The 56,499-nt window shown below is 61.3% G+C and carries 52 protein-coding genes, 1 tRNA gene and 2 pseudogenes (2 of these 55 cut by a window edge); 15 read left to right on the top strand and 40 right to left on the bottom strand.

Annotated elements, in window-relative coordinates:
- On the top strand, positions 1 to 881 hold the 3' portion of the coding sequence (locus tag HMPREF2604_RS10045) for an esterase/lipase family protein (protein ID WP_070564969.1). Its footprint begins 295 nt before the window's first position; the window shows 881 of its 1,176 coding nt (coding positions 296–1,176); the start codon falls outside the window, past its left edge; the stop codon is at positions 879 to 881.
- Between the two features lie 15 nt (positions 882 to 896).
- On the opposite strand, the gene HMPREF2604_RS10040 is transcribed toward HMPREF2604_RS10045, so the two are convergent.
- From HMPREF2604_RS10040 to HMPREF2604_RS10020, 5 genes are read right to left on the bottom strand one after another with little or no spacing between them, the layout of a single operon-like run.
- Complete coding sequence (locus HMPREF2604_RS10040; RefSeq protein WP_070524713.1) at positions 897 to 1,955, bottom strand: HtaA domain-containing protein; 1,059 nt, start codon at positions 1,953 to 1,955, stop codon at positions 897 to 899.
- A gap of 3 nt (positions 1,956 to 1,958) precedes the next feature.
- A complete protein-coding gene (locus tag HMPREF2604_RS10035) occupies positions 1,959 to 2,765 on the bottom strand; it encodes a heme ABC transporter ATP-binding protein (RefSeq protein WP_070564966.1) in 807 nt (268 codons plus the stop codon).
- Entirely contained in the window at positions 2,765 to 3,808 is a 1,044-nt protein-coding gene (locus HMPREF2604_RS10030; protein ID WP_180963883.1) for a FecCD family ABC transporter permease, read from the bottom strand. The genes HMPREF2604_RS10035 and HMPREF2604_RS10030 overlap by 1 nt, the downstream gene beginning before the upstream one ends.
- Complete coding sequence (locus HMPREF2604_RS10025; protein ID WP_070532438.1) at positions 3,801 to 4,859, bottom strand: heme/hemin ABC transporter substrate-binding protein; 1,059 nt, start codon at positions 4,857 to 4,859, stop codon at positions 3,801 to 3,803. Before HMPREF2604_RS10025 ends, HMPREF2604_RS10030 begins: the two co-directional genes overlap by 8 nt.
- 43 nt (positions 4,860 to 4,902) lie before the next feature.
- Positions 4,903 to 6,762: an HtaA domain-containing protein gene (locus HMPREF2604_RS10020; RefSeq protein ID WP_070564963.1), complete on the bottom strand. Its 1,860-nt coding sequence runs from the start codon at positions 6,760 to 6,762 to the stop codon at positions 4,903 to 4,905.
- A 125-nt stretch (positions 6,763 to 6,887) separates the two neighbouring features.
- Between HMPREF2604_RS10020 and HMPREF2604_RS10015 the strand changes: the two genes are divergently transcribed.
- Entirely contained in the window at positions 6,888 to 7,409 is a 522-nt protein-coding gene (locus tag HMPREF2604_RS10015; RefSeq protein WP_070524723.1) for a hypothetical protein, read from the top strand.
- A gap of 18 nt (positions 7,410 to 7,427) precedes the next feature.
- Here the strand turns inward: HMPREF2604_RS10015 and HMPREF2604_RS10010 are convergent.
- The 7 genes and pseudogenes from HMPREF2604_RS10010 to HMPREF2604_RS09985 all read right to left on the bottom strand — a co-directional run.
- A pseudogene (locus HMPREF2604_RS10010) lies at positions 7,428 to 7,838 on the bottom strand (Sir2 family NAD-dependent protein deacetylase); the annotation flags it as partial.
- Positions 7,736 to 8,512, bottom strand: a complete 777-nt coding sequence (locus tag HMPREF2604_RS10005) for a type I restriction endonuclease (RefSeq protein ID WP_070524725.1) — start codon at positions 8,510 to 8,512, stop codon at positions 7,736 to 7,738. The gene HMPREF2604_RS10005 and the pseudogene HMPREF2604_RS10010, both read right to left, overlap by 103 nt.
- A gap of 9 nt (positions 8,513 to 8,521) precedes the next feature.
- Positions 8,522 to 9,169 carry a restriction endonuclease subunit S gene (locus tag HMPREF2604_RS14370; protein WP_227485839.1) on the bottom strand — a complete coding sequence of 216 codons (648 nt, stop codon included), beginning with the start codon at positions 9,167 to 9,169 and terminating at the stop codon, positions 8,522 to 8,524.
- A gap of 90 nt (positions 9,170 to 9,259) precedes the next feature.
- Entirely contained in the window at positions 9,260 to 9,748 is a 489-nt protein-coding gene (locus tag HMPREF2604_RS14365) for a restriction endonuclease subunit S (RefSeq protein ID WP_232748495.1), read from the bottom strand.
- 7 nt (positions 9,749 to 9,755) lie between these two features.
- Positions 9,756 to 12,296: pseudogene (locus tag HMPREF2604_RS09995) on the bottom strand (type I restriction-modification system subunit M); the annotation flags it as partial.
- A gap of 168 nt (positions 12,297 to 12,464) precedes the next feature.
- Positions 12,465 to 12,541 (bottom strand) — tRNA-Met (locus tag HMPREF2604_RS09990).
- 157 nt (positions 12,542 to 12,698) lie between these two features.
- Positions 12,699 to 15,677 carry a UPF0182 family protein gene (locus HMPREF2604_RS09985; protein WP_070564957.1) on the bottom strand — a complete coding sequence of 993 codons (2,979 nt, stop codon included), beginning with the start codon at positions 15,675 to 15,677 and terminating at the stop codon, positions 12,699 to 12,701.
- A 123-nt stretch (positions 15,678 to 15,800) separates the two neighbouring features.
- On the opposite strand from HMPREF2604_RS09985, the gene HMPREF2604_RS09980 reads away from it, so the two are divergent.
- Together HMPREF2604_RS09980 and HMPREF2604_RS09975 are read left to right on the top strand one after the other, a co-directional pair.
- Complete coding sequence (locus tag HMPREF2604_RS09980; RefSeq protein ID WP_070520224.1) at positions 15,801 to 16,391, top strand: PPA1309 family protein; 591 nt, start codon at positions 15,801 to 15,803, stop codon at positions 16,389 to 16,391.
- Between the two features lie 93 nt (positions 16,392 to 16,484).
- Positions 16,485 to 17,159 carry a beta-N-acetylglucosaminidase gene (locus tag HMPREF2604_RS09975; protein WP_070564954.1) on the top strand — a complete coding sequence of 225 codons (675 nt, stop codon included), beginning with the start codon at positions 16,485 to 16,487 and terminating at the stop codon, positions 17,157 to 17,159.
- A gap of 20 nt (positions 17,160 to 17,179) precedes the next feature.
- Here the strand turns inward: HMPREF2604_RS09975 and HMPREF2604_RS09970 are convergent, their stop codons facing one another.
- The gene (locus HMPREF2604_RS09970) at positions 17,180 to 18,256 is read right to left on the bottom strand and encodes a YlbL family protein (RefSeq protein WP_070564951.1); all 1,077 of its coding nucleotides are present in this window, start codon (positions 18,254 to 18,256) and stop codon (positions 17,180 to 17,182) included.
- Between the two features lie 93 nt (positions 18,257 to 18,349).
- On the opposite strand from HMPREF2604_RS09970, the gene HMPREF2604_RS09965 reads away from it, so the two are divergent.
- Complete coding sequence (locus HMPREF2604_RS09965; protein WP_070564948.1) at positions 18,350 to 19,768, top strand: zinc-dependent metalloprotease; 1,419 nt, start codon at positions 18,350 to 18,352, stop codon at positions 19,766 to 19,768.
- On the opposite strand, the gene HMPREF2604_RS09960 is transcribed toward HMPREF2604_RS09965, so the two are convergent.
- Entirely contained in the window at positions 19,765 to 20,262 is a 498-nt protein-coding gene (locus HMPREF2604_RS09960) for a M48 family metallopeptidase (RefSeq protein ID WP_070564945.1), read from the bottom strand. The two genes, HMPREF2604_RS09965 and HMPREF2604_RS09960, sit on opposite strands and share 4 nt — an antisense overlap.
- A 73-nt stretch (positions 20,263 to 20,335) precedes the next feature.
- Between HMPREF2604_RS09960 and HMPREF2604_RS09955 the strand changes: the two genes are divergently transcribed.
- Positions 20,336 to 21,166, top strand: coding sequence for a TOMM precursor leader peptide-binding protein (locus tag HMPREF2604_RS09955; protein WP_070564942.1), 831 nt, complete (start codon positions 20,336 to 20,338; stop codon positions 21,164 to 21,166).
- Here HMPREF2604_RS09955 and HMPREF2604_RS09950 read toward each other — a convergent pair.
- From HMPREF2604_RS09950 to HMPREF2604_RS09915, 8 genes are read right to left on the bottom strand one after another with little or no spacing between them, the layout of a single operon-like run.
- Positions 21,163 to 23,214 (bottom strand): ATP-dependent DNA helicase UvrD2, encoded by a 2,052-nt coding sequence (locus tag HMPREF2604_RS09950; RefSeq protein ID WP_210384682.1) that lies wholly within the window; start codon positions 23,212 to 23,214, stop codon positions 21,163 to 21,165. The two genes, HMPREF2604_RS09955 and HMPREF2604_RS09950, sit on opposite strands and share 4 nt — an antisense overlap.
- Positions 23,186 to 23,920 (bottom strand): NAD(+) diphosphatase, encoded by a 735-nt coding sequence (locus tag HMPREF2604_RS09945; protein WP_070564935.1) that lies wholly within the window; start codon positions 23,918 to 23,920, stop codon positions 23,186 to 23,188. Before HMPREF2604_RS09945 ends, HMPREF2604_RS09950 begins: the two co-directional genes overlap by 29 nt.
- The gene (locus HMPREF2604_RS09940) at positions 23,920 to 25,032 is read right to left on the bottom strand and encodes a potassium channel family protein (protein ID WP_070520204.1); all 1,113 of its coding nucleotides are present in this window, start codon (positions 25,030 to 25,032) and stop codon (positions 23,920 to 23,922) included. The genes HMPREF2604_RS09945 and HMPREF2604_RS09940 overlap by 1 nt, the downstream gene beginning before the upstream one ends.
- Positions 25,033 to 25,074: 42 nt before the next feature.
- Positions 25,075 to 28,287 (bottom strand): ATP-dependent helicase, encoded by a 3,213-nt coding sequence (locus tag HMPREF2604_RS09935; protein WP_070564932.1) that lies wholly within the window; start codon positions 28,285 to 28,287, stop codon positions 25,075 to 25,077.
- A complete protein-coding gene (locus HMPREF2604_RS09930) occupies positions 28,280 to 31,456 on the bottom strand; it encodes an ATP-dependent helicase (protein ID WP_246818415.1) in 3,177 nt (1,058 codons plus the stop codon). The genes HMPREF2604_RS09935 and HMPREF2604_RS09930 overlap by 8 nt, the downstream gene beginning before the upstream one ends.
- A 3-nt stretch (positions 31,457 to 31,459) precedes the next feature.
- Positions 31,460 to 32,233 (bottom strand): hypothetical protein, encoded by a 774-nt coding sequence (locus tag HMPREF2604_RS09925; RefSeq protein WP_070564929.1) that lies wholly within the window; start codon positions 32,231 to 32,233, stop codon positions 31,460 to 31,462.
- 29 nt (positions 32,234 to 32,262) lie between these two features.
- Positions 32,263 to 33,204 (bottom strand): DUF3152 domain-containing protein, encoded by a 942-nt coding sequence (locus HMPREF2604_RS09920; RefSeq protein WP_070564926.1) that lies wholly within the window; start codon positions 33,202 to 33,204, stop codon positions 32,263 to 32,265.
- Between the two features lie 32 nt (positions 33,205 to 33,236).
- On the bottom strand, positions 33,237 to 33,458 hold the full coding sequence (locus HMPREF2604_RS09915) for a DUF3107 domain-containing protein (RefSeq protein WP_070520196.1): 222 nt from the start codon (positions 33,456 to 33,458) through the stop codon (positions 33,237 to 33,239).
- A gap of 104 nt (positions 33,459 to 33,562) precedes the next feature.
- Between HMPREF2604_RS09915 and HMPREF2604_RS09910 the strand changes: the two genes are divergently transcribed.
- Both HMPREF2604_RS09910 and HMPREF2604_RS09905 read left to right on the top strand, forming a co-directional pair.
- Positions 33,563 to 34,951, top strand: a complete 1,389-nt coding sequence (locus HMPREF2604_RS09910; RefSeq protein WP_070564923.1) for a DEAD/DEAH box helicase — start codon at positions 33,563 to 33,565, stop codon at positions 34,949 to 34,951.
- Positions 34,948 to 36,249 carry an Rv3212 family protein gene (locus HMPREF2604_RS09905; RefSeq protein WP_070564920.1) on the top strand — a complete coding sequence of 434 codons (1,302 nt, stop codon included), beginning with the start codon at positions 34,948 to 34,950 and terminating at the stop codon, positions 36,247 to 36,249. The genes HMPREF2604_RS09910 and HMPREF2604_RS09905 overlap by 4 nt, the downstream gene beginning before the upstream one ends.
- Before the next feature lie 10 nt (positions 36,250 to 36,259).
- Here the strand turns inward: HMPREF2604_RS09905 and HMPREF2604_RS09900 are convergent, their stop codons facing one another.
- Positions 36,260 to 36,718: a hypothetical protein gene (locus HMPREF2604_RS09900; RefSeq protein WP_070564918.1), complete on the bottom strand. Its 459-nt coding sequence runs from the start codon at positions 36,716 to 36,718 to the stop codon at positions 36,260 to 36,262.
- A 591-nt stretch (positions 36,719 to 37,309) separates the two neighbouring features.
- On the opposite strand from HMPREF2604_RS09900, the gene HMPREF2604_RS09895 reads away from it, so the two are divergent.
- Positions 37,310 to 37,567, top strand: coding sequence for a WhiB family transcriptional regulator (locus HMPREF2604_RS09895; protein WP_070564916.1), 258 nt, complete (start codon positions 37,310 to 37,312; stop codon positions 37,565 to 37,567).
- An 85-nt stretch (positions 37,568 to 37,652) separates the two neighbouring features.
- Positions 37,653 to 37,727, top strand: coding sequence for a 50S ribosomal protein bL37 (locus tag HMPREF2604_RS14545; protein ID WP_100227335.1), 75 nt, complete (start codon positions 37,653 to 37,655; stop codon positions 37,725 to 37,727).
- A 59-nt stretch (positions 37,728 to 37,786) separates the two neighbouring features.
- On the opposite strand, the gene rsrA is transcribed toward HMPREF2604_RS14545, so the two are convergent.
- Together rsrA and HMPREF2604_RS09885 are read right to left on the bottom strand one after the other, a co-directional pair.
- Positions 37,787 to 38,059 (bottom strand): mycothiol system anti-sigma-R factor, encoded by a 273-nt coding sequence (gene rsrA / locus HMPREF2604_RS09890; protein ID WP_070520186.1) that lies wholly within the window; start codon positions 38,057 to 38,059, stop codon positions 37,787 to 37,789.
- Positions 38,059 to 38,664, bottom strand: coding sequence for a sigma-70 family RNA polymerase sigma factor (locus HMPREF2604_RS09885; protein ID WP_070564913.1), 606 nt, complete (start codon positions 38,662 to 38,664; stop codon positions 38,059 to 38,061). Before HMPREF2604_RS09885 ends, rsrA begins: the two co-directional genes overlap by 1 nt.
- A 37-nt stretch (positions 38,665 to 38,701) precedes the next feature.
- Between HMPREF2604_RS09885 and ybaK the strand changes: the two genes are divergently transcribed.
- Entirely contained in the window at positions 38,702 to 39,205 is a 504-nt protein-coding gene (gene ybaK, locus HMPREF2604_RS09880; protein WP_070564910.1) for a Cys-tRNA(Pro) deacylase, read from the top strand.
- 188 nt (positions 39,206 to 39,393) lie between these two features.
- On the opposite strand, the gene HMPREF2604_RS13735 is transcribed toward ybaK, so the two are convergent.
- Together HMPREF2604_RS13735 and HMPREF2604_RS09875 are read right to left on the bottom strand one after the other, a co-directional pair.
- Complete coding sequence (locus tag HMPREF2604_RS13735; RefSeq protein WP_210384680.1) at positions 39,394 to 40,068, bottom strand: hypothetical protein; 675 nt, start codon at positions 40,066 to 40,068, stop codon at positions 39,394 to 39,396.
- A gap of 121 nt (positions 40,069 to 40,189) precedes the next feature.
- Positions 40,190 to 40,852 carry an SOS response-associated peptidase gene (locus HMPREF2604_RS09875; protein ID WP_070564908.1) on the bottom strand — a complete coding sequence of 221 codons (663 nt, stop codon included), beginning with the start codon at positions 40,850 to 40,852 and terminating at the stop codon, positions 40,190 to 40,192.
- Between HMPREF2604_RS09875 and aroA the strand changes: the two genes are divergently transcribed.
- Together aroA and rsgA are read left to right on the top strand one after the other, a co-directional pair.
- The gene (gene aroA / locus HMPREF2604_RS09870) at positions 40,851 to 42,155 is read left to right on the top strand and encodes a 3-phosphoshikimate 1-carboxyvinyltransferase (protein ID WP_070564905.1); all 1,305 of its coding nucleotides are present in this window, start codon (positions 40,851 to 40,853) and stop codon (positions 42,153 to 42,155) included. The genes HMPREF2604_RS09875 and aroA overlap by 2 nt on opposite strands.
- A complete protein-coding gene (gene rsgA, locus HMPREF2604_RS09865; protein ID WP_070530831.1) occupies positions 42,148 to 43,170 on the top strand; it encodes a ribosome small subunit-dependent GTPase A in 1,023 nt (340 codons plus the stop codon). The genes aroA and rsgA overlap by 8 nt, the downstream gene beginning before the upstream one ends.
- A gap of 69 nt (positions 43,171 to 43,239) precedes the next feature.
- Here rsgA and HMPREF2604_RS09860 read toward each other — a convergent pair whose 3' ends face one another.
- The 4 genes from HMPREF2604_RS09860 to HMPREF2604_RS09845 all read right to left on the bottom strand — a co-directional run bounded on the left by HMPREF2604_RS09860 (position 43,240) and on the right by HMPREF2604_RS09845 (position 45,255).
- Positions 43,240 to 43,845: a hypothetical protein gene (locus HMPREF2604_RS09860; protein WP_070530833.1), complete on the bottom strand. Its 606-nt coding sequence runs from the start codon at positions 43,843 to 43,845 to the stop codon at positions 43,240 to 43,242.
- A gap of 53 nt (positions 43,846 to 43,898) precedes the next feature.
- Complete coding sequence (locus tag HMPREF2604_RS09855; protein ID WP_070530835.1) at positions 43,899 to 44,240, bottom strand: hypothetical protein; 342 nt, start codon at positions 44,238 to 44,240, stop codon at positions 43,899 to 43,901.
- Positions 44,241 to 44,325: 85 nt separating this feature from the next.
- Positions 44,326 to 44,832: a DUF6912 family protein gene (locus tag HMPREF2604_RS09850; RefSeq protein WP_186312152.1), complete on the bottom strand. Its 507-nt coding sequence runs from the start codon at positions 44,830 to 44,832 to the stop codon at positions 44,326 to 44,328.
- A gap of 12 nt (positions 44,833 to 44,844) precedes the next feature.
- Complete coding sequence (locus HMPREF2604_RS09845) at positions 44,845 to 45,255, bottom strand: HAD-IA family hydrolase (protein WP_070522579.1); 411 nt, start codon at positions 45,253 to 45,255, stop codon at positions 44,845 to 44,847.
- Positions 45,256 to 45,378: 123 nt separating this feature from the next.
- On the opposite strand from HMPREF2604_RS09845, the gene HMPREF2604_RS09840 reads away from it, so the two are divergent.
- Positions 45,379 to 45,900, top strand: coding sequence for a hypothetical protein (locus HMPREF2604_RS09840; protein WP_246818414.1), 522 nt, complete (start codon positions 45,379 to 45,381; stop codon positions 45,898 to 45,900).
- On the opposite strand, the gene HMPREF2604_RS09835 is transcribed toward HMPREF2604_RS09840, so the two are convergent.
- The 9 genes from HMPREF2604_RS09835 to HMPREF2604_RS09795 form a co-directional block, all read right to left on the bottom strand.
- Entirely contained in the window at positions 45,897 to 46,223 is a 327-nt protein-coding gene (locus HMPREF2604_RS09835) for a hypothetical protein (protein WP_246818413.1), read from the bottom strand. The genes HMPREF2604_RS09840 and HMPREF2604_RS09835 overlap by 4 nt on opposite strands.
- Before the next feature lie 179 nt (positions 46,224 to 46,402).
- Positions 46,403 to 48,955 (bottom strand): preprotein translocase subunit SecA, encoded by a 2,553-nt coding sequence (gene secA / locus HMPREF2604_RS09830; protein WP_070522573.1) that lies wholly within the window; start codon positions 48,953 to 48,955, stop codon positions 46,403 to 46,405.
- 276 nt (positions 48,956 to 49,231) lie between these two features.
- Complete coding sequence (gene hpf / locus HMPREF2604_RS09825; RefSeq protein WP_070522571.1) at positions 49,232 to 49,876, bottom strand: ribosome hibernation-promoting factor, HPF/YfiA family; 645 nt, start codon at positions 49,874 to 49,876, stop codon at positions 49,232 to 49,234.
- A gap of 171 nt (positions 49,877 to 50,047) precedes the next feature.
- Positions 50,048 to 50,728, bottom strand: a complete 681-nt coding sequence (locus tag HMPREF2604_RS09820) for a ComF family protein (RefSeq protein WP_070564899.1) — start codon at positions 50,726 to 50,728, stop codon at positions 50,048 to 50,050.
- Between the two features lie 21 nt (positions 50,729 to 50,749).
- A complete protein-coding gene (gene lpqB / locus HMPREF2604_RS09815; protein ID WP_070564896.1) occupies positions 50,750 to 52,459 on the bottom strand; it encodes an MtrAB system accessory lipoprotein LpqB in 1,710 nt (569 codons plus the stop codon).
- Positions 52,456 to 54,108: an MtrAB system histidine kinase MtrB gene (gene mtrB / locus HMPREF2604_RS09810; protein WP_070522563.1), complete on the bottom strand. Its 1,653-nt coding sequence runs from the start codon at positions 54,106 to 54,108 to the stop codon at positions 52,456 to 52,458. Before mtrB ends, lpqB begins: the two co-directional genes overlap by 4 nt.
- Positions 54,109 to 54,198: 90 nt before the next feature.
- Positions 54,199 to 54,885 (bottom strand): MtrAB system response regulator MtrA, encoded by a 687-nt coding sequence (gene mtrA, locus HMPREF2604_RS09805; protein ID WP_070522560.1) that lies wholly within the window; start codon positions 54,883 to 54,885, stop codon positions 54,199 to 54,201.
- A 1-nt stretch (position 54,886) separates the two neighbouring features.
- Complete coding sequence (locus HMPREF2604_RS09800) at positions 54,887 to 55,507, bottom strand: dTMP kinase (RefSeq protein WP_070530849.1); 621 nt, start codon at positions 55,505 to 55,507, stop codon at positions 54,887 to 54,889.
- Positions 55,508 to 55,540: 33 nt separating this feature from the next.
- Positions 55,541 to 55,894 carry a DUF4259 domain-containing protein gene (locus HMPREF2604_RS09795; RefSeq protein ID WP_070522555.1) on the bottom strand — a complete coding sequence of 118 codons (354 nt, stop codon included), beginning with the start codon at positions 55,892 to 55,894 and terminating at the stop codon, positions 55,541 to 55,543.
- 377 nt (positions 55,895 to 56,271) lie between these two features.
- On the opposite strand from HMPREF2604_RS09795, the gene HMPREF2604_RS09790 reads away from it, so the two are divergent.
- Positions 56,272 to 56,499, top strand: partial view of a DNA-directed RNA polymerase II gene (locus HMPREF2604_RS09790; protein WP_070564893.1) — the start only. It continues 705 nt past the right edge of the window; the window shows 228 of its 933 coding nt (coding positions 1–228); it begins with the start codon at positions 56,272 to 56,274; its stop codon lies off the right edge, out of view.

The following is a 56,499-nucleotide window of genomic DNA, read 5'->3' as shown; positions in this document are numbered from 1 at the left end:
GCGGGTCCGCAGGCGACGACCACGAGGCAGAGACCGCGGCACGCCTGGCATCGCTACCGCTCGGCGCACGCCTGAAGCCACGCGGCGTTTTCGAAGACGACTGGGCAGCGCGCCCGGATGAAGACCACCCATGGCCCATCATTCTCATCCACGGGACGACGGATACGAAAGGCGTATGGCAGCTGCTCGGCTCCGAGCTGCGCGAGGACGGCTGGACCGTGTTCGCACCGGACTATGGCGCCCGCGCCACCGGCCCCATCGCCGCCTCCGCCGATCAGGTCGGCGCGTATATCGACGCGGTCCAAGCCGTCACCGGCGCGGAACAGGTCGTGCTCATCGGACACTCTCAAGTCGGTATCGTCGCCCGCTACTGGATGCATAACCACGATGCGGTGGACCGCGTGCGCCACATCATCTGCCTGTCGGCGCCCAACCACGGCACCACCCAAGGTGGAATCGTCAGCTCGTTGATTTCCAGCCGCCGCCAAGAACACGTCATGCGCTCCATCATCGACGCTTACTTCGGCCCAGCCGGCATGGAACAAATCGTGGGCAGCGCGACGCTGGAGGAGCTCAACCGCAACGGTGACCTGGCCCCCGGTGTGAGCTACACGTGCGTGGCCACTAAGCAAGACTCCATCGTCGTGCCGCCGGAAACCTGTTTCTTGGATCCCGGCGACACTCCCGACGGAACGGTGCGCAATGTCTATGTGCAAGACGTCGACAAACGCGCCGTCGTCTCACACATGGATATGCCCATGGACAAGCGCGTGCGCGCCATCGTGCGCATGGTGCTCAAACAGCTCTCCCCCACCCTGGACAATCCTCACGACGCCCAAAGCCACGCCCTTGCCAACGCGGGTCACGCCGACTCGGAATAGACCCGTGCAGGTTCGCTAACGCAGGCGCGCCAGCAGGGGATTAAGAACGCCGGACTGCACGATGGCGCCGCCGATGACCGCAAACATGCCGCCCAGAGCGGTCAGCGCCAACACGATATTCCACACGTTGGAAAAAGAAGAGCCTTCTTCGCCCTTGTTATCCGTGCCGCCTTGGTTCTGATCCCGCCCCTTTTCCGGCTTCTTCTCTGGGTCCTTCTCAGGAGTCTTTCCTTGGTCTCCTGCCTGGTCCTTGCCCTGCTCGTCGCGGCCCGGCTCGTCCTGCTCCCCTGGGGTGGTCTCGGTGCCCTCATCGGCAGGACCCACACACTCGGACGCGGTCTTCAAGGTCACCTGTGCATCATCAAGTTCCGGCTTGTAGCTCTCGTTGTACATGCCCATGAAGATCACGTCGATACCCTCGATGTGCTGGATCTTCGACTCGCGATCGTAGTAGGTACCCGCCTTCGGCTTGTACGTCACGTCGGTCGCATTCAGCGTGAGCATATCGCCGTCCTTCGACCATGCGGCATTGCCCTCAGCGAAGGTATCCGTGCCCGACTTCTTGTTTTCTTCCGTGCGGTCCTCCGGGGTGTATTCCGTCATGCCCTTGCCCGGCACGTAGTAGCCCTCGTAGGACGTGCCCGCCTTTGCCTGCCCTGCCTCCGTGAGGACATAAGGCGAGAGCATCTTGGTGTACAGCGCACCGTGGTGGCCCTCAAACTCCAGCGTCGAATCCTTGGTTCGAATATCGGCTTTCGTGACGGTGCCGTCTTCGCCCAGGCTCACCGAGGACGCAGAAGGATCCACCTCGAAGTGGAACTGAAAGTCTGCTCCGCCTTTGTTACCCTCGTCCTGCGTTACCGCGCCGGACGTGGTCCACCCACCCCTCGCGATGGGGCCGGTGATGTAGTTGCGGAAAGATTCCTTGATGCCCCAATTCACAGTTCCGGAGACAATGCGGGTCTCCAGGGTCTGGCCAGGGGCGCAGGTGGGGGCATCGGCAGCAAAGGCTGCCGGAACGGTCAGCGCCGAGGCGGTCAGCGCCAGCGCGAGAGAAGAAGAGACAATACGCATGAGTTAAGACTCCTTAAGTAGATCGACAAAAGACTGCTCGGGATCGGCGACCTGACATCGCGCGGGATGGACTGAGATGTGGCCGTCTGCCTTGCTCACCTGGATGGGCCAGCGATAGACCTGCGACAAAATCTCGTCGGTGTAGACCTCGCGCACCGGGCCGGCGGCGGCAACTGCCCCGTCTGCTAGGCACACGATGTGATCGCAATAGGCCGCAGCGGCGCCCAAATCGTGGAGTACCACCAGCACCGCCACTCCAGCCTGCGCCGCGATCGAGCGCACCAATCCCAAGACTTGTTCTTGGTGGCGGATGTCCAGCGCCGCAGTCGGCTCATCGAGAAGAATCACCGGGGTCTGCTGCGCCAGTACACGGGCCAACGCCACACGCGCACGCTCCCCGCCAGAGAGCGTGGCAATATCGCGGCCGGCCAAGTGCGTCGCATCCACCGCCGCAAGCGCTGCGTCGATGATCGCGGCGTCCTCGGCCTGCCTGGCGGTGCCCTCCCAAGGGCGCCGGCCCATGGCCACTACATCACGCACGAGAAACTGGAAGGACACAGTAACGTCCTGCAGCATCACCGCACGCGCACGGGCCAACGCCCCTGGGGAGGACACCGCCGGATCCTGCCCCACGAGGGAAACGGAACCGGTGTAATCAATATCGCCGGCGATGGCCGCCAGCAGCGTGGACTTGCCCGCACCATTCGGGCCGATGAGGCCGGTGACCTCCCCTGGGCGGGCGACAAAGGAGACATCGGAAAGCAGGTTCCGCTCGCCGATCGAAACGGAAAGATTCGCAACGTTAATCATCAATGCATTCCCTTCTTCATCATCCGGCGCAACAGCACGAAGAAGGTGGGGCCACCCACGAGCGCGGTAAAGATACCGATGGGAAGGTCGGCGAAAGGAATGAGCGTGCGCGCAGCGACGTCGGCAAAGCCAATGAGTACGGCGCCCGCCACCGCAGAGGCCGGCAGCAAGACCCTGTTTTCTGGGCCGATGATCGTACGCAGCAGGTGCGGCACGATAAGGCCGACGAACCCAATAAGTCCGGCGAAAGCAACTGCGCCGGCGGTAAGGATCGCCGAGGCAGCGATGGCGATAATGCGCAGTCGCTTGACGTCGACGCCAGTGTGTTCCGCGGCGCGCTCGCCCAGCGCGAGCACATCTAGCTGGCGGCCAAGACGCAGCGCAATGGCCATCCCGAGGAGGGCGATGGGGAGGCCCACCCACACGTGTTTCCACTGGGAACCGTTGAGCGAACCCATTTGCCAAAAGATGATTTGCTCGCGGTTCGCGGTAGGCGCCAGGTACATCATGAAGGAGATGATGGCGTTGCACACCGCGTTGATAGCAATGCCGGTCAGGATCAGATTGACCACCGCCACACGCCCTCGTGAGCGCGCCAACTGGTAGATCAGCGCGGTAACCAGCAGCGCCGTAGCAAACGCCGCGAGCGGCACCGTGAAGGTACCCAGGACGGAGATATTAAAGACGATTACCACGGCCGCGCCTACACCGGCACCGGAGGTCACGCCCACGATGGAGGGCTCAGCCAGCGGGTTGGCGAACACGGCCTGCATGAGCGTGCCCGCCACTCCCAAGCACGCGCCGACCAAGAAACCGAGCAGAATGCGCGGCAGGCGGATCTGCCACACGACGTTGGCCGTCAAGCCACCGCCAGGGCCCGCGGCCATAATCTGCACCAAGTCACCCAGCGCGACGTAGTACTGCCCCAGCGCAAGCGACAGGATGAAGGCGACACCAAGCAGCACCCCAAGCGATACGAATACACCAACCCGCAGGCGGGAGCGCCGAGCGAAAACCTCCGTGGGGGCCGCCGGTTTAAGCATTGTCTGGGTCATAGATTGCCTGCGCAAGTTTGAGAAGGGTCTGTCCGGTCAAGGGCCCGAAGGCGAGCGATTGCCCGTCTGGGATGGTCACGATCCGCTGCTTTTGGCCCGCGGTGGTTTGTGCAATGCCGGGGCGCTCGAGGAGGCCTTCGACGCCGCCGGTCGACTCCAGGCCGCCCGTCATCATGATGATGACCTCAGGGTTAATCTTTGCCAAAGATTCGGCGTTGGCAGGTTCGGCGTAAGAGAGGTGGTATTCGGTGCCGAGGTCTACGCCGCCCACACCCTCAATGAGGTCCTTGGCACCCGTGCCTTCTCCCATGATGAAGAAGATGCCGCCGTTGCCGCGCGCGTAGAGGAACGCCATGCGCATTGGCTCCTCCGGCACGATGTCTGCGATGGCCGCCTTATCTTTTTCGATTTCTTCGACGGAGCGGTTGGCCAGCGTTTCGCCTTCGTCTGGCAGACCCACGACCGCGGCCAGGTTTGTGATGTCCTCGGCCACCGAGTCAATGGTGCGTTTCGGCTCCATGACCACGGTGGTCACCCCTGCGGCGCGAATCTGGTCGATGGCGTCGCGTGGGCCGATCGAATGATCGACGATGACCAGCGTGGGCCGGAGTTCGAGCACGGCTTCCACGTTGATGTTGTGTCCGCCCTGGGTCACGACGGGGCGATCGGCGATAGCGTTTTCCGTCGACGACACCGTGCGACCCACGATATTGTCCGTAAGCCCTAGGCCCTCGAGGGTTTTCGTATACGTACCGTAGAGATCCAATGCCACGATTCGGGACACATCCGTAACGGAGACGTCGTAGCCGTCAGCATCCGTGAGCTCTACCGGCAGCGCGGGAGTAGGCGACTCCGCCACCGCGACGACATCCTCGAAGTCCGTCACATTCGACACACCCGTAAACGAGCGCGGGTCTTTGGCCGACTGCGCGTCTGGGAGGGCGTCGCGCAGCTGCGCGTCTTGGGATTCATAGGCGCCTTGGACGCCGCACCCTGTGAGGGCGAAGACACACGCCAACGCCACCAAAAGTCGTTTCATGCGAAACGTATCCTTTCTCAAGTCTTGGGTAACAAGGGGTGCGCTACGCCGGGTTGCGCAGGACGACGGAGCCCATGGAACCGCCGGCGATGGCGAGGCCTGCGATAAGCAGCAGGAGCCACGTGCTCGCCTCCGGCGAGGAGCCCGCGGCCGCGGCCTTCTTGATCTGGAAGTTGCCGCTGCCGTCTTCATAACCAGACGTGCTCGTGCCGGCCGCGGCCTGCGGGCCGTCTCCCGCAGAGCTTTCCGATGCCGCCCGCTTTGCCGCCGCAGCGCTCTGACCGCCGGAGGTCGTCGCCGCACCAGTGTGTGCCGTAGTTCCGCTCGCCCCGGCGCAGTCCCCGGATCCGCCAAGTTGTGCATGCAACGAAAGCGGATCAAGGGTCGTGCCCGGCTCATAGAAATTCGCGAACGCATCATTGCCCGCTGCGGTCAGCGTGACGGTGGCTTCGCCGTCGACGGCGGAGTCACTCACGTCGAGCAGGCTAAACGACACGTCTCCGAGCACCGTGCGTCCAAAGTCCTTGCGCTCGCCCTCCATGTTGGAGGAACGCACGTCGGCGATGAGTTGACCGCTCGTCCCGTTGAACCGGACTTCCAGGTTCGCGATATTGAGATCGAGGACTCCGTTGTGGCCGGTAAAATGCATAGCGCCGCCGTAGCGGATGGAACCTGACTGCGCCGCAGTATCCACATCTCCGCCGGTGCCCGTGAACTGGAAACGCGAGTTGTCGTACCCTACGCCGTCGAGCGTCCAGGCGCCCTTGGCGATGGAGCCGGTGATATACGACTGGAAGGACTTCTTGACACCCCACTCGGCGGTCGCAGCCTGCACGCCCGTGGCTACGCAGGTTTCTGACTGCCCATCACTAGCCGCGGACCCGGGGTCCTGTGGCCGCGCGGTTCTTGTGGTTCCAGTAGCACCAGTAGTGCCGGAAGTACCCGAAGTACTCGAAGTACTACCCGAAGCACCCGAAGGGCTCGCGGTGCCCGAAGTGTTGGCTCCCGACGCGCCTGAACCACTCGTGGTGCTAGTGGTAGTGCTGGTGGTCGTGCCCGTGGCGGCTTCCGTGCGAGAACGGAAGGATTCTAGCTGGTCTAGGAAGGACTCCGTGTTGCCCATGAAGGTGGTCAGGCCATTCATGGTGTCGTTCGTTTCCTTCAGAATCGCCATGGCTTCTGCATTGCGACCAGTAAACGTGCCCGAGATTGTCCCCAAGGACTTCGAACCGCTGCCTGAACCGCCAGAGGACCCGCCGCAGCTGCCATCCGTGGCCACGGTCCCTGACGAGGGGTCCATCGACTGTCCCGACTCATAGGCAATGAAGAGTTTGTGTCCTTCGTCGGTGAGCGTGACGTCGCCGGAAAGGTCGAGCGTGTGCGCGGACGCGTCGACGGGTTGATCTAGATCGATCCCCGCGATGACCACGTTATCGCCGGTAATCTGCGGGCCGCGTGCGGACTTATCCACCATGTCAGATTCATAAGAGACGTAATCCACCACGATCGCCGCCCGGTTGCCGGAGGCCTGAATCTGCCAGTCTGTCAGCGTCATATCCAACAGATCGTCGCCGCCGTAGTTGTGTCCAGTGAAGTGGATGACGCCGCCGAAGGGGACGGTGACGGTATCGCCGTTTACGGAAGCCTTGCCCGGAGTGAAGGTAAAAGCACCGTCTGCGCCGGTTTCGGAACCGGTAAAACCAATGCCGTCCGTTTCCCACTGGCCCTTGGCGACTTGGCCTTGGATATAGCTTCGGTAGGACTGCTTAATGCCCCAATTCCAGGAGCAAGTGCCGGCAGCCGAGGCGACAGGAGCGTTGAGCGCGACCGAAGGGAGTGCGATGAGAGTACTGGCAGCAAGAGTGCCCAATATTCGACGGAGAATCACGGAGAGAGTCCTCATGAAGTATTGATGCGATGAACAAAAAGAATCAGAAGTTAGGCTACACATACCTAAGCAGTTTTGTATAGGCTATACTAATCTAGATTAGGTAAGCAACCCCCAACAAAGGACACCCTCATTCGGTCATGACATCGTCGTCTACCAGCGCCTTCAAAAATCTGTATCCCGACGTAGACCCCACGCGTGGGCTACCTCTCAGCGTCTCCGAGCGCCTTGCGCTGTCTCTCGCGCTCGCGATTGCAGCTTATGGAGCCGTCACCGCAGACATGCTCGTTGCAGGCGCCGGCGTGGCCTTCACCCTCATCGCCTCGGTGCTGCAACAGCACAAGACCGCGCGTCGGATTCGCTCCGAAGCGCGCACTCGCTTCCCCGGCGAAGACTGGGCCGAATACCGCGCCACGCGGCGGCTCAACCTCGGCGTCCTAGTCCCCTTGTGGGTCTGCATCATCATCGCCTTGTGCGCGGCCGGATACTGGTTCGTGCCGCTCGAATATGCAACTCCCGCCGCCATCGTCATCGCGGTTCTCGTTGCCCTGCTCGCCTGGTTCATGCCAGGCATCAGCCCCCTGTGGCGAGGCAAGCAGACCGATCCCCCGGCACCAGAGAAAAACACCGACACCGCAGTCATGTACTTCGAGAAGCTTTAGGCCTGCCGTACCCCAGCCTTACACATCAAGCAGATCCAGTAGCTCATCAAAAGCCGGCGCTACCTGCGTGCGCCACAGCGTCGTCGCCTTCGGGTCGCCGCGTCCGGGGCCGCCGTTCACCACAGAGACCTCTTTGCCCTGCTTGAGCGCGTCGAGCATGAAGCGATAGCCACTCATCACGGCGAGCGACGAACCGGCGACAAGCAGCGAGCGCGAGTCCGCAAGCAGCGCACGCGCGGCGTCCCGCCGCTCCACCGGAACCGGCTCGCCGAAGTAGACGACGTCCGGCTTGAGCAGCTCCGAACCGCAGCGGACGCACGGCGCCATCACGAACTCGTCGACCGCCTGCTGCGACAGCGCGACGTCGCCGTCCGGGTTAACTTCATCCGCGCGCACGACCCAGCGCTCCAGATAGCCCGGATTCGCGGCTCGTTGTTGAAGTCTGCCCAGTGGAAGAAGTAGTCCGGGTTGAACTTGCCTGCGCCCGGGTTGGCGAAGTAGATCGTCTCTTCTGGGGTCATGGCGACGAAGATTTGCACCAGTGAGAAGATTCCCTGGTAGACGCCCTCGTGGGCGTACTTGGCTATCTGGTTCGCACCTTGGGAGACCGGCACGCCGGAGCGCTTCAGCTCGATGTGGAAGACCGGCATACCGTTAATGAGCAGCATCAAGTCGCCACGTCGGGTGGGCAGCAGCTCATTGGCGGTCTGGAAGCGCGGCTGGACGGCAATCTGGTAGCGCGACTGGCCACCGGCAATCTCTAGGCGATCGTAGATTTTCAGGCTAACCTCAGAGCCGAAGTTGGCGGCCTGCGGTGCATCTCGGGTAATGGTCACGGTGCTACCGTTGATGAACTCGTTGAGCGCCAGCGGCGTACGCAGGTTGTTGACCTGCTCGATGATTTGCGCCATCTCGCCCTCGGTGAGCGGCACGTCGCCAAGCAGGTTACGGCCCCGGTTGTTGGCGTAAAGAATGTTCGCCCAGTTGTCGATGAGCTGCTGCTCTGTCGGGAAGCGCAGCAACTCCTTGCTCCAGCCGTGGCGGGTTAGCAGGTCGATGAGTACCGCCTCGAACTCAGCCTCAGAACGAAATGGTGTGGTCATAGCTGCTCCTTAGATGAACATCCGTTGCAGCAGCGCCGCCTTGGCCTGCTTAAGGGACTCGATGTACTTGGCCTCGGTAGCAATGAGCGTGTCCAGCCGTGTGAACACTGCACCGATGGCCTGTTGTTCTTCAAGGGTGGGTGGAATGGTAGCCGCCGCCTCTGCCAAGTGACGGGCGTTCAGTGACGGCAAAGCACCGCTCTGAGTGAATCGGGTCAGGTCCACCGTCTTGAGGTAGGTATCGGCAAACTGAACATCCCAAGATTTGGTGTCCAAGGAAAACGCCATGAGATTGTTGTCGAGGAGGAATGTATCGGTAGCGAGTCTTTTGCGCCCTAGGAAGACAGCAGCACCAACCTTGGCGAACAGAATCGCAGGTACAGCTGTTACAGGCACCCAGTGATTACGAACAATCTGTTCCTCCGTCACATAGTGGTTGGCGGAGCGCAGTTGCAGCTCATTCCCTGGTGCGGAGAGGTCCGATACCTTGTAGAAAGGTAGGCCTGCTTCCCCGCCTTGTTCACGTTCCGGGAATCCGACGCCTGACTTGAACGAGCCGAGTTCACCCAGTGTTGTCGTCTTCCACTCACCGTCGAAGCCCTCCAGCCGCAACTCCGGCACCGTCTGCCCCTCCTCCTGCGGGAACATCCGTTGCATGAGAGCAGTTTTGGCCTGCTGCAGGGCCTGGTGCTTCTTGGTGTGCTGGTTGATGGCATCGTCGAGGTTGGTGAAGATAGCGCCGATGGCCTACTGTTCTTCGAGAGCGGGCGGGAAATAAACAGCCTGATTGAACAGCTCAGTCTTCGTGATACCTTTGATGGTGCTACCCTGCAGCTGGTCAGCGAGTCCCTCCATACGCCGCTTAACAGTAAGAGCGATGTATTCAGGGTCACCGGAAAGGTCTGATAGCGATACAAAGTCCTGGCTGGTGGCGTAAGGGAACGGCATAAAAGAGACCTTGCCAACGCCAACACGAGTGACGACTGCAACAGAGTCGGCAGGAATCTGCATAGCAGCAGAGCGTGAAATAGCTTCCTCGGTGATGTGCTTACGAGGGGCGACCGGGGCGACCCCCTGCTCCGCAACATCAGAGGATTGAATCCAAGGGATGTCCCCGGACCAGTAGCCCGGTTCATCGCTAGATGGCGTACCGCCACCGTAAGTCCTTTCGCTGAGGTCTCCAATGGCTTTCAATTCCCACTCACCATCGAAGCCCTCCAGGCGCAGTGCGGGCACGTTGTGACTATGCATCGCGACCACCGCCCAGCAGCTCCTGGAGTGCAGCCACGGCCTGCATGTCGGCGGCGTTGCCGGTAAGCCCGCTCAGTAGGCCAGCGAGTTCTTGCTCCGTCTCGCGAATCTTCACGTCGAGGTCGGTCAGCGCGACGGCGTACTTGTCGTGCAGCGCCTGGACGCGGCCGGCCAGGCCTGCAAGCACGTGACCAGGGATTTCGCGCAGGTCATCCATAAGTGAAGTAATCCACTTGGCGGTGAGCACCTCATCGACCTGCGCTTCGGTAAGCGCTTCAATGGTCGCGTAGGTGTCTTTCTCCAACTGCTCTTGCGCAGCCTTGAGGTTCTTCTTGAGCTTGTCCCGCTGGGCGATAAGTGCCTTGGCGCTGAGCATGGCAGCCTCAGTGCTGTCCTCCGGCCAGGTCTCGCCCTTGGCCAGCTTCGGCAGGTCCTTGATGGCCTTGTTCAGCTCGGTCTTCTTGAAGGCGTCCTGCTTGTCGTTAAGTATCTCGGTCAGGTCGGTCTTGTCGACTTCGCTTAAGCCCTCGACAAGCTGTGTTAGCTCAGATACAGCTGTGTCCACGTCGCGACTTAGCTGCGTTACCTGGTCCTTCTGTTGCGCCAGGTAGAAGGTCTGCACCAACTCGTTGGGAGCAACGCGCCCGTCCCATCCGATTTGGACATAGACCTTTTTCTTTTCCTTGGTCTTCCACTCCATCACGGGGTGGTTGACCCGCAGGGCATCGAAGCCTTCGGTCTGGATGACTTCTAGGTCACCGGCGGTTTTGACCCAGCTGTCATGCAGTACCTGGTAGCCCTCGTAGGCATCAACCAACGGTACAGGGTCGAGTCGGTCGAACAGGTCTGCCTTAAGCTGGTCCTCGGTGGTGGTAATGGGCACGGTGGCCGCGCCGTCCACCAGCAGCGCGTGCAGCTTCTCCGGGAGGTCGGATAGTGCAGCGTCAACCTGGTTACGCAGTGCCTGGGCTGCAGGGTGCTTGTCGATGGTCTCGCGCAGGTTGGCGGTCTTCAGCTCCGCGTAGCCTTCTACCTTCTCGGTGAACAGCGCCTCACGCAGTCCCGGTAGGGCGGTCCAGTAGTGCTCCAAGGCGGCAATCTCACTGGTGGGGATGCCGCCGTGCATGGTGGCGTACAGGTCTACAGACTCTGGCGGCAGGGTGGCGGACACGTAGCGCGGGATGTTGAGGTTGTGGTCGTTGGCACGAATCTCGTCGCGGGTCACGACCTTAGCGAAGTGTGGCACGTCAACGCGGTTGCGGACGGCATCGACGATGCGCTGGATGTCGCGGGCACGCAGGTGGTTGTACTTACCCTGCTTGATGAAGCCCTGCGAGGCGTCGATGAACAGCACGTCATCGCGGTCACGTTCTTGCTTGAGCACCATGATGATGGTCGCGATACCGGTGCCGTAGAAGATGTTGGAAGGCAGGCCGATAATGGCATCGATGTGGTTGGCCTCGATGAGATTGCGGCGGATGTCGGCCTCCGAGCTGCCACGGAACAGCACGCCGTGCGGCAGGACGATGGTGAGGATACCGTCGGGTTTGACGTGGAACAGCTCATTCAGCAAGAAGGCGTAGTCGGCCTTGGTCTTCGGAGCTAGACCAAACCGTGCGAATCGCGGGTCAGCCTCGTTGCCTTCGGGTTCCCACTTCTGGGAGTAGGGCGGGTCGGAGACTACGGCGTCCACATAGAGCGGCTGGTAGGTCTGTACCGGGTCGAACTCGTCGAACATCGGCCAGTCATGGGCCAAGCTGTCACCGTTGCGGGCGACGATGTTGTCCGCCTTCACGCCGCGCATGACCAGGTTCATGCGGGTGAGGTTGTAGGTGTTCTCGCGCAGCTCCTGGGCGAAGTACTTAATACGGTCTGGGTCCCCCATGCGCTTGGCGACGGCATGGCCGATGTTAAGCAGCAGGGAGCCAGAGCCGGAGGTCGGGTCGTAAATCTGAATCTCGTCGCGGTCCTTGAGGTGGTCAGCGACGATGTTGCTCATGATGAGCGAGACCTCATGCGGGGTGTAGAACTCGCCTGCCTTCTTGCCCGCGTTAGCCGCGAACTTCTCGATGAGGTACTCGTAGATGTATCCCAGCACGTCATAGCCCTGCTTGCCATCAGTGGGGATGTCATCGATAAGGTCCAGTAGCTTCTTGATGGCTGAGGTACGGGCAGCGTCGGTTGTGCCCAGCTTCGACAGGCTGGTGTCCAGGGTGTTAAGGATGCCCTCGAAGACGTGCTTGTGCTCCGGGGCGATGTTGCGCTTGAAGGTAGCCAGGCCGTCGCGCACGTGAGCGATGGAAAAGTCGTTACCCATGTCCCGCCACGTCGAGTACAGGTTCTCGTAAGTGAGGAAGTAGCCCAAGTTGTTACGCACCAGGGCCACGGTGTCAGTGTCGGTCTCAACGAGCGCATCGGGCAGGTCTTCCGATTCAGCGTCGTTATTGAGCATGAACTGCTCTACTTGGTCGGACAGGAACTTATAGAAGATGAAGCCGAGAATGTAGTCCTTGTAATCCTGCGCTTCGATCTTTGAGCGTACCGACGATACCGTACAGCGAGAAGATTTTACTTTCTAAGTGCATGGCTTGGGGGGAGCGGCGAAGTCCTACGTGGTGCAGGATTCAAAGCCCCAAATGGCGATTCCAGCACAAAACAGAAAAGGCCCCTACCGGTGTTTCCACTGGTAGGGGCGGGAAGTTGGTAGCGGGGGCAGGATTCGAACCTACGACCTCTGGGTTATGAGCCCAGCGAGCTACCGAGCTGCTCCACCCCGCGTCGAGATGTACTTCCGAACATCAAGCGCTTCAGCACACTGTGGTTAATCACTAGGATTTTTACCCCGTGTGCCGGCGACTCATGTAACTATACAGACGCCATGGCGCCTACCCAAATCCCCTGGGCAGGCGCCATTTCTCTGGACTACGTGGAGCTACTACTGAGACTGCAGCGAGCGGTACTCCTCCACTGCCTTGTCCAGCTCGTCCAAGGCCTTGCCGTACTCCTCAAAGGAACCGTTCTTAGCCTTGTCCACGCCATCGAGAGCCTTGTTGATGGCGTCGATAGCCTCGCCTTCACTCGATGCCTTCGGAGCGGAGGCCGGTGCGGAAGCGTCGGAGTCCTTGGAGTCAGCCGCGTCCTTCTTGTCACCGCCAGTGTTTCCAGCCTGGTCACCGTCCTTGCCGGTATCGCCTTCGATCTCCGTGATGTTCTGCGCGGCCTTCGGGTCGATTCCAACCTGGTCCAGGGCCTCACCGATGGTCGGGGCATAGCCCACACGGCCCTTGTAGGACACCAGCACGCGCAGCAGCTTCGGGAACGCGGACTCTTGGCCCTTACGCTGCGAGTAAATCGGCTCGAGGTAGAGGATCTCCCCATCCCCCACTGGCAGCGCCAAGAGGTTACCGTTCTTCAGGTCATTCGAGCCCTGCCACAGCGTGCGGTCACGCGCCACCTGGTCGGAAGACATCATCGCGTCCTGTGCCTGCTTCGGGCCCTGGGTCTGGGTATTCGTCGGCAGCACGCGCACGGTGATGTTGCCGTAATTGTCCGGGTCAGAGGACACCGCCATGTGTGCGGAGAGGAACTGACGGTTCAGGCCACGGTAGGAAGTGATGAGCTGGAAGCTCGGCTTCTTGGTCTCCGGGTCGGCTGCCAACACGTAGTACGGCGGCTGGTTCAGTCCCTGAGATTCACCGGCGGTGGGGTCCTCCGGCACGGACCAGAAGGCATCGTTGTTGAAGAAGACGCCCGGGTCATCCACGTGGTACTTGGCCAGCAGATTGCGCTGCACCTTGAACATGTCCTCCGGGTAGCGCAGGTGCTGGCGCAGTTCGTCGGAGATCTCCGACTCTGGCTTGACGACGCCCGGGAACACACCCTCCCACGCCTTGAGCACGGGGTCCTCGGTGTCGAACTCGTAGAGATCGACGGTGCCATCGTAGGCGTCGACAGTCGCCTTGACCGAGTTGCGGATGTAGCCCACTTGGTCGTTGACCAAGCGCTGCGTCGTGCCCGTCGGGTTCTGAGTGTCCTGGGTGGTCTCCGTCAGGGAGGTGCGCTGCGAGTACGGCAAGGAATCCAGCGTGGTGTAGCCGTCCACGACCCACTTGACGCGGCCGTCGATAACCGCCGGGTAGGTGGAGGAATCCGTGGTCAGCCACGGGGCGACCTTCTCCACGCGCTCGCGCGGATCGCGGTCATAGAGCAGCTTGGATTCCGAGCCGACACGATCCGAGAGCAGGAAGTTTAGCTCCTGGTATTTCAAGGCGTAGGCAGTGCGGTCAACGATGTTTCCGATGTCTACGCCACCCTTACCGTCGTAGGTGTAGGTGGAGGTATCGGTATCGTATTCCACCGGTTTATCGCCGGTCTTGCCCACGATGGCGTAGTCCATGCCATCCTGTGCGCTAGCGATCACAGGGCCGAAGTAGGTGCGCGGCTGGTCAACCTTGATGCCGAGGGATTCCTCAGCGTTCTTGGTCTCGCCCTCGCCTTCGGCGTCCTTGCCCGCCTGGGTCTGCAGGTCAGCAACAGTGAAGATGGGGAAACCACCGCGGGCGGAGCCGGCGTCACGAGCCACCTCATCGACGGTATTTGCCTGCGCGGCGATAAAGCCGTTGCCGTGGGTGTACACGGTGTGGCGGTTGATCCAGTTTTGCTGGTTCTCCTGCAGCTCGTTGGGGTCCAGCTCGCGCGCGGCAACCACGAAGTCACGCAGCTCGCCGTCGATTTCATAGCGATCCATGGCTAGCGTTTCTGGGAAGCCATAGAAGTTCTTCAGCTGCTGCATCTGGGTGAACGTCGGCGCCAAAATGTCCGGGTCCAGCAGGCGCAGGTTGGAAATGGTGGAGTCATCGGAGGCGACCTTGTCATCGGAGACGTCGTCAGCACCCCAGTTCTCCTCGTAGGTCACCTTGTCATCGGTGAGGCCATAAGCAAAACGCGTGGACTCAATGTTGCGGGAGATGGACTCCGCCTCTTTAGCCTGGCGGTTCGGGTTCACGGAGAAGCGCTCCATGATGAGCGGCCAGCCCTGACCAATAACCAAGGAAGACAGCACCATGAGCACCACGGCCAGGCCGGGGATGCGCAAGTCCTTGATCACGACGGCAGAGAAAATCGCCACGGCCACGAACACGCCGATGATCATGAGAATGATCTTCGCCGGCAGGTAGGCGTTGATATCCGTGTAGGAACCACCCGTAAACAGCGAGTGCTGGTTATACAGCAACTCATAGCGGCCCAGCCAGTATCCAGCCACCTGAAGCAGCATCCAGATTCCGGCGGTCACGGCAAGTTGAGTGCGCGCCGACTTCGACAGCGAACCACGCACACCCGAGGCGCGGTTACCCAGGCGAATGCCACCGAGAATGTAATGCCCCACGAGTGCGATGAGGAAGCACACGGCAACCAGCATGGAAGCAGCGCTGACCAGCATCGACCACACCGGCAGGCGGAAGGCGTAGAAGCCGAGATCGTGGTTGAACTGCGGGTCCGTCACCCCAAAATCGTGGGAGTTCAGAAAGAGCATGACGGTGCGCCAATTTGCCTGGCCCAGCAGGCCAGAGACAACACCAACGAGGACCGGGATGACCTTGAGGAAGACCCTCATCGTGCTTTCAATGGATTTGCGATATTGATAAACCGGGGAATTGAAATCCGCCATGTCCATCGAATCGCCGCGCCCGCGCCAGACAATGAGCCCCGCTACGTAGGTGACGGCCGCCGCCACTAGTCCGAAGAGGACGAAGAGCACGATGCGCATGATCAGGGTCTTGGTGAAGACCCCGCGGTACTCAATCGCGCCGAACCACTTCCAATCCGTGTAGAAGCCCACGAGCATGGGGCCAATGAACAAGAGGACCGCGATGATGGCGACAACCCACGAGAGAAACTTGGGCGGACGTTTCATCGGGGCGGTGGGTCGGTTGAGTCCGGAAGCCAACTCCAGCTCCAATCAAGTGTCGTGCGAATATAGAGGTATCAAGCTTCTAGTCTAGAGAAGCACTATGACCGTCAACGAACAAGGACGCTTATGAGTTCCCAACCTTCCTCCCAGCCCGCTGTACACCGCGCGCTCAACAAGGCCATGCGCGAGGCCGTGGATTTCATCCACGCCGAGGGTTGGGATGCACCTCCTACCCTTTTTGCTCTCGTCCCCACTGAGCTGGTGGCCGCACAGCTCGGTGACGTCGACGACTCCTCTCCCCTCACCCTCGTGGTGCAGGAATTGCCGGAGGGCATCGAGCCGGGCTCGGAGCACCTCGCGGACTACGTCTCGCGGCTGGCGTGGCCGCGGGAGATCGCCGGCGTCATCCTGGCACAGGAGATCATGTTCAAGGACACCGCGGACGCCGCGCTTGGCGACGCCCGCCCCGCGCGCCTCTTCTCCGGAGTCCTGCGGGCTACCGCCATGGCCGGCAGTTCCACAGCCGATTCGGAGGATATCGACGAGGACGGCGCCGAACTCACGCTTCTTCAGCTGCGCCCCACGGAGGAGGAACTGGCAGAAGCTGGCCCCTTCGCGCAGGACGATATTCAGCTGCGCGGCGGCCCGAACGTGGCACCGGGGGTCATCGCCGCCCTGCGCTACGGATTGGAGCAAGATCCGGAGGAGATGCTCTAATCGGCTCAACCTCTCATCGACTAAACTCAGTCTGCAGTGGCCATTAACGCTCAGCTCTCGGGGCTGGGCACGGAATCGATAGAGGAGTCTCTCGTGCGCTTGACATCTCGCTTCACCGCCGCAGCATCGGCCGTGCTTGCCACCGGCTGCCTGCTCACCGCATGTGGGAAGGACGATGCGCCCTCCCCCGAGCCGGCTCCTGCAAGCGAAGAAACCACTGCAGCCGCGGAGAAATCCAGCGCGCCGGCCCCGGCAACCACTGCCGAGGAATCCGAGACGCTCTCTCCTGCCGCATCCGAGACTGAGACCAGCTCGGACGCGGAGGAAGAATCCTCCACCCGCAGCTCCGCCGACCGAAAAGACAAGGACTCCAGCGAGTCCTCTGAACCAAGCGGCACATTCACTGATTCCGTGGAGCAGGCTTATGAGATCTTCGGTGGGCTCGTCCCGGAGGAGATCTTCGCTCAATTCGACCGCTGCGATCCCAACGGCGTGACGGATTCCTTCAACTGCTCCGGTTCCGAGGTGGGACAGTTCCAGTTCTTCAAGTCCAAGACCAAAGCTTCCCAGACCACTCAAGTTCTCACCGAGCTGCGCAGCTCCCGCGTCATCGAGGACAGTGGCAACCGCGTGGTGGGCTGGTCCATGCTGGGTAATACGGCCATCCTCACCGTCGTGGACAACGACGAAGGCCTCATCATGCAGCAGATGATCTCCACGGACCAGGACGATCCGGAAGAGCGCCTCAAGGAGCTTGGCTTGGTCTAGGACCGCAACTTCCTTTAGGGCTAGCCTTCGCAGGTCTCGACGGGCTTGCCCTCTGCAAAGTCGTGCATGGCTGTGATGGCGTCATCCAGCGTGTGGACCTTGGCCACCACCATGTCGCCGGTGCCACGGCTGACCGCCTCCGCGCAATTATCTGCAGGTGCGAGGAAGAGCTCGGCGCCCGCTTCCTGCGCGGCGTGTACCTTGTGGACGATGCCACCAATGGGGCCGACCTCGCCGTCCTCACCGATGGTGCCCGTGCCGGCAACAAACCGGCCGCCGGTGAGATCCTCATCGGACAACTTGTCGATCACCGCCAATGTAAACATCATTCCGGCCGACGGTCCACCGATGTCCTGTAGGTTGTAATCCACGGTGATGTCTTCGGTGGGCACTGAGGTCATGAGGATGCCCAGCAAAGCTACGTCGTCGTGCTCTGGGTGTGCGCCGAGGGTCACCGGGACTGTCTTTTCCTCGCCCTTGCGAATAATCCCCAGCTTCACCTCATCGCCGGGCTTAAGAGCGCGGATCTTCTCCTGTATCTGGCCAGGCTCCGTGACCTTGTCGCCGTTGACGGCGGTGATGATGTCGGCGTCGTCAAGCGCGCCCGCAGCGGGGCTGTCATCGAGCACCTGAGCCACCTCGATACGCACGGGCTTGTGCAGGTAGTCCATGGCGGCGACGGTAGCCGCCGACTCAGACTGGGTAAAAGCCTGTTGATTGGCTTCCTGAACTTCCTCATCCGTCTTGCCTTGCGGGATGACGCTGCCGATGGGGACGATGGTGTCATCGGTGAAAAGCCACCGACCGACGGCCTGCGCTAGCGTCATGTTGGTGCGCACGGAGACCGTCGTCATGTTGAGATGCCCCTGCGGCTGGAACGTTTCCGGGGCCTCGACGTTGACCACCGGCTCCCCTTCCACTTCACCCAATGTGTCCACGGTAGGGCCTGGTCCTTCGGCGGCGTAGGGCACCGACAGGGTGATGTCGGTGCCGGGGATGTGGTCGACGCTGAGCAGGGCTCCCGTCAACACCACCGGAATGGCTCCCCACGTCAGGGTGGACAAGCGGCGGGTTCGGGGGTTCTGCGGAGTTTTCACGGAGGATCAGCCTACAGCCTTGTGGAGCTTGTTCGCTCTCAGCGTTGCCGTGGTCCTAGAATCCGCGCTAGGAAACCTAGTAGATTAGGCCCCATGAGCAACGGATTCGGTTTTTCCTTCCCCAATAACGACGATGACGATGACAACGATCGTCGCGACCAGAACCCGTTCGGTGCCTTCGGCTTCAGCGCGGGCAACGGTGGCCTAGGAGACCTGTTGAATCAGTTCGGCCAGATGCTCTCCGGCATGGGTTCCTCCATGAACTCCCCGGAGGGTTCCGGCCCGGTCAACTATGACCTGGCCAAGCGCATCGCGCACCAGCAAATCTCCCGCGATAAAGAGGTCAGCGAGCAGGACCGCACCGCCGTGCAGGAAGCCGTGAGGCTGGCGGAACTGTGGCTAGATGATGCCACGATTCTGCCCACCGCGTCCGGCACCGTCACCGCGTGGAATTCCGCGCAGTGGCTGGATGAGACTCTGCCGATGTGGCAGCGCATGGTCACCCCAGTGGCGGAGCACATGAACTCCGCGCAGCTCGAATCCCTGCCGGAGGAAGCCCGCGAGATGATGGGCCCGATGACCTCGATGATGAACTCGATGTCCGGCATGAATTTCGGCATGAAGCTGGGCCATGCCCTGGGTGACTTGGCCGCGCAGGCGCTCACCGGTTCTGACTTCGGCTTGCCTGTCTCCCCCGCGGGCACCACCGCACTCCTGCCGCACAATATCCAGGCCATTGCGCGCGATCTCAACGTTCCGGGCCAGGAAGTGCTCGTCTACATCGGCGCCCGTGAAGCCGCCCGCCAGCGCCTGTTCAAGCATGTGCCGTGGTTGGTCGAGCGCCTCGTCTCCTCCGTTGAGGAATACGCCATGGGCTTGGTTATCGATACCTCCCACATCGAGGAAGCTACCCGCGAGCTCAACCTGGAATCCGGTGACCCGCAGGCCATCCAGGACGCGATGAACAAGCTGCAAGGCATGGACCTGTCCCCGCGGATCACCTCCCGCAATGCGGGCGCGGCTTCCCGCTTGGAGACTCTCCTGGCGCTCGTCGAGGGCTGGGTCGAGCACGTAGTGACCGAGGCCCTGGGTGAGCGCATCCCGTCCACGAAGGCGATGAATGAGGCGTGGGCTCACCGCCGCTCCACCGGTGGTTCCGCAGAAAAGGCCTTCTCCCAGGTCGTTGGCATTGAGCTAAACGCGCCGAAGGTAGAGGCGGCAGCTGAGCTGTGGCGCCGCGCCACCGTCGCAGTGGGCGCCGATAAGCGTGACTCCGCCTGGGACCACCCGGACCTGCTGCCTACCGCAGAGCACCTGGAGAACCCGGCTTCCTTCATCGACGGTTTGCTCGATGACACCCCCGACGAGGGCTTTGAAGAAGAGTTTTCCAAGCTGGAGGAGATGCTCCGCCAGCAGGACGCCAGCGCCAGCGATACCGCTGACGAGGACAAGAACACGGACGCCGGCGAGGATAAAGAAAACAAAAAGGACAAGCCGGAAGACGAGAACTAGCGGAAGCGCTGGTAGGCCTCGAGGTATCCCTTCGCGCGCTCGGCTTTGGGGGCTCGATCGGCCCACTCCCAAAATTCCGGGCCATGGCCCGGGATGAAGGTGTGCGTTAGCTCGTGGATAATGACAGCGTCGAGGACGTAGTCGGGAACATCCTGCAGCCGGTCAGAAATCCGAATATCTCCCGTTGAGGTAGTGCAACTACCCCAGCGGGATTTTTGGTTACTCACCCACCGGATGGATCCCACCGTGGCGCGGCCCTCTAGGAAACGAGCATTTAGAGTGCGGGCGCGGGCGGTCAGGGAGTCGTCGGAAAGCTGCGAAGAACTGTGCTTCTTGCGGACCTTCGCCACGATGCCATCCACTGCTTCGCGCTCCTCCGCCGCCGACATCCAGGCGGGGATGCGCACCTCCACGACGCCATCAACGACGCGGGCTTGGACAGTGCAGCGGCGCCGGGCGGAGCGGATGACGCGTACCTCGGGATTGCTCGACATGACAGGGCATTCTACCTGTGGTGCAATGGTGGCTAAACACAACTGGGGTGGGTTAAAGAACGGGGAGGAAAACATGAATGCTAAGACGTACATGTTGGCGCCAGAAACCGTGGTCATTGAACGCGAGCCTGGAATTCTCCAGTGTGGGATGGATGCCACGCGCGTTGGGGTCTTCGAAGCCCACCCGCAGCTGGCGGGGCTGCTCAACCGGCTGCGCACTCCGCTGACCCGGCAGACCATTGAAAAGTCCATCGAAAACACAGGCGTTAGCGCCTCCGCTGCTCGCAGTCTGGTCGATGATCTGATTAGCTATCGCGTTCTGTGGCCGGCTCCCCGTCCCCAGCGCGTGGCGGTTTTGGGAACCTCGGCCCTGGCCAATGAGCTGCGCGACGTCCTGCTTAGCGATTCCTTCCAACCCCGTTCCCCTCTCCACAGCGAAACCCCCGCCGAGTACATCGCGAACGTGGCCGGGCACCTGCCTATCGTGGCCGTCGATATGTTGGATGGCGCCACGGAATGGGCACAGGCACTGAGTAATTCCCCGGCGACCTGGCTGCCAGTGTCCATGCTCGATGCCCGCGGCATCATCGGACCGGTCCGCGTAGCTGGAGCCGGTCCCTGTCCGATGTGCGCGCACCTGCACCGCATCGAAGCTGACGAGCAGTGGCACGAGGTGGCTCACCGCGCCGCAGCGGTAGAGCCACCGGGTGACCCCATCGTGCGCACGGCGATAGTGATGCATGCGGTGGTGACCATCCGCCGACTCTTGGGAAGACCCGCCCCACCCGGGGCACCAGGCGGTAAACCGCTAGCAGGTGAGCTCACGGAGATAGACCTCTACGGCATGGAGCAACGCCGCCTGCTCATTGAACACCCGCGCTGCGCGTACTGCGCCGGTGTTTAACCGCGGGCCGACGCGATGATCCGCAGCACCTCCGCGCCATAGCGCTCCAGCTTGGAAGGGCCCACCCCTGAGATATCGAGCAGCTCTGCCTCGTTTGTGGGAAGCGCCTCCGAGATCGCTTGCAGGGTGGCGTCAGAGAACACGACATAAGCAGGTACCTGAGAGTCCTTCGCCACGGACGCGCGCCACGCGCGCAGTGCGTTGAAGACTTCCTCATCGCCCTCGTATTCACACCACTCGTGGCGGCCTAAGACCTTTTCCGCTGGGCTGCTGAGCTGGCCCGAGCACACCCGGCAGCGGCGCGGGCGATAGCGGCGGTTGGAGGACTGGCTTTCTTCGATTCCTGGCACCACGCCATCCAAGAAACGAGTGCGCTCACGCGAGGCTCGCGAGCCGGTGGTCTTTGCCAACGCCCACGACAGAGCTAGGTGTTCGCGGGCACGGGTAATGCCGACATAAAACAGGCGGCGCTCCTCCTCCACGTGCTCATCGCCGGCCTTGATGGCGTGGTTGATGGGCAACAGTTTTTCGGTGAGGCCCACGAGGAAGACCGCATCCCACTCCAAGCCCTTGGCTGCGTGGATGGTGGCCAAGGTGACGCCCTCCATCGTGGGGTTGTGCTTATTTTCGGAACGGCGGTGCAGCTCACCGAGCACGCCGGGAAGATCGATGCCCTCGTTGTCCTCCACGATTTGTGCGATGAGATCCACCAGTGCGGTGAGCGACTGCCAGCGCTCACGGGCCTGCGCGCCCTGCGGCTCCGTGGCGGACAGTCCCAGCTCCACGAAGGCCGCGCGCGCCACGGCCACCGGATCGTTCGGCAGATCATCGCGGCGCGTGGCGGCGATGAGCACGCGGATGGCCTCCAAGATCTCTGGGCGGCGGAAGAAGCCTTCGCCGCCGCGGACCTGGTAGACCACTCCGGCGTCGGCAAGCGCCTGCTCAAACTGCTCCGACTGCGCGTTGATGCGGTAGAGGATCGCAATCTCCGAGGCCTTAACTCCCTGGTTGAGCAAGGTCAGAACCTGGCCCGCGACCTCCTTGGCCTCAATCTCCTCAGACTCATAGGCCTTAAACGTGGGCTCGGGGCCGGGCTCGCGCATACCCTGCAGCTCCAGACGGGTTCCCGCAGCGCGGCCCGAAGCCTTCGAGATAACTTCGTTGGCCAAGTCCGTCACCTGCGGGGTGGAGCGGTAGTCTCGCTGCAACTTCACCACAGTGGCCTGCGGATAAGTGCGAGAAAAATTCAGCAAGTACTCCGGGGAAGCCCCGTTGAAGGAGTAGATGGTCTGGTTAGCATCGCCCACAACCGTCAGGTCATCGCGCTCACCCAACCACGCCTCCAATACTCGCTGCTGCAGCGGCGTGACGTCCTGGTACTCATCCACCACGAAGGTGCGGTACTGCTCGCGGAAGACCTCTGCCACCGCAGGCACGTTCTCGATAGCACCGGCGATATGCATGAGCAAATCATCGAAATCGAGGTACATGAGATCCGGGGTGGCCTTCATGTCCTCATAGCGGCGAAAGACCTCCGCCACCTTGGCCGGGTCCCCCGGTGCCTCGCGGTCCGTGGATTCGATGATTCCGGGATAGCCCTCGGGGCTGATCAGCGAGGACTTTGCCCACTCGATTTCCCCCAGGAAGTCACGGATGGTGTCCTTGTTGTTGTCCAATCCGAGTGAGCGCACCGCGCGCCCCACGAGGCTGAACTTGTTGTCGATGAGCTGCCAAGGCAGATCCCCCGCAACCTGCGGCCAAAAGTACTTCAGCTGACGGCGCGCCGCGGCGTGAAAGGTTTGGGCCTGCACTCCCCCGACGCCCATGTGATTGAGACGCTCACGCATTTCGCTTGCGGCACGAGTAGTAAACGTGACGGCCAGAACGCGTTGTGGGTTGACGAAGCCCTGGTCCACCATGTGGGCGATGCGGTAGGTAATCGTGCGCGTCTTGCCCGTACCGGCACCCGCGAGGATGCAGACCGGACCGCGCGGCGCCGTGGCTGCGGCCCGCTGGTCTTCATCGAGCAGGGACAGATCCGGTCTCATCACCGTGGAACCACTCCATAATCATCGTGTGTGCAATTGAGCCCTTGCGGGCAATGGTCAGTTCTGGCAGCTCAGCGCGGGACACCCACCGCACTTCCGCGAGCTCTCCGTCAATATCGCACACGGGCCGGACATCCTCCGTGACCGCGGAAAAGCCCACCATCAACGAACCACTCGGTGGCCAGGGTTGCGAGCCCCAATAGGAAACTGATTCAACGCGGCGACCGGTTTCTTCCAAAGCCTCGCGGACCATGGCCTCTTCGAGGGTCTCGCCGGGATCGACATAACCGGCAATGAGTGAAAAGAACCCTGAACGGTGCCGGTTGCGAGCCAGAAGAATACGGTCCGTTTCTGGGTGGCGGATGATGCCGATGACGGCCGGATCGAGGCGCGGGAAAACGAGGCGCTCGCCGTCGTGGCCCACGGCCCCCGGGGCAGGATAGGACAGCTCACGCCCAGTGCGCGGATCAAAGCGCGCTTCACGACGGTTGCGAATCAGGTGCAGCGCTTTGAGGATATCGCGCTGCCCGTTGAAAAAGGTGGCATCGCGCAACGTCCCGAGCCGCTCGGCGGACTCAGTGCCCACGAGGAAAGCATGGATGGACCCGGCTGTCACCACGATATCCCCCGCCGGCTCAGCCAGGTAAACAGGTTGCCCTTGAGGCGTTACCGGAACGCGGCCGGCTTCGGTGACGGGCAGGAACATTAGTTGCCTTCGTCCTCATCTTCATCGGTATCTTCCGCGGCTTGCTGCATCTCGTGCTTGATGTAGAGCAGGCGGTCACCGGGCTTGAGCGCGTAGGCATCTGCCGTGTCGACGCGGTGCAGCTCGTTATTACGCAGGACTGCCAAGACGATGTCCGCGAGGTGGCGCGGGTTGGAGCCCACCTCGAATTCGCGTACAGCGCGCTCGGCCACGGAAAAGCCCTCATTCGGAGAGAGGAGGTCCTCCATCATCTCCACCACCGTTGGGGTGACGGTGGCAAGGCCCAGGAGGCGGCCGGCCGTTTCCGCAGAGGTGACCACCGAGTCGGCACCGGACTGCAGGAGAAGGTGGCGGTTTTCGGATTCACGCACAGACGCGACAACCTTAGCCTTCGGATTGAGCTCGCGCACAGACAACGTGCACAGCACCGCGGTATCGTCCGTGGACGGCGTCACCACCACGGAGGAGGCGTGCTGCGCTCCGGCGATGCGCAGGACATCCTGCTTGGTTCCGGAGCCATAGATGGTGACAAGGCCATGATGCTCGGCGCTAGCTAGGGCCGCACGGTTATTGTCTACGACCACGATTTGGGAGGCTGGGACGTCATCGGCGATAAGCGCGGCGACCGCACCGGCGCCCTTGGTGCCATAGCCGATGACGACGGTGTGGTTACGCAATTGCTTTCTCCAATTCTGGATTTCAAACGTGCGACGGGCTCGATCCGTCAGAACCGACAAGGTAGCACCGACCAACAAAACAAGGAAGAGCAGGCGGGCCGGAGTAACAATAACGAGGTTGATAAAGCGCGCCGTGGGGGTCACAGGGACGATATCGCCGTAGCCCACAGTGGTCAACGACACCGCTGAATAATAGGCAGCATCGAGGAAGGACAGGTCTTCGCTGTAGCCATCGCCGTCGAAAAAGACGACGATGGTGACGAAGACCAACAGCCCCATGGCCCAAATAACGCGGCTTGCCAGCTGTTTCCACGGGCTGGTGCTCTGCGTGCGCGGAATCGTGATGACGTCGATCAGCGCATGATCTGGCTGCGAGGTCAGCTCAACCTGCGACAAGAAACGCGATGTAAAGCGTTTACCTAAGTGCTTAGGCACGAAGTGCCAACCTCCCTAGACAGTGCGGATTTCCTCGTGAGACTACCTTAGACTCAACCCCGGTGGCGTGGAAACTGCGGAGCTTAAAAGCTCAGCCAACCGTGCTCCGGTGGGCAAGTCATCCGGCTCCAAGAGATAATTCTCATGCACGTAGAAGAACGCCGCGCGGACGGTCTCCACGCCGTGGATGCGCCGCCATGCTTCTGCGTATACAGCCAGCTGAATCTGCGCCGAGGCCAATGCGGCGCCCTGCGGGCGGCGGCCGGTCTTCCAGTCCACGATGAGCCAGGAGCCATCCGGCTGCTGGAACACCGCGTCCATGCGGCCGCGGACAACCGAGTCCCCAATGGTGATCTCGAAGGGGGCCTCGACATAAGCGGGAGTGCGCTGTGCCCACTCGGAGGCCAAGAAAGACTCCTTGAGGGATTCCAAGTCATGGTCCGGTTCGTCGTGCGAGCCTGGCAGCTCGTCCTCCCCCAGCAAGGCTGGAGAACCGAAACGATCCTCCAGCCAGGCATGGAAAGCTGTGCCGCGCTTGGCATAGGAATTGGGCTTGAAGGGAATGGGGCGACGCTGGCGGCGTGCGAATTGAGTGGGATCCGCCGACATAGCCACCATGTCGGAGGCCGTCAGCTCGCCAGGCAGTTCAACATCGACCACGGGGGCTTGAAGGGCCTTGTGTTCTTCGATGAGTGCACTCGCCTCCTGCTCCCAGAGCCCAAAGACTTCGCCATCACGCAGCGCCGGTAAGTCTTCCATCGCCGCGCGCACCGCGTCTGCTGCTTTCAGCGCTTCCGCTTGCGGGGTCAGCGAGGGGAAAGACGCCTCTTTAACCGCGCCTTCCGCTTCTTCTTCCGGAACCTCGGGGACCTCCCAATGGACCACCAGATCTGGGTGCTTATCCGCCAGCAACTGCAGGTAGGAATAGGGTCCCTTCTTATTCTTTCCCTTCATCCTGTTGGTGCCGGAGCCCGTCACCGTCAACGTGGACTCGGTACGGGTCATGGCCACATAGAAAAGACGAGCTGCTTCCTCTGCTTGGAACTCGCGGTTTAGTTCTTTGAATGCTGTGCACGCCTTGTCGAAGTCGGTGCGTGTCACCGCATCCTCGGGGACATCAATGACGTCCTCATCGCCCGGGGCCTTCTCGATCTTGGTCAGGAAGGTTTCCGCCTGCGCCTTGTAGCTCGAGGAATCCGCATGTGCCACGCAGACGTGCTCCCATTCCAAGCCCTTGGCCTTGTGCACCGTCATGATCTGCACGCGGTTGCGCACAAGCGGGACCTCTCCCAGCTCGAGTCCATCTTCCTTCTCCTTCGCCAGCTCAAGGTAGTCCAAGAGGCCCGCCAGGCCATCCCCGTGGAAGCCCGCGACGAAGTCAGCGAAAGCGTCGAGGTGCGTAGTCCCACCAGCCTTACCGGAAGCGAGGACTTCGGTGCGCAGGCCGAAGAGCAGCTCAATGTCGGCGATGATGTCATTCAATGACTTCCCCAGGGAATAGGTGCGCAAGTAACGCAGCTTGGAGGAGACCTCCTCCATGCGTTCTAAGCCTTCCGCGCTGTAGCGATCGCGCTCGCCGAGGTCTGCGAGGGCGTCGGCAAGCCCCAGCACCTGGTCCGGGCCCTCCGCAGTGATCTCCTCGACCTGGATAGCCAGGTGCTCCAAAGGATCACCGCCCTCCCACCGCATGCGGCCCTCGGTGGCGCCTGCCAGGTTACGCTGACGCGAATGCAGCGCCTGGATATCGGCGATGCCCAAGCCGCACATCGGACCGGTCAGCACACGCAGTGCCGCCGCGCTGTCCTGTGGACGCACCAAGAGCGTAGCCACCGCCACGAGGTCTTGGATCTCTGGCTGCCAGAGCAGGCCACCCAGGCCGAAGATCTCATTAGGCACGCCAGCCTCATCCAAGGCGGCGGCGATCAAAGGCGATTGCCTATTGGTGCGCACGAGCACGGCGGCGCTGAAATCCTCGCCTTCCGGCGTGGACTCATAGAGCTGACGAAGGTGCTCAGCGATGAAGGCGCGCTCCTCGTCCTCAGATGCGAAGTAACCCAGCTCAACCGTGCCAGCCGGTGCCGTGGGCTTGGGCGACAGCTCATCCACGGGGCGCTCGCCGGGGCTTGAGGAGAAGAGCTCCGAAGCCACGTCATTGGCCAGCCCCAGCACCGCCGAAGGGTTGCGCCAAGAGGTAGTGAGCTGATCCTTCGGCGCCGGGGTGCCATCAGGCTGCGGAAAGTCCGTGACAAAAGCCTCCAGGTTTTCGGCCGTCGCGCCACGCCAGCCATAGATGGACTGCATGGGATCACCAACCGCAGTAACAGATAGTCCCTCGCGCTCGCCACCAAAGAGGGAGCGCAATAGGATGCGCTGCGCGTGGGAGGTGTCCTGGTACTCATCCAACATGATGACGCGGTAGCGCGCGCTTTGTTGCTCACCCAAAAGCGGGAACTTTTTGGCCAGGGTGGCGGCGATGGACATCTGCTCACCGAAGGTGATCACCCCGCGCTCCGCTTGCTCTTTCTTGAGAGCTTCCACCAAGGGCAGGTACTCCAAGCGCAGGCGCTGGATATCCAAGTACTTCTGCAAGTCTTTGCCGAACTCACCTTTAGTCCGGTTGCTCTTTTCTAGATCCTCAGCGGTCTTTCGGAAGATGTCCTCGTGCTCATAGAGATCCTGCGGATCCTTGAGCTCCCCGTCCATCGTTTCCGCGAGCTTGAGCAAGGTCGCGGTCACCGTGGCCACCGCGTTATCGGTGCTCAGCGAGCCCGTGTAGTTGCTGACCACCTCGTGGGCGATGGCATAGCGTTCCGCCTCCGTGATGATGCGGGCATTCGGCTCCACTGGCATGAGCAAGCCATACTCGCGGACGAGATCGCCTGCATAGGAGTCATACGTGGACACGTTGGGGGCGATATTCTCCACGGCCTCAGCCGCTGGGCTGCCTGGGGCAAGGATTCCAGAAGAACGCAGCGTCAACAGCTGGCGGCGGATGCGTTGCTCTAGTTGCTGGGCGGCCTTGCGGGTAAAGGTGAGGCCGAGGACCTGCTCCGGCCGCACCAGACCATTCGCCACGAGCGAGACCACGCGTGAGGCCATCGTTTCCGTCTTACCGGCGCCGGCGCCGGCCACGACGAGTTTCGGACCGAGCGGACCATCGATAACAGCGGCCTGTTCCGGGGTGGGAGGAAAAGGCTTGCCCAGCGCGGCAGCAAGCTCCTCAGAGCTGAAGTGTTGAGCCGGATTCTTAGGCATTGGTCACCAGACCTCCTTCATTCATCACGGGGCAAATAGAGCGAATTGGGCAGCGATCACAATCGGCATTCTCGCGCGCGGTCAGATCCGGTCCGCGCAGCTCAGCCACGAGTGCGGGCAGCATTTGTGCAAATTCCGCAAGCTCTTCTGGGGGCTTGGTGGCTTGTTCTCGGGTGGGCACGGAGGCAGCGCTCGACCGCGGGAACACCAGAACACCACCGCCTCGCGACAGGCCATCACCGGTCCGGATGGACACGTCATGAGATTCGCTACCTGGTTCTGCTGCAGCCCCGACGAGCTGGCCGTGTGCTAGCGCCAACTGATACGTCATGAGCTGAGTGTTGTCCTGGGCACTGGTCGCCGACGGGACTTTTGTCCCCGTCTTGAGATCCACCACAACATAGTCCTCGCCGGCTTTTGCCAGCCGGTCGATGAACCCACGGATGGTGACATCAGGACCGATATCCACGGTGACGGGGACCTCGACGCCCACGGGCTCGAGCGAGACTGAACTCGAGAGCACCCAGCCATGGGTGCGGTCGATGAGGCGTTCAAAGTCTGCACGCTCAGCCTCCCGGTGCCACGCGGGGCCTTCGAGGAGCGCGTCGAAGGCATCGAGCACCAGCTGCTTCGCAGGCTCAGCGGCCGCGCCGCGGCCTAAAGCCTCCAAGAAGGCATGCGCCAGGTTGCCCCGCACGAGGTTGATGTTCGAGGAATCATCTTCCACCAGCTGCCCCAACACGGCGTTGAGCGGGCATGTGAGCAGGGCATCGACCCGGGACGGCGATACTGTGCTCGAACCACGCAGCGGAAGCTCGGAGGCCACGCCGCGCGCGGCCCACCAGTGATCCGGATGCGCCCCTGGGACCCCAGCCTTTGCCAAGCGTGCCAACTGCCGTACCGCTTGGGAGCGCTCCGCCTCTCCGGTTTCCGGATCGGTAGCGCAGCGGCGTAGCTGCGCCACGAAGGAAGGCACTGACAACACCGAGACATCGAGGGGATCCACTTCCTCATCACCACGTGAACCGCTGTGCAGTGTGACCGGGCTCGGATCCGGAACCTCGAGGCCCAACTCGCGCGGCCAGGCCTGGCGCGCCAAGCGCTGGCCGGCCTCCCGGCGCGCTTGTGCACCGGGAACATCGACTCCGCGTGCAGAAAGGAATTCGTCGATGAAGCGGGAGGGTTCCTCCACCACATCGCCCTCCGGCGAATCCACCGCCACGATGAGCAGGCGGCTCAAGTGGCGGGTGGTAGCCACGTGGAAGAGGCGGCGCTCCTCCGCTAAGCGCCCGGACACGTGGCTCACCGGTGTGCCGGGCGTAATGTCGCGGTCGATGAGATCAATGAGGTCTTCTTGTCCAAAGAGGGAGCCGGTCTCCCCCACCGAGGGCCATGTGCCCTCTTGAACGCCCGCCACAATGACGGTGTCCCACTCGCGCCCCACCGCGCCGTGCGCAGTGAGGATCTCTACAGCATCGGGCAAGGCCGCGCGGCGGTCGCGCACGCCAGTAGGCAGCTCCTGCTCCGTGATGTGCAAGATGAAGGATTCCAACGATGCCGCCGGACGGCGCTCGGCGTAATCACCGGCAGCGTCGAACAGCGCCATCATCGCATCCAGGTCGCGATCTGCCTGGGAGCCCGCGGCACCACCGCGCAGAGCCGCTGCCTGCAGGCGCGTGTCCAAACCGGTGGCCTGCCACACCTCCCAGAGGACTTCCTCAACGGCAGCTCCCGCACGCAGGGCCGCACGCCCAGCAGACAGCACCCCGCGAATGCGCGCCAGAATCGCTTCCTCGCGCTCCGTGAGAAGGTTATTGAAGTCCGGCAACTCACCGTCCAGCAGCTCACGCAGCGATTCCATTCCGCGCTGCTCCGGCTTCCAACGGCGCAGGCCGCGGATGAGTCGGCGCAATGTTACCGGGTCAGCTCCACCGACAGGCCCAGTAATCAGGTCCTCGAGCTCTGCAGGATCGAGTTCATTCTCCAAGGCGCGCAACGCCAGGAGCACTGCTTTGACCAAGCGCTGCTCAGCAAGCACGACGTCCGTGGGATTGATATGTACCGGCACGCCAGCGCTAAGCAGTGTGCGACGGGCGGGACCAATATCCCCGGTGGAGCGCACTATCACCGCGATATCGCGCCATTGCACCCCGTCTTCGAGGTGGCGGCGGCGAACCGTATTAGCCACAACATCACGCAAAGTACCGCGGGAATCCACAACGCTGACGCACGCCGGGGAAGGCGTGCGGTGCGTAGAGCTCAGACGCAGCTCGTTCTCTGCCTCCCAAGTGGTGAGGAATTCCGAGTTGGCACCGCGGAAGGCAAAGACCGCTTGGTCGGGGTCACCACCAATCACTGTGAGTCGAGCGGTCTTCGCCAGCTCAGCAATCAATTGCCCTGAGGTCGGGTCCAGCAGCTGGGCATCATCAACCACGATGGTGTGCCATGGATGCTCACGCAGCAGCTCCGGGCGCAGAAGAACCTGGCTAACCAGCTCCGCAGCGGAGTAGGAATGCGAACCCGCCAGCGCCTGGGTGCGCTCATATTCGCGCAGGAACTCGCCCGCTGCCGCCCACATGGGCCGGGAGTAGCGCTGTCCCAGCTCCTCCAAATCTGAAGGCCCCAGGCCGCGTTCGATGGAGCGCAGCAACAGGTCACGCAGTTGGCGCGCAAACCCCACGTACTCAAGGGCTGGGCGCATCTCCTCCGGCCACGCGCCCCTGCCATCGGCAGCATGCCCCTGGAGCAATTCACGGATCACCGCATCCTGCTCAGCACCGGTAATGAGGCGCAGCTCTTCCTCGCTGCCTTGGCGCAGGAGCGCAAAAGCCAGCGAGTGTACCGAGCGCACCATCGAGGTCTGCGCGGCGTAGTCATCGAGGTTTTCAGCTAACTCGCGGCGCAGCAACGAGCCGGATTCCTTGGACGGGGCAACGACAAGGATGCCGGAGGCATCGGCGCCGGCGTTCAGTTGTGCCAAGACAACGTCGATAAGCAGGCTCGATACTCCCGATCCCGCCGCTCCCAGGACTCTCCACGTGCCCTGTTGCGGCAATGGCACGTCCCACGTGCGCGAGGCAGCACGACGTCTTCGGGGAATAAGGCGGACATCCGGCGAGGGGGGAAGCGTGACGCCGGTACGTGTGGGGGATTCGCTGCTGTACTTCACGCCCTACAGTCTGTCAGATGTTGCGGACACGAGGGCCGCTTCTACCCTTTCGATGTTCGAACGCACGGTCGCCTTTGACCGCGGGTGCAGGATATTGACGTAACGGCGGTATGCCACAGCACGCAAGAGCAACTGCTGTATACCGGGCACTGACGCAAAGCGAGCACAAATCTCATCGTCCACCGCCCCCGCAATGAGGCCATCCACCATGACCACCGCGGCGGACCAGCCCGCCGGGCGCGGGGCCGCGGAAGGCACAATATCAGTCAGCGCCGGCGGGTTAGCCCCGGAGAACACCGTGGTCCCCAGGACATCCACGTGCGCGGTGACCAGCGGAAGCCCTGCAAGCTCAGTATCGGAATAGGCCTCACCGCTCTCCTCCCAGGCAGCCCTCTCCGCCCGCGCAAAAACATCTTCGCGCCTATCCAGCGTGGGCAATGGCGCCAGCGCTAGGGCCTCATCGAGCCGCAGCGCCAACTGGGCAGTCTCATCAATGCGCCCGCGCAACTGCCCCTCCACGAACTGCGTGGCCTTCCACCCGGCAGCCGTGTAGCGCCCATCCGCCGTCAGCACCGGGCGGGCAATGCGCGCTCCCGGCAGACTGAGCTTCTCGCGCACCTTGGCGGACCAGCCAGTCCACGGCCGAGCCTCGGCGAAGACAATATCGCCCACGCGGATCCCGTTATCCCACGCAGGGCCCACAAGCTCACCCTGTGTTCGGCGCGGGTGAAATTCGGCGTTGAAAGCGGCAAGAACGGGCTCAGGTGGCAATGGCATGGGAAAATAATCCTTAGGTTTGGGGCGACCTACTCGGGCTTAGCGTGATCAGAATTAGCCGGGTTCGGGTAGGGCCACGGGTTCGGCTCGCACGTAACGTCCTCGTCCGGATAAACCTCGTTGGGTTCCTTCTCAAAAAGCTTGGCGTTGTTCAAGCTCAGCGTTTGCTGCATCATGACCGGCGCGAGTTTACCGTCCCCGCCACAGGGCTGGTGGGACGCAAAACCAATGGCATGGCCAAATTCATGGTTGATCAGGTACTGGCGGTAGTTGCCCAAGTCCCCCTCAAACGGCGCCGCACCGCGCACCCAGCGCGATTCGTTGAGGTTCACCGTGGACTCCCCGGTAATGGTGGTATGGCACGAGGTTTCTGATTCCAACTGCGCGCCGCACAACTTCGCCGTAGTCCCCAGCGAGGTGAGGCGGATGTGCGTATCGGGATTGTCATCAGCCTTGACGTGGATGAACTCAAAGTCGCCGTTGGCGGTCCACCCGCGGGGATCGGCCAGGGTGGCGTCGACCAGCGCTACGACAGCACTGTCACCACCATATGCGGAGGTGTCGATGCCATTTTCAATCTCGACGGAAAAGCGGATGGTTTGCTTCCCGCCCTTGCCCGCATGCATGGAGGACGGCCCTGCATCGCGGTAGGTTTCATCCCCCTGCTCGGTAAAGTCACCGCCGGCGGGCAAGCCATCCTTGGCCGCGGCAACTGCACTGGCATTGGCGGGATCAGGCCCCTTGGGGGAGGGTGCGTCAGCAGCCGCAGTGCTTGCCGACGTCTCCCCTGCCGCCGACACCTCCGCATCCTGGGCTGGGGAACGAAAAACATCAACCAGCACCCACACCGTGATGACGACCATGACGGGGATCGCCACCACTCGCCACCAGCCGTACTCGCGAGCGAAACGCTCCACCGCCGAGACGAACTGTGGGCGCTGCTTAAGTTCCGCGGGATTATCCATGGCCATTTAGGCTACCCGCTGAGGCAGCGAGCGCGTACTTAGCCTGCGAATCCAACGGTGTGGGCGCGCACGGTGCCGATTTCCACGTAGACCACACGCTCGGTCCGCACGATATAGGTGCGGCCCTTGGTGTCCTTCAATTCGAGAGTGGAGTTCTCCCCCAAGGCGTTGTTGATGGTCTGGGTCAGCTCTTCTCGCTCACCATCCGCGTGAATGACCAGTTCGCGGGCGGTATCGGCGAAGCCAAACTTGATGTCCATGTGGTGTCTACTCCCTTAAATCGTGTTCTTTAGTCTGTGCCGTGAGGCCTGCGCCCCCGGCGCTCTAATGGCCCCACTATAGCCACGTCCTCTACTATCAAGGTGTGCTTGCCCCGAAATCATCCCGCGATTCCCGTGAATCCCCTACCTTTGCCGAGCTCGGCGTCGCCGTAGAGATCTGTGATGCCCTCGCTGAGAACGGGATTACGCACACCTTCGCCATCCAAGAGCTCACCCTGCCCATCGCCCTGAATGGCCACGACCTCATTGGCCAAGCGCGCACCGGCATGGGCAAAACCTATGGTTTCGGTGTGCCGTTGCTGGATCGCGTTTTCGATGACGCCGACATCCCGGAGCTCGACGGCACTCCCCGCGCGCTGGTCATCGCGCCGACCCGTGAGCTGGCCATCCAGGTCAGCGGGGACCTCAAGGTTGCTGCCGCCAATCTTCCGCTCAGCATCGTCACCCTGTGCGGCGGGCGCCCCTATGAAGAGCAAATCACACAAATCAAGAGGGGCGCGGACGTCGTCGTGGGCACTCCGGGCCGCCTGCTCGATCTCTGCCAGAAGAAGCACCTGTCCTTCGAGCAGGTCAGCGTTCTGGTTCTGGATGAGGCCGATGAGATGCTGGACTTGGGCTTCCTGCCGGATATTGAGAAGATTCTCTCCCTCCTGCACGGCAACCCGCACCAGACCATGCTCTTTTCCGCCACCATGCCCGGGCCCATCGTGACGCTGGCCCGCACCTTCCTCACCAAGCCGGTCCACATTCGCGCCGAGTCCGGCGATGCCCAACAGACCCACTCCTCCACGCGCAAGGTCACCTTCCAGGCACACCGCATGGACAAGATCGCGGTCTTGGGAAAGATCCTGCAGGCAGAAGGCCGCGGGCGCACCATCATTTTCACGCGCACCAAGCGCTCGGCAGCCGCCGTCGCAGACGAGCTGGCGCAGCGCGGCTTTAGCGTGGGCGCGGTCCACGGCGATTTGGATCAAAAGGCTCGCGAGCGCTCGCTCTCGGCTTTCCGCGAAGGCACCGTGGAGATTCTGGTGGCCACGGATGTTGCTGCTCGCGGCATCGACGTCGATGATGTCACCCATGTCATCAACTATCAGGTGCCGGATGACCCCATGACCTTTGTCCACCGCATTGGCCGCACCGGCCGCGCTGGCCACACCGGCACGGCGGTAACGCTCGTTGGCTACGATGAGCTGAGCAAATGGCAGGTTATCAACGATGAGCTTTCTCTGGACCAGCCCGAGCCGCCACAGTGGTTCAGCACCTCTCCTGAGCTTGCGCAAGCGCTCGATATTCCCGAGGGCGTTTCTGACACCGTTGGTCCGCCCACCAAGGTGCTGGGCGCAGCGAAGCGTTCGGGCTCGCGCGGGGAATCGCCGCGTGGCGGCTCCTCGCGTTCCTCGGCGGCTTCCGCCCGCGCCTCTCGCCGCACCCGTTCCCGCAAACGCAATCCCCGTCAAGGAGGGCATCGATGAGCACCGAGCACACCCAGGAAGCCCAGCTGGATAAGGCCCGGGCAAAGGTCGACTCGTCGAAGAAGGCTCCCATTCTGCGCTCCACGAAGGCGGACTGGATTGCCGTGGGCGCCATCAGTGCGGTCTGCGCCATCGCCATCGGCGGCGCGGTCATCACCGCACCCATTCATAAGGCGGAGCTCACCCCGGCGGTGGACGCCGCGTCCGGCGATGAACCGGCGCTTCTCGATGCCATCCCGAGCTCCCTCACCGAAGCCTTCAGCCTTCCCAATACTCTCGTGCCGGGACAGGCTCGCGCGGTGTCCTCAAACGGCCTGTTAATCACCCATGACGGCGATATGCTCAGCGCCTCGAACGCCTCCGGCGACGAAGTGTGGACCTATCAACGCCGCGATGCCGACCTGTGTTCGCTCACCACAGCGTGGAACAAAATTGTGGCTTCCTATGACGCAGGCAATGGTTGCGGCGATGTAGTGGCGATCGATGCCGCCACCGGCCAATACTCCGATACCCGCAGCGCCCGCAATTCCGAGGAGGTGGTCCCCATCATGTCGAATGACCGCGTGGGCACCGTTTCCGCAGAGCGCGTAGAACTCTGGCGCTCGGATCTCGTGCGCTCGGTTGAGTACGGTGATGTCGACGCCAAACAGGAGCCAAACCTCCAGCCCCACGAGGACTGCGCCATCACCTCAGCGCTGACCCGCACCGAAACACTGGGTGTCACCGAAACCTGCCCAGATTCCCCGGACTCCACCTGGCTGCGCATTCAAAATACCACCCCTGAGGATTCCCGTTCTCCGGAAATTACAAAGGACATCGAAATTGAGGACCCTGGTGCGCGCCTCATCGCCTACGGCCAGGAGGCGGCCGCAGTCTTCCTCCCTGGCGATTCACCGCGCATCGTTTCTTATAGCTTTGAAGGTGAAACACTGTCTTCCACGGACGTTGAGCCTTCGAAGTCCATCACCAACGCCGCGTCCCCCTTTGCGCCCGCGATTGCGGACCTGCCGCACCACATGTCGTGGTTCGACGGCGAGCGTCTCTATCTCTTTACCCCTACCGAGCTCAAGGTGGATCACATTCTCGAGCAAGCGGTGGGAACCGGCGTCGCAGTCGACGAACGCCTACTCGTCCCCACTGAGGAGGGGATCGACGTGGTGAACTGGTCTACCGGGAAAACCGAGAAGACCATCCCCGTTGACCGTGACGGCTATTCCGGCCCGATTTCGCTAACGCTAGCGGGCACGGTCATCGTTGAGCAGCGCGGCGACACCGCTGTGGCGCTCACCGCCGCCTAGGCGTGCCCTACTAAAAGTGGCTTTCAGCCCACTGCGCCGTCTCGGGCCGCGCCATAAGCAGGTATAGGACGAGCCCGGCGCTTGCCAAGGTCACGATGCCTAGCAGCGCTGAGCCGCCGCTAAACATCTGAAAAGCCATGGCGCCCAGGATGAATTCCACCAGCACGATGGCTCCGCGGCCCCAGCGTTTGCCTTTGACGAAGGCCCACGAGCCGACGATGACAAAGCCAAACACGATAAAGATGAAGATGGCAGTGCCCAGGCCCACGAAGCTCGATGCGCCGGAATCAGACACCATGGAGCCGTTCTCAGCGCCAGCAACCTCACGGACTATGAGGAAGATGCCGAAAATGATAACCGCGATGGATTGGACCACGGCGATGCCGGCAGCCGCCATCACCGTACGCGGTGCACGGTTTTCGGCAGCTCGGTCAGGTGTCGTTGAGGGCTGGTTCTTCTTCTTATTCACGGGCGTTTAGTCTACTTCCCTGCCCCATGGTTTAGGCAGTCTCCACGCCAAAGCTTCACCCACTGCCAATTCAATTGCCCAATTCAATTGCCGCAGTACTCGCACGTCCTGTACTCAGCTTCGACTTTCCTCCTGCTGTGTTTTCGGGGGCAGCGAGGAGGTTGATGGATTTGACGCGATCCAGGTCACCACACTCACCCCAATCTCCCCGTCGCCGCAGGTAGGGGAACTACTGACAGGCTTCTTACAGCCGCCCACCCATTAGAAAAGTGCAAATTGGAAGAATTTATTTAGTGACGTTGGACACTTTTCGCCCTTTACCCCTAGCGGACTTTGAGTAAACGTGTCATTATTCTCAGGTAGCAAAAACAACGAGCTGTTAAATCAGTTCTTAACTCGGAGAATCCTTCGAGTTAACAGAAAGTGAACCACGGCGGCGTCGACGCTGGCCCTAACTCGAGACAGGGCCCCACTGACCGCAGACCAGTCCACTTACACCCAGTAGCACTCAGTTCAGTTCACCACCGTGGACTGCCCTTGGTGCGCCTACTTCGCCCACTGCTGTCAAAAATTTGTTAGGAGATTTCAATCATGGATTGGCGCCACGAAGCCGTTTGCCGCGACGAGGACCCGGAGCTCTTCTTCCCTGTCGGTAACTCCGGCCCCGCACTCACCCAGATCGCTAAGGCCAAGCTGGTCTGCAACCGCTGCCCAGTTGCCTCTTCCTGCCTCAGGTGGGCCCTCGAGTCCGGCCAGGATGCCGGCGTGTGGGGCGGCCTTTCTGAGGAGGAGCGCCGCGCTATCAAGCGCCGCAACCGCAGCCGCGGCCGTGCCCGTGTATCTGCCTAAACAGACACACCCCCGATTAACACCCAGGCATACCCTGCCGCTACAGTTGAATAAGTTCATTTACCCTTAACAGAAGGAGTACGCGATGAGCAAGCGTGGCCGTAAGCGCAAGGATCGCCGCAAGAAGTCCGCTAACCGCGGCAAGCGTCCTAACGCATAACGTCAGCATTCAGGGCTCGTTCCTCACCCCACCACCGTGGGCGGGAACGAGCCCTTTGCTTATCCCCAGGTAATTTCAGTCCTCGTAATCTGCACGCTAATGCGCTGGCGCAGCGACTGCGGCGCGGCCTGTCCCCCACAGCACTTGCGTACGAGTGCTCGAACTACTTCCTCGCTCTCAAGGCGTTGCTGGCAGGCATCGCACTGCGCAAGATGCTCGCGGATTGCCATAGCCCGCGCGTAGCTCGTCGATTCATCGAACAGTTCCCTAAAGAGCGCTTCAACCTCCGGAGAGTTACACGCACCGCAATTGCGTCCTGTTGCGCGTTCCATTACTTCTCCTCCATCTCTGGGTGGTTGCGACCAATGCCTTTTTCTCGTGCTACGTCCTTCAACGCCGCGCGAAGCAGTTTTCTTCCGCGGTGGAGGCGGCTCATCACCGTTCCCAACGGTGTACCCATCACATCCGCGATTTCCTTATAGGCCAGGCCCACTACATCCGCGTAGTACACCACCATGCGGTAGTCCTCCGGTAGGTCATTCATGGCCTCGGAAATCTCCGAGTCCGGCATCTGCTTGAGGGCCTCGACCTCCGCCGATTCCAAGCCCGTGGAGTCATGCCCGGCCGTGGTATACAGCTGAAAGTCGCTCAGCTCATCCGCTGAGGATTCCAGCGGACGGCGCTTGGCCTTCCGGTAGGAGTTGATGTAGGTATTCGTCATGATGCGATACAGCCAGGCCTTGAGATTCGTCCCCTGTTTGAAGGAATCAAAATTGCTATAGGCCTTGAGGTAGGTCTCCTGGATGAGATCCTCTGCATCCTGGGGGTTGCGCGTTAGGCGCATCGCTCCGCCATACAGTTGATCCAGCAAGGGCAAGGCTTGCTCCTCAAACAATCGCTGTTTCTGAAGCGTCTCGCTCGTCGTTTCGGTGGCCATGCTCACCATCCTAGCGCTCCGGACTAGGGTGGATTCTATGGCCAAGAAGACCCCGCACGCCGCTACCCCCGCTCTCAAAATCCTCGAAGAGGCAGGAATCGACCACAGTGTCTCCACCTTCGACGGTGGCCGCGAGCACTTCGGCGACGCAGCCGCGGCGGCGCTCGATGTCGAGCCTGAGCGCATCTTCAAAACCCTCGTCATTGATCTGAGCGCCGGCAAAGGCCCCAAGCGCCAGCTCGCCGTGTGCGTCCTTCCGGTTACCAACCAGCTCAGCCTAAAGAAGGCCGCCGCTGCCTTCGGCGCTTCTAAGGCCACGATGGCCGCGCCTGCCGACGCCTCCAAATCCTCCGGCTACATCCCCGGCGGCATCTCCCCGCTGGGACACAAGCACATCCTCCCGACAGTGGTTGATGAAACGGCGCTGCTTTTCGACACCATCTTTTTCTCCGGCGGCAGACGTGGCCTCGACATCGAGATGAACCCGGAGGATCTCCCTCGTGTGCTCGACCTTTCCTTCGCTGACGTGCTCGCCGCCTAAACCTCACGCGCTAGAACTGTGATGTCTAGTGGCTTTTTGGACGTTTACGGCAGTGAAATAGCCGTACTAGTCAAAAATCTTGACATCACGGGGACGTGCCACCTATAGTCAGAGTCAGAAAGTAAGGACATGGTCCCTTGCTATGACTAAAAAGGGTCTTCTGGACGTATGCGCCAGATGGCTCTTTTTTATTGACCAGGACGCTTATTAAATACCTTTGATACCTGGCTTCGGGACGACACCCACGTTGCAATTTGGTGATCCATCGAATCAATCAATTCAAACGCTCTCCGCGATTCGACAATCACGTTCACATTCAGAAGACTGTCCATGTGAGCGACTTTATTACGCAAATCGTTACAGTGCGATACGTTCCAATACGTAATCGATCCGTCGGGGTCGGTCACATTAGGGAACGCAGACTTAATAGCCTGATTCCATAAAACTTGTCGTCCTACATTCTCGGGTGCAGCGTGATTAGCGTTAGGGTGATGATTCGGTAGTAGCGTACGCCAAAGACCGAAAGTCGTATGGGAAAGCACATCATCATGAGTGATAGCACAACCGTGACGAGGATGAGATGAAGGACGGCAATCTACCGCTGCTTGTGCACGCCTAATCGCCGTTTCCCTCTGGGAGCCGACAATCGAACGCAAGGGGCGAGGAGGCGGATCAAGTAGCCAGCTTTGAGGACCATTATTACGGGCGTTCCAAGCAAGCAATTCCTTGTCAATTGCGTTTCTCAGAAAGATTTCTGTTAACGCCAAAACATCTTTAACAGCAGACGATAACTCTGCATGCCATCCATATAACGCCAGCGCGCGCTTACAGTTCCCGCCACACTCATCCAAAAACGGTTGCATGCGAGCATCCGACAATCGGTCGACAATATGCCTTCTATCCATGCCAGTATCCAACCACATGTCTGGCAGATTCCACCGGCGTTAGCCGGTCGCCTAACACTCACACGCTAGGACTGAGTAGCTAGAACAGGGTGGTTGACGGTGGTTCGTCGATAAGCTCTGCGTAGTCGTTGCGCACATTACCCACCGCCGGGTCCGCGGGGCGTGCCTGAAAGCCCCGCACGGTGCTCGGCTCCAGAAGCGCCTCCCCCGCCAGCCAGGGCGCGATTTCCTCCGTGGTCAAAAACTTGGGCAGACGGTGGTGCAGCCATGCCATCTCCTCCGTGGCATCCGTAGTCACCATCGTGGCCGACAGCCTATCCATACCCGTGGCCCACAGCCCTGCTGCCCACAGCAGGCCATTAGGGCCGGTGACGTAATAGGGCTGCTTCTTGGATTTCTTGTCCTCCCCGGCCTTCCACTCGTAATAGCCGTCCAGCGGGATGACGCAGCGCTGTGCCTTGAAGGCATCGCGGAAGGAGGGCTTCTCCGCCACGGTCTCCGCGCGTGCGTTGAATAGCGGCGGGCCGTCCAGATCTTTTTTCCAGTGCGGAATCAGCCCCCAGCGTGCGGGCTCCACGCGAGCGGTATGCTCCTCGGTTCGGACGATGGCGATGGGCTGGGTTGGGGCGATGTTATACCGCGCCGGTGGCAAGCCTTCCGGCGCGTGGACCTCCGTGATGGACCCCCACGCGCCTACTTCCTCCAGTAGGGACTCGGTGAACAGAACAAATCTTCCGCACATGCCCTTTATTATGGACTACATGTCTGATTTCTGGAGCGCACCCCAACCGTCTGGGCCCTTGTCCTGGACGCAAAACCTCCCCGGGTCAAAATCGATGACCAACCGCGCCCTCATCCTTGCTGCGCTGGCTGACTCCCCGTCTATCGTCTATAACCCGCTGGTCTCCCGCGATACCAACCTGATGAAGGAGGCCTTGCAGGCCATGGGCGTGGGTATCTCCGAACAAGGCCCGCATCTTCATGTGACTCCCGGAAAGCTGCATGGAGCGAAGGTAGATTGCGGCCTGGCCGGCACAATTATGCGCTTTTTACCACCGGTGGCAGCGCTAGCGGATGGCCCCGTTGTCATCAACGGTGACCCATATGCCCGCAAGCGCCCTATGTCCACGATGACCGCGGCTCTGCGTGAGCTGGGCGTGGACATTGTGGGCGACAGCCTGCCGCTGACCATCACCCTCCACGGCGTTCCGGAGGGCGGCGAGGTCACCATCGATGCCTCCGCCTCCTCCCAGTTCGTCTCCGGTCTGCTCCTGGCCGGAGCACGCTACCGCAAGGGACTAAGCGTGCGCCACGAAGGCGGCACAGTGCCCTCCCAGCCACACATCTTGATGACCGTCAGTATGCTGCGCGAAGCCGGTGTCCGCGTCGAGGTGGGCAAGGACACCTGGGACGTGCACCATGGTGAGATTGAGGGCCGTGAGTGGCGCATTGAACCGGATCTTTCCAATGCCACTCCGTTCCTTGCCGCTGCCGCCGTCTCTGGCGGCAGCGTGAGCATTCCGAACTGGCCGGAGGAAACCCACCAGCCGGGTGACGCCTTCCGAGGCATCCTGGAGCAGATGGGCGCGAAGGTCGAGTATGTCCCCCAGGCTCCCGGCGAGGCGTCTTACTTAAAGGTGACCGGCCCGCAGGAAGGCCCGCGCAGCCTGCGCGGCATCGACCTCGACATGGGCGATATCGGTGAGCTCACCCCCACCGTGGCTGCGCTGTGTGCTCTGGCCTCAACGCCATCGACGCTGACTGGCATCGCACACCTGCGTGGCCACGAGACGGACCGCCTGGCGGCTCTCGCTGCGGAGATCAACGCCCTTGGTGGCAACGTCACCGAGCTTGACGACGGCCTCCGCATCACCCCTGCCCCACTCCACGGCGGGGTATGGCATTCCTACGCGGATCACCGCATGGCGACAGCCGGAGCCATTATCGGATTGGCCGTTGACGGCGTCCAGGTCGAGGATATTGATACCACGTCCAAGACTCTGCCTGGCTTTGCTGATATGTGGGAGGCCATGATCCGTGGCTAGGCGCGCAAGTAGCTACGACGAATCCGACGTCCGCATCCGGCCCGGAAAGGGGTCGCGACCGCGCACGAAGGACCGCCCGAAGCACAAGGATGCCAAGTTTGGCATGGTCATCACCAAAGACCGCGGGCGCTGGGGTGTCGCGCTTGATAACGACGGCCCCGTGGTTACCGCTATGCGCGCCCGCGAGATGGGCCGCACTCCGGTCGAGGTTGGTGATCGGGTCGGCGTCGTAGGCGATACCTCGGGTAAGAAAGACACCCTCGCACGCATCGTGAAGCTCGAGGAGCGCCGCTCCGTCCTCCGGCGCACCGCAGATGACACCGACCCTTATGAGCGCATCGTGGTAGCAAACGCCGACCGCCTACTCATCGTGAGCGCCGTGGCCGATCCGCCGCCGCGCTCCGGGTTCGTGGAGCGTGCTTTGATCGCTGCCTTTGCCGGAAATATCCAGCCGGTGCTGTGTCTGACGAAGACAGACCTCACTGATCCCACCCCGTTTGCACAGGAGTTTGCGGATCTGGATGTCACCGTGGTGGAGGCTGGCGTCGACGACGGGCTGGAGCACGTCTGTGCGGCCATCGACGGCCACGTCACCGCTCTCATCGGCCACTCGGGCGTGGGAAAGTCCACCCTGGTGAACCGGCTTGTCCCCGATGCCAACCGGGAGACCGGCGAGGTTTCCGCCGTGGGTAAGGGAAGGCACACGTCGACGCAGTCGGTGGCGTTGCGTTTGCCCGCTGAAGGAAGCACGCCACACGGCGGCTGGATCATTGATACCCCCGGCATCCGCTCCTTCGGCTTAGCCCACATTGACGCGGAGAACGTCATCGAGGTCTTCGACGATCTTGCCGAAGCCATCGAGGACTGCCCGCGTGGCTGCACGCATGCTGGGCCACCTGCGGACCCCGAATGCGGGCTCGACCTAAGCATCGAAGAGGGCACGGCTTCTGCGCGCCGTCGCGATGCAGTGCGCACCCTGCTGGCGTCCCTGCGCACCAATGTTGACTGGGCTTAAGGCCCAAAGGGCCTTAAGCCCGAAGCTTCCTAAAGGAAGGGGCTTGCGCGTTCTTTAGGCACCGAGGCTTTAGATCGGGAGCATTGCCGTCAGCTGCGGCGGCAGGACGGTCTTCAGGTAGGGGCCTGCCGCGCGAAGAGCCATGAGGATCACGGCCAAGCCACCGGAAACCCCGAGGATGACAGCGCCGCCCGTGTCAATGTTGGAGGAGGTGTTGCCACCGCCTTCTTGTTCCTTATTGAGCTCTTCTTTCTTCGCACAGGCGTTGAGAGCTTTAACGTAGTCGGGTGCAATCTTGCGGAAGGTCTCCGCCACCGCAATGTTGTTCTTGGCGCGCTTGGCGGATTCCTCACCACCGAGTTCAGCATCTACCTCATAGCCAGCTAGGGCACGGTAGAGCTCTTCCGACTGATTCTCCACGTCACGTGCACGCTTTTCGGCGTCCTTGGGAAGAATCTTAAGGCCATCCTTCAGCAGGCTGCTATCGACATCGTTGTCCTTCGACTCCGCATTCTTAAGATCGCTCGCCTCCTCCTCGCTCAAGGTAATGGTGCACTTTTCATCCTTGATGGAAGTGGTCACGGCTCCGGCCGTGGGGGCAACGACACCGCTGGCTAGGACAGCAACAGACACGGTAGAGACGGCAACTACCCGGCGAAGACGAGAGGAAGACATGCTGAGGGGACCTTTCGATCAGGCTGACTATTACCCCTGCAGGCTATCAGCATTTAGCCCAGCTTGGGCAGGTAATCACCGAACTCCTTGTACGCGGCCAGACCGATGCTCACGATGCCGAAAAGGATGGCGATAATAACGCCTGTCGGCCCCTGCGAAGAGCCCTCAAGAATTCGCAGCCACGGAGTCTTAGGCATCACGGCCATGTCGGGGTCCGGATTGCTGGGGTCCGGTTTGTTGTTAGCAGTTCCTTGAAGAGAGCTCCCCTGCGCGGTCTGGTTAGTCTGCACTGTTGGCGCTACTGCTTCCTCAGCTCCGGCAGCTGGCACTGAGACGAGAGATGCGGTGCTCAGGGCCGCAGCGGTGACAAGGCTAGCTAAGCGAGTTGCCTTCATGGTGGTGCTCCTTTTCTGGCGACGACAATAAAGGCTCAGATTAGCACCATGCATGAACCCACGGCGATGAAAGCCCAGAAAATACTTAGAGAAGCTCCACGAGGATAGGCAGTTCAGTCGGGTCATAGAAGGCCATGAAATTATCCAGGGCATCACCGACGGCGAGCTCAGCATCTTCGTCACCAAGGTCGGCGTTATCGATGGCGTCGATAGCCTTGGCAGTAGTGGCTTCGGACTCTTCGATGTCCACGTGGATGGCCTGAAGATTGTCCTTCGTGATGGTCGCGGGATCCAGCGCCACGACCGGTTCCCCCATGTCCGGCTTCGGGGTCACCACGGACTCGTCCACGTCGACGGAAATGACGACTCGGCGGTGCGGAAACTTCTCCTCATCACCGATAGCCAAGAGCCTCAGCGAAGCCATAGATGCTTCGAGGAAAGCGGAGTATTCGATCTCTTCCTCGTCACCCTCGGTGTAGAACTCGCGCAACGCGGGGGTTAGCGCAAAACCCCAGCCGCTGCGGGCAGTAAGCTGGCCGGTTTCCTCGAGCTCAGCCAGCATGGAAAAGGTTGCCGGCAGGAAGACGCGCACATCCTTCGACACTTAGAACTCACCTTCAATGTCGAAGACTGCCTGAACCTCTACGCTCGTGCGGTCGAAGACGGTGTAGAGCATGCCGACCATGCCGTTTTCCACCGCCGCACGTACGTTAACGATGGAGTCATCCACCATGACACAGTCATTAATCGGCAGATCAATGGCATCCGCTGCGGCTTGGAAAGCAGCGCGCTCCGGCTTCTCAGCGCCGACCTCACCAGAAAGCACAACGGCATCAACGATGCCGCGGTATTCCCACTCACGAATGTGCTCAGCGCCCGGGCCGCCCGGATCGTTGGAAAGGATTGCGGTGGCAACTCCGTTTGATTTCGCGGCGGCGAACAGATCCCGCCAGCGCTTGACGTCTTCTTCGGTGCCGTCAAGAACGCCTACAAAATCGACGATGAGTCCACGCATATTATCTACCCTTCGCATTGAACTGTGTTTATCGTCCGAAAGTATAGCGAACATACCGCCCGCCCGCTCTCACCGGCTTATGCACTGCAGTGCTCTGGCCGCATATAGGCCTACCGTGGCACAATGAACGTGCGTCCACCTTCCTTCACCGCGCCCGCCCCGAACCTAGCCTTCGCGCACTCCTCCGCCCCGCTTATCGCGGAAGAGGACGCGATCCCCATGTACACCCCCATCCCTGGGATGAGCCATTTGCAGCTGTATGTTGCCCCACAGCGTATCCGTTACGAGCGTCAACCTACTGCGGGTGACCTCGCTACGCGGAAAGAGATCCACGGGCTTGTAGTCATAGTTCTAGAAGTTGCCGCCGCGCTGCGGCCTTTAAGCCACCTCAACAACCCACGTTTTGCACCGGAAATTGCAAACCATGTCCGCGCTTGGCGGAAGGCCCAGGCGTCCTCGGAGTGGCGCGGAGGGATGGCGCTGCGTAGCTTGCATGCGCGCTCGAATGGCGAGTTCTTCGGCTCGGTGCTCATGGGATCGACGCGACGCGCCTTTACCGGCGCCGCCGTTGGACGGCACCTGAGTTCCTTCCGGTTGCTTTCAGTCGGCATACATCCCCACGGCAACGGGGAGCCGGAAGTTTAGAAAAGCGACCCCAGCTTGATCAAGATTGGCGTCCAGTCGATGCCCGCGAATGCAGCGGAAGCACTCACCAAAGCCAAACTGATACCGCCGAACATCGTGGCCCCCACTACCGGTGATTTCTTGGTGGTTTCTTCCGCACTTTCCGGCGTGGCCACTGCGCCACACTCGGTGGGAACAATGTCCTGGGAGCTGAGTACCGTGTCTTTGGCGGATTCATCTCCATGCGAGCTCAAAACGGAAGAGAGCTGGCACTGTTCTTCGGGAGCAAGCTCCACAGCAGATGCAGCCGCGCCGCCACCCAGCAGGGTGGCAGATGCGAACACGGATAGACCTACTCGCACAGACAAGCGGCGCATACTCACTCAACCTCCGAAGAATAATAATTACTAATTTGCCAGTATATACCTAAGTGCCTCCAATAAAAAAGACGCCGCGGGGAGCACTTCCCACACGGCGCCTCGCTGCACCTCAGCGCTCAATAACGCTGTGGTGTTGGCATTTACTAGGCTTCCGCCTCGTCCGCGGCGTTCGCCTCTTCCTGAGCCTTGAACTGTTTACGCAACATAAACAACTGGCGCACAGTTTCTTCCTTCACAGCTTCGTTCATGGCGTTGAACATGTCGCCGCCCTCCTTCTGGTATTCCACCAGAGGATCACGTTGTGCCATTGCACGCAGTCCAATGCCCTCCTTGAGGTAGTCCATCTCATAGAGGTGCTCACGCCACTTCTGATCAATGATCGGCAAGATGATCATGCGTTCTGCATTGCGCATCTGGCTCTCGCCGCCGATGGCGCTGACGGACTCTTCAAGTTTGTCGTACTCGGAGTTGGCATCAGCCACCAGTGCATCGCGCAGCTGCTCGGCGGAGATTTCGCCGGCGGAGCCGTACTCGGTACCGTCGACAAGCTCCTCATGCGTCTTGGTCGGCCCATACAGGGACTCCAAGGCATTCCACAGCTCGTCGAGGTTCCAGTCCTCCACATAGCCGGTGGCCGTAGCACCCGCCACGTAGGCAGACACGGTGTCGTCGATCATCTCGCGGATGTTGTCCTTGATGTCGCTGGCCTCAAGGATGTCGTGGCGGGTAGCGTAAACCACCTTGCGCTGTTCGTTCAGCACCTCGTCGTACTTGAGCACGTTCTTACGCATCTCAAAGTTCTGGTTCTCAACCTGCGCCTGTGCGCCCTTAATAGAGTTGGACACCATCTTGGCCTCAATTGGCACGTCATCCGGCACGTTGAGGCGGTTCATCATGTTCTCCATGGACTGGCCCACGAAGCGCACCATGAGCTCATCACGCATGGACAGGTAGAAGCGGGTCTCGCCCGGGTCACCCTGGCGTCCGGTACGGCCGCGCAGCTGGTTATCAATACGACGCGACTCGTGGCGCTCGGTACCCAGCACGTACAGGCCGCCGGCCTCGCGGACCTGGTCACCCAGCTTCTTGGAGTGTTCCTTTTCGCGATCGATTTCGGCGTCCCAGGCCTCTTGGTACTTCTCTTCATCTTCGAAGGGATCGAGGCCGCGATCGCGCAGCTTTTCATCCAGGATGACCTCGGGGTTACCGCCGAGCACGATATCGGTACCACGGCCGGCCATGTTGGTGGCTACGGTAACGGTGCCGGGGCGGCCGGCACGGGCGACAATCTGGCCCTCTTCCTCGTGGTGCTTGGCGTTAAGCACCGAGTGCTTGATTCCGCGCTTGCTCAGCAACTGGGAGAGGTATTCGGAGCGCTCCACAGAGGTTGTACCCACCAGCACCGGCTGACCTGCGGCGACGTGTTCCTCAATGTCATCAACCACCGCGGCGAACTTCGCCTCTTGGGTCTTGTAGATACGGTCGGAGTGATCGATACGTTGGTTCGGCTTGTTGGTCGGAATCGGCACCACATCGAGACCATAGATGGAGTGCAGCTCGGCTGCCTCGGTCTCTGCGGTACCGGTCATGCCGGAAATCTTCTCGTACAGGCGGAAGTAGTTCTGGAGCGTAACGGTGGCCAGAGTCTGGTTCTCGTTCTTAATCTCCACATCTTCCTTAGCCTCAATGGCCTGGTGCATGCCCTCGTTATAGCGACGGCCAGCAAGCACGCGGCCGGTGAAGCTATCCACGATGAGAACCTCGCCGTTGCGGACGATGTAGTCCTTATCGCGGGTGAAAAGCTCCTTGGCCTTCAGGGCGTTGTTGAGGTAGGACACCAGCTGGGAATGCTCTGGGGCGTAGAGGTTCTCAATGCCCAGCTGATCCTCAACGAATTCCACGCCTTCCTCCAGCACACCGATGGTGCGCTTCTTGTGGTCCACCTCGTAGTGGATACCTTCGCGCATCTTCGGCGCCAGCTGGGAGAAGACGCCGTAGAACTGGGAGGAGCCGTCAACCGGACCGGAAATAATGAGCGGGGTACGGGCCTCATCGATAAGGATGGAGTCAACCTCATCCACGATGCAGTAATTGTGGCCGCGCTGGACCGTGTCATTCAGCGAGCGGACCATGTTGTCGCGGAGGTAGTCAAAGCCCAGCTCGTTGTTGGTGCCGTACGTAATATCGCACGCATATGCTTCCTTGCGATCCGCAGGGCGCATCTCAGAAAGGATGACGCCCACGGTAAGGCCTAGCCAGCGGTGGACACGGCCCATCATCTCGGCGTCACGCTTGGCCAGGTAATCGTTGACCGTCACGATGTGCACGCCCTTGCCCTCCAGCGCGTTGAGGTAGGCCGGCAGCAAGGAGGTCAGGGTCTTGCCCTCACCGGTGCGCATCTCGGCGACGTTGCCGAAGTGCAGGGCTGCACCGCCCATGATCTGCACCTTGTAGTGCTTCTGGTCGAGCACGCGCCAGGCTGCCTCACGCACGGTGGCAAATGCTTCGAGAAGAATGTCATTCATCTTCTCGCCGTCCGCCAGACGCTTCTTAAACTCGTCAGTCTTAGCCTTTAGCTCATCATCCGACAGCGCCGCGAATTTATCTTCTAGGGCAATAACATCATCTGCAATTTTAGCCAGGCGCTTGACGGTGCGTCCCTCACCGGCACGGAGCAGCTTGGAAAGTCCAAACACGTCTAGATAATCCTTCTTGTCGCGACAAATAAGTTAACTCGTCGCCATTGTACTCACTAGCTTTTCTGTAATGATTCGCCACCCAACCCAAAGTGCGAATCCGGCCACTGCCCGGCACCCCTCTTGCGGCCGCCTCCTCCCCACGCAAAGCTCAGCAGACAGGGATTAATGGATGTTAATAGAGACTTAAGAAAGCTCCCTGTCCCCGCTGCGCGCGTGCGCTGCGGGGCAGGGAGCCTGTGGGTTAGGGCGCTAAGGCCCTTGGAGGCTTAGGCCTTAAGCATCAGCATCCGTCAGGGAGATGAGACCGTAGTCGAATGCGTGGCGGCGGTAGACCACGGAAGGCTTGTTGTTCTCTTCGTTGATGAAGAGGTAGAAGTCGTGGCCAACCAGCTCCATCTCACTGAGTGCATCATCAACAGACATCGGGGTGGCGGGGTGCTCCTTGAAGCGCACAACCTGGCCCGGGCGAACATCCTCGACGGTCTCTGCGTAGGGGTCGATGTAGCGCTCTTCCTTGGCCGGCTTGGCTGCTTCAGCCTCGGCGACCAGCTCAGCGGCAATCTCACCAGTACCCTTCTGAGCGCGGTGGCCGGACTTCACGTTCTCGCGACGTACCTTGACCTTGCGCAGGGAGCGCTCCATCTTGCCCAGGGCGGTTTCGAGCGCGGCGTAGAAGGAATCTTCCTTAGCCTCGGCGCGTGCGATGTGGCCCTTACCAGTGGCGGTGATCTGCAGGCGCTCAGCCTCGGACTCGCGGCGCGGGTTCGGCTCGTGCTGCAGCTCCACGTGGAAGAACGTCAGGGTCGGATCAAGACGCTCGATCTTGGCCAACTTTTCAGTGACGCGGTCCTGGAAGTGCTCCGGAACCTCCACGTTGCGGCCGGTGATGGTGACCTGAGCGTTGGTCTGCTGGGACATGAAATGCCTCCCTATTCTCGTGGGGACTGAATGACTGCACATTCTGCGGACGCTCACAGCCCTGTGATGAGGGGCTTGATGCCCGCTTCCCTGTGACACCCCTCATGCTACCACTGGTCATAACCAACCCTGTCAGTGGCCCCCTCTGCGCATGCTTGGCGACGCCCCTCCCTACGCATCTGCCAGCACAATCGCGCCGGCCACATCACCCCCGATGGCCCACACGCGAGCGGCGCTGGCGCGAAGAGTTGCGCCGGTCGTGATGACGTCGTCGACAAGCAGCACACTGCGTCCCACCAGTTCGCGGGCACAGGGCCGCAAGAGCACTGCCCTGCGCATATTGTCGGCGCGTTCCGCCGCGCCGAGCTGCGACTGGTCCGCACTACCTTCGGCTGTGCTCAAGGCATTGACCACGTCCCAGCCCGGAAGCCGGGCGGACGCCGCCTGGCACAGCGCAGCGACGGGATCACCACCGCGCTGGCGGGCCGACGACGCGCGTGTGGGTGCCGGCACGAGCAGCGCGGTCTCCGGAATATCGCCGCGTGCGCGCAGGTACTCGATGCCGGCAGCCAACACCGCACCGAGGTGAGCTCGCACCGCCTGGTGCCCGCGTTCCTTCATAGCGATGATGACCCCACGGCGAGTATCGGAATAGGGGCCAAGGGCCCAGGCCGGGAAACCTAGGGGTTGCGGGCGTTCCACGCGGCGTGGCACCTGTCGAAGGTGTTCCTGGCAGGCCGTGCACAGCACCCCGCCTTCGGTGGTCTCACCGCCACACCCCGCGCACGGGCGCGGCAGGAACAGTTCCAGAAGTGCGGCGGCGGCCTCCCCTATCCCCCGGTTTTTCGGCATGCGCCCCACTCTAGCGCGACTCTAGCGCGCGATGATGGGTGAGGAGCGCACGCCCTGCAGACCTTCGACCTCACGCCAATAGGAGCGCTCGGACCCGCCCGCAGGAAGCTGCAACAGGGCGTGCGCATCGGTGACGTAGTGCGTCGACGGTGAGGACGCCACCGCCACCACGGGCGCGGTAATGTTTCCGGTAGGCAGTGTTGTTGCCGAAGAACCATCTTGCTCGATGCGCCACACCGGAGAGTTCGAGGCGGAGGTACCCACGAGCAGGGAGCCGTCCGTCTGCCACTCCACCGACAGCGCCGAACCGGTCAGCTCCGGGCCTACTTGGTGGACGTTGACTATGCGGCGCTCTCCCGACGTCGCGCGGGCAACCACGCCGGTGTACACGCTGCCGTCGATAATCATGGCGATGCGCGCTCCCGTGAGTGACAGACGGATGACCGAAATCTCTCCCTCCACGTTCTCCAACGCGGAGGTGTCAACCTCGGCGGTGCTCAGCTCTCCGGTGGCCGGAGAACGCGTCACGCGGACCACGTGTTTGCCGTCGACGACGGTCCACGCCACCTGGCCGCCCACCTCAAAAGTGGGGCGGGCCAAAGTCTCGCCCTTGATCGAATTCTCGAGCTCGTGGCCCAGCTCGCCCATCGTTAGCTGCGACTCCTTCTCGGAGCGCTTGCGCACGGCGGCCACCATCCCCTCATCGGAGATATCGGCGGACTGAATGTCATGAATCTGTCCGGCCATGCCCGGCACCTCGGCGCTGCCTTCACCCTTAACCTCAAGCAGCGAACCATCGTTGACTGCATAGAGCTTGGGCACCGATTGGGCGGCTACCTCGGGGTTAAACTCCGCGAAATCATCAATGGTCATCTCCTCCATGCCATCCACGAGCGGGCTGCCATCGATGGTGGCGCGGACGGAGTTCGTGATCTCGGCGTTGTTGAGGGTCCACACCAGCTGGGCGGCGAACTTAAGGCGCTCCTCCTGAGTCATCGAGGCCATGCCGCTGAACTCATAGACTCCATCATTGATTCCCAAGAAGGTGGCGTCCTTGGGGATCAGGCTGGAGGTTGCTGGCGCGATATCGGAAGATGGCCCCTGCAGCAAAAGCGTGACCAGCTCCGAGGCAATCGAATCCTTTCCCGAATAAAGCCAGCGACGATCCGCCACAAGCAGGCGTTGAGTCGTATCGAAAAAGTACAGCGACTGCGGGCGATAGCGATTGCGCAATTCGGTGCGCTCAATCACGGCACCGGTAGGCAGATCCGTAATGCGCCATTGCCCATTGAATTGGCGCAGCCGAACGGTCGCCTCAAGACGCGAGTTATCGGGGACATAGGCCCCGCCGTTGGCCAGACGGCCGATGATATTGCCACGCACCGAATACTCCAGGGCACCGTCCTCCATGTTCGAGGTCACCAGATCGATGGAATCCACCACGAGAACGGTGTCAGTAGGGTCCCAAGAATTGGCTATCTCAGAGGAAAGGAAGGTGCGTGCGGCAGCGTAGTTTCCGGTGGGAATCGCCACGGCCGAATAAAAGTCACGGACAAGCAAATCAGGTTCGCTATCGGCGCGCGGCTCGACGACGGCATCGTCGGCCCGGTCATGCGGTTCGAAGGTACTAATCACCTGCGGATCGGTGTTATGCGGCAACGTCGAACAACCAACGAGAGCGGTGAGTGCGACGCAACTGAGTACTGCGAGCGGGCAGCGGGCTGGAATCATCGCTGAGCCTCCTCCTCGAAGTCGGACACGCTGTCTTGGTTAAAAGGCGGATCCACGGCGCGGGCCTCACGCTCGGAGGGCCACACAATCCCGTTGTCCGTTTCTGCTTTAACCGCAGGAGCCTCCGGATCAGCGCTCAGCTCAAGAGCGAATTGTTCCTCTGCTTCTATGGGCTTCGGTGCCCCCGGCACTTCCAGAGCAATGGGCTCGGACTCCACCTGCTGCCCCGGAGTGCGTGGAAGGATCAATCGGAAGCGCGAACCGACGCCGTAGTAGCCGATGGCGTCGAGCGTGCCCCCATGGAGCACGGCATCCTCGCGAGCGATGGCAAGGCCCAAGCCGGTTCCACCAGAATGGCGCTTGCGCGAAGAATCCGCGCGCCAGAAGCGGTTGAACACCAGCTCTTCTTGGCCTTCCTTGAGCCCCACACCGGAGTCGGTGACGGCGATGCCGACGGCATCCTCAGTCGCGCCGACGTCCACGATGACGGGATTGCCCTCAGAGTGGTCGATGGCGTTCGCAAGCAGGTTGCGCAGGATGCGCTCGACGCGACGCGAATCGCATTCCACGGCGACGGGTTCCTCCGGCAAATGAAGGACGACCTCCACTCCGAGCTCCGAGGCGAGGTGCTCCACTTGGCTCAGCGCGGAGTCCACGCAGGAGCGAATGTCGATGGAAGCCGTGGAGAGGTCAGCCACGCCGGCATCGTGGCGAGAGATCTCCAACAGGTCCGCGAGCAAGTCCTCGAAGCGATCCAGCTCCTTGATGAGCAGCTCCGCCGAGCGCTTGGTGTAAGGGTTGAATTCATCCGCATCTTCCGCGATGACATCCGCCGCCATGCGCACCGTTGTCAATGGCGTGCGCAGCTCGTGGGACACGTCGGAAGTGAACTGCCGCTGGAGATCGCCATACTCCTCCAGTTGGGTGATCTGCTTAGACAGCTTATCTGCCATGTCGTTAAAGGAGGAGGCGAGGCGGCCCATTTCATCGTCTGAGTTGACCACCATGCGCTCACGCAGGTGGCCGGCAGCAAAGCGCTGCGCAATGCGCGAGGCGGAGCGAATCGGGACGATCACCTGCTGGGTTGCCAGCCAGGCGATGCCGACGAGGAGGACAACCACCACCACTCCGGCAGCCGAGAGCAAACCACGCATGAGAGCCATCGTGGATTCCTCAGATTCCATGGACAACACGAGGTAGACCTGGGTATTCGGAATGTCGCTTTCAATGGGCGTGCCCACCATCAGCGCGTTATAGGTTGCTCCCGATTGCTGGTCCACCGTGGCGTATTGCTGCACGACTTGGCCCCGGCCAACGAGCTCGCGCATCCCGCCGGGGATGCGGTAGCCCTCCGGGGACGTTGTGGCCGTGCCGTCGGAATTCTCCACGACGATGACCGGTTCATACACGGCCTGGGCGTCGGGTTGTTGCGCCGATAATTGGCCCAAGGCGGCGCGTGCAGAATTGATGCGCACCTGCGTTGAGTTTGCCGTACCGGTGGCATCGATCTGCTGTTCCACGGCCACGCGGGCGCGATCAAGCTCCTGAAGCGCCGTGTCCTCCTTCTGGCTCACCAGCTGCTGCGTCAGCACCGACACCAGCGCGTAGGCCAGGATGATCATGACCACCGTGGAGGCCACCAACATCATGCCCAGGACACGTGTCTGCAGGGAGGTGCGCCAGCGCTCGACGACGCCATCCCGGACTCGCCTTAACCAACCAAAAATAGCGGCAGTCCTTTACTCGGCGGTTTTTCCAGTCTTGTACCCCACGCCGCGCACGGTGAGGACGATACGCGGATCCTCGGGGTCGTGCTCAATCTTCGCGCGCAGGCGCTGGACGTGCACGTTGACAAGGCGCGTATCGGATGCGTGGCGGTAACCCCAGACAGATTCAAGCAGCGCCTCGCGAGTATGCACCTGGCCGGGCTTGCGCGCCATCTCCAGAAGAAGGTCGAACTCCAGCGGAGTCAGCGAGATTTCCTCGCCGCCCTTGCGGGTAACGGTGTGCTCGGGGACGTCGATAAGCAGGTCCCCCACCTCAATAATTTCTCCCGTGCCCCCATCGATTCGACGCAGGCGCGCGCGGATACGGGCGATGAGCTCCTTCGGCTTGAAGGGCTTGGTGATGTAATCATCCGCACCCGATTCGAGGCCGAGAACCACATCAACGGTGTCTGTCTTCGCCGTCAGCATGACGATGGGCACCGAGGACTCAGTACGAATGGCGCGGCAAATATCCACGCCATTCATGCCCGGAAGCATGAGATCCAACAGGATCAGATCCGGGTCATGCTCGCGGAAGGCCGGGATCGCCTCATTTCCATCGTTAACGGCAATAGGCTCCAGCCCTTCTGCCTCGAGCACGATGGTGAGCATTTCGGCGATTGCCGGGTCATCATCCACGACCAAGATTTTCGGTGCCACTTTATTGTTCTCCTACAAGCTCCTTGACAGCTTGGATAATCATATCGGCATCCGCGGTGGCGATCCACCGCCCTGCCCACTGCTGCTCTGCTAAGCGACGGTAGGCGGCCGCCGTGCGAGACTGCAACGCGGCATCGCGCTCATAGCGGTCGCGGTTGCGCCCTTCATCCTCTGCTGCACGGGCCACGGCACGCTGACCGGCAAGGGCGACGTCGGTATCCAAAAAGATCTGCAGCTGCGGCACCGGCAGGCCGAAGCGTTCAAACTCGAGCTCATAGATCCAATCGACGATGAGCTCACCGCCGACCCGCGCGGCGGAATACGCAGCGTTGGACGCCACATAGCGATCCAAGATGAGCAGGCTATCCGTGGACTCAGCGGCGGCAAGGAGCTGCTCTTTGGCTCCGTGCCGATCCAGCGCAAAGAGCGTAGCCATTCCATAGACCGAATCGGTCAGATCCCCCATACGCCCATACAGGGCCTCCTGCGCGAGCTGCGCATGGATGGACTCTTCGTAGCGGGGAAAGCTCAAGACTTCGACATCGCAGGCTAGTTCTTCCCGCAGGCGCTGGGTAATGGTGTTTTTACCCGCGCCATCGATTCCTTCAATACTGATCAGCATGCTGTTATATCTAGCGTGTACCTAGTGCTGCCGTTAGGACAAGGCCTCGATGAAGGGCTCGAGGTCGTAGTCTTCCTCGACCTCTTCGAGCAACTCCAGGGCATGTTCGTTGAGGTTTTCGCTGCCGGATCCGGCGAGATCCCGGATGAAGGGATAGTCTTCGACGACTTCTCCGGCGCTGAACGGGGCGCCTGCCCAGATCGCGGCTATCGTGGCCGCCGCCAAGGCGTTACGCTGCTCCTCCTCGGTCTGTTCTTCGCCCGAGACCGCAAGCGCGCAGGCATCATCTACCGCGGCAACGATTTCTTCATCCTCAAGGTCTGCCAGTTCATCCAGGAAGTCGACGTTGACCTCGTCGGCGAAGATGTCCTCATCCCATGAGCTCATTGCTTTCTCCTTCATCCTTAAGTGAATTAGGGGTCTGTGTTTTTATCCGCGTTCGTGTATCCACGGTGGGCCGGTGCAGCTTCGCGGGCGGGCGCTCCGCGCAGCCGGTATCTAATCCAATTTCTACCATTCTTTAGATGCCCTCATGCAAGGCTTCGGTCAAGAGCGCGGTTTTATTACGGTCACATCGCTCCGTGCCGTCTTCCGACTGCCTCTCCTCCTGTCCTCCTCCATATGCTGCATTTCGCCCACTGCCCTATGCCACGCCTAAACGGGGAATTTTGCCCAGGCCATTTACTATCTCCGGATTCGTGTTATCGTTGTTACCGACTTGTGACATTTACGCAGGCTTTTGTGCAGGAAGGAGAGCACCCCGCATGACGAGCAGTTCACGCCGCATCTTGGTCTTTGTCGCGGCCGGCCTCCTCTGTGCCGTCGCCGTAGGCGTCGCAGTGTGGCGCATGAGCGCGCCCGAATCCGTCGTGTCTAAGCCCTCCGCTGCCACCGCCGTGTCGAGCACCGCGTCTTCCGCTCCCTCGACAACGCATTCCTATACCACCACGGCTGCCCCGACATCCACGCAACCGAAGCAATCGAAAACTAAT

The organism is Corynebacterium sp. HMSC055A01 (assembly GCF_001809405.1).
Classification (GTDB): domain Bacteria; phylum Actinomycetota; class Actinomycetes; order Mycobacteriales; family Mycobacteriaceae; genus Corynebacterium; species Corynebacterium hesseae.
Note: the sequence above shows the minus strand (reverse complement) of the source record. Positions and strands in the feature narration are given on the sequence as shown.

Coding starts and splice junctions, on each gene's coding strand:
- aroA (WP_070564905.1), top strand. CDS start 40,851: ATGCCCTTTATTATGGACTACATGTCTGATTTCTGGAGCGCACCCCAA.
- HMPREF2604_RS09885 (WP_070564913.1), bottom strand. CDS start 38,664: ATGGCCACCGAAACGACGAGCGAGACGCTTCAGAAACAGCGATTGTTT.
- HMPREF2604_RS09955 (WP_070564942.1), top strand. CDS start 20,336: ATGAATGCTAAGACGTACATGTTGGCGCCAGAAACCGTGGTCATTGAA.
- lpqB (WP_070564896.1), bottom strand. CDS start 52,459: ATGATTCCAGCCCGCTGCCCGCTCGCAGTACTCAGTTGCGTCGCACTC.
- HMPREF2604_RS09920 (WP_070564926.1), bottom strand. CDS start 33,204: ATGGCCATGGATAATCCCGCGGAACTTAAGCAGCGCCCACAGTTCGTC.
- hpf (WP_070522571.1), bottom strand. CDS start 49,876: ATGTCCCAGCAGACCAACGCTCAGGTCACCATCACCGGCCGCAACGTG.
- HMPREF2604_RS09905 (WP_070564920.1), top strand. CDS start 34,948: ATGAGCACCGAGCACACCCAGGAAGCCCAGCTGGATAAGGCCCGGGCA.
- HMPREF2604_RS09985 (WP_070564957.1), bottom strand. CDS start 15,677: ATGAAACGTCCGCCCAAGTTTCTCTCGTGGGTTGTCGCCATCATCGCG.
- HMPREF2604_RS10020 (WP_070564963.1), bottom strand. CDS start 6,762: ATGAGGACTCTCTCCGTGATTCTCCGTCGAATATTGGGCACTCTTGCT.
- HMPREF2604_RS09875 (WP_070564908.1), bottom strand. CDS start 40,852: ATGTGCGGAAGATTTGTTCTGTTCACCGAGTCCCTACTGGAGGAAGTA.
- HMPREF2604_RS09820 (WP_070564899.1), bottom strand. CDS start 50,728: ATGCCGAAAAACCGGGGGATAGGGGAGGCCGCCGCCGCACTTCTGGAA.
- HMPREF2604_RS09935 (WP_070564932.1), bottom strand. CDS start 28,287: ATGCCTAAGAATCCGGCTCAACACTTCAGCTCTGAGGAGCTTGCTGCC.
- HMPREF2604_RS09925 (WP_070564929.1), bottom strand. CDS start 32,233: ATGCCATTGCCACCTGAGCCCGTTCTTGCCGCTTTCAACGCCGAATTT.
- HMPREF2604_RS09965 (WP_070564948.1), top strand. CDS start 18,350: ATGAGCAACGGATTCGGTTTTTCCTTCCCCAATAACGACGATGACGAT.
- HMPREF2604_RS10035 (WP_070564966.1), bottom strand. CDS start 2,765: ATGATTAACGTTGCGAATCTTTCCGTTTCGATCGGCGAGCGGAACCTG.
- HMPREF2604_RS09915 (WP_070520196.1), bottom strand. CDS start 33,458: ATGGACATCAAGTTTGGCTTCGCCGATACCGCCCGCGAACTGGTCATT.
- HMPREF2604_RS10005 (WP_070524725.1), bottom strand. CDS start 8,512: ATGACCACACCATTTCGTTCTGAGGCTGAGTTCGAGGCGGTACTCATC.
- HMPREF2604_RS09855 (WP_070530835.1), bottom strand. CDS start 44,240: ATGAAGGCAACTCGCTTAGCTAGCCTTGTCACCGCTGCGGCCCTGAGC.
- HMPREF2604_RS09860 (WP_070530833.1), bottom strand. CDS start 43,845: ATGTCTTCCTCTCGTCTTCGCCGGGTAGTTGCCGTCTCTACCGTGTCT.
- rsrA (WP_070520186.1), bottom strand. CDS start 38,059: ATGGAACGCGCAACAGGACGCAATTGCGGTGCGTGTAACTCTCCGGAG.
- HMPREF2604_RS10025 (WP_070532438.1), bottom strand. CDS start 4,859: ATGAAACGACTTTTGGTGGCGTTGGCGTGTGTCTTCGCCCTCACAGGG.
- HMPREF2604_RS09980 (WP_070520224.1), top strand. CDS start 15,801: ATGAGTTCCCAACCTTCCTCCCAGCCCGCTGTACACCGCGCGCTCAAC.
- HMPREF2604_RS14370 (WP_227485839.1), bottom strand. CDS start 9,169: ATGCAACGGATGTTCCCGCAGGAGGAGGGGCAGACGGTGCCGGAGTTG.
- HMPREF2604_RS09950 (WP_210384682.1), bottom strand. CDS start 23,214: ATGAGACCGGATCTGTCCCTGCTCGATGAAGACCAGCGGGCCGCAGCC.
- HMPREF2604_RS09795 (WP_070522555.1), bottom strand. CDS start 55,894: ATGAGCTCATGGGATGAGGACATCTTCGCCGACGAGGTCAACGTCGAC.
- HMPREF2604_RS09845 (WP_070522579.1), bottom strand. CDS start 45,255: ATGCGTGGACTCATCGTCGATTTTGTAGGCGTTCTTGACGGCACCGAA.
- ybaK (WP_070564910.1), top strand. CDS start 38,702: ATGGCCAAGAAGACCCCGCACGCCGCTACCCCCGCTCTCAAAATCCTC.
- HMPREF2604_RS09945 (WP_070564935.1), bottom strand. CDS start 23,920: ATGTTCCTGCCCGTCACCGAAGCCGGCCGCGTTCCGGTAACGCCTCAA.
- mtrB (WP_070522563.1), bottom strand. CDS start 54,108: ATGATGTTGGTGGCCTCCACGGTGGTCATGATCATCCTGGCCTACGCG.
- HMPREF2604_RS10030 (WP_180963883.1), bottom strand. CDS start 3,808: ATGCTTAAACCGGCGGCCCCCACGGAGGTTTTCGCTCGGCGCTCCCGC.
- HMPREF2604_RS09840 (WP_246818414.1), top strand. CDS start 45,379: ATGAACGTGCGTCCACCTTCCTTCACCGCGCCCGCCCCGAACCTAGCC.
- HMPREF2604_RS13735 (WP_210384680.1), bottom strand. CDS start 40,068: ATGCAACCGTTTTTGGATGAGTGTGGCGGGAACTGTAAGCGCGCGCTG.
- HMPREF2604_RS09800 (WP_070530849.1), bottom strand. CDS start 55,507: ATGCTGATCAGTATTGAAGGAATCGATGGCGCGGGTAAAAACACCATT.
- HMPREF2604_RS10040 (WP_070524713.1), bottom strand. CDS start 1,955: ATGCGTATTGTCTCTTCTTCTCTCGCGCTGGCGCTGACCGCCTCGGCG.
- HMPREF2604_RS10015 (WP_070524723.1), top strand. CDS start 6,888: ATGACATCGTCGTCTACCAGCGCCTTCAAAAATCTGTATCCCGACGTA.
- HMPREF2604_RS09895 (WP_070564916.1), top strand. CDS start 37,310: ATGGATTGGCGCCACGAAGCCGTTTGCCGCGACGAGGACCCGGAGCTC.
- HMPREF2604_RS09960 (WP_070564945.1), bottom strand. CDS start 20,262: ATGTCGAGCAATCCCGAGGTACGCGTCATCCGCTCCGCCCGGCGCCGC.